The organism is Pseudochrobactrum algeriensis, from assembly GCF_018436245.1.
GTDB lineage: Bacteria > Pseudomonadota > Alphaproteobacteria > Rhizobiales > Rhizobiaceae > Pseudochrobactrum > Pseudochrobactrum saccharolyticum.
Window position 1 is genome coordinate 2,755,001 of record NZ_CP075361.1, and the last position, 57,671, is coordinate 2,812,671.

The window sequence follows — 57,671 nt, forward strand, 5'->3', positions numbered from 1 at the left end:
CGCCGATCATCCGGCAAGCCGCCAATATCCGGCATTTGATGCTATGGCTGTTTTCTCTGACGGCGCTAAACAGCAGGTACAGGCTGCGAGTACCGGACAAATTTACGGCGCGAAGGTTGAAAGTGAAATCAGTCTGCGCACAATCGATTTTCCGGTTAATGCCGGAAACTATGATTCAGCATCAGATCTTACCAGTGACGAAGTTGAAAAAGTCGTCCGCAGCACCGGTCAGCTGCTGACTGACGGCGATGTGCAGATCGCGTCTCTTCATTATGTCGATCCGCTGCGCTTTGGTAATAGTGGTGACTCCCCTTATACGCTGACGCAACCGCTTGGCGTGCGTATCACGCAGGAAAATGTCAGCGTCAGCAACCGCCTTCTCGATGGTGAAACCAATACCGGCTTCTCCGAAGATATTATTCCTTTCCGTTCGGATTCGAAAATCATCGATGCTCTGAATAAGAGCGGCTATGAGGGGGAAGATGCGGATAATATTGCTGAAGCCCTGAGCAAGTTGATGAATTCGCCGCGCCTGAAGGCTGGCAGCGTATTGCGTGTGGGTGTGACCTCTTCTGAAGAAGAAGATCATATTGTCCGTGTGACACTCTATAACGGAACAACCCATATTGTTACGGTCGCTCTTGATGACCAAAACCAATATGTTCCGTCTGATGAACCGGAAATGACCCCGCTTCTGCAAACTGCATTTGATGATAATGCACCACCGCCGACAATCCGCGGTGAGCTGCCATCTGTTTATGATGCCGTTTATAAAGCAGCTCTTGCCTATGGCATGACCAATGATATGGCGCGGCAGCTGATAAAAATGCTGGCGAATGATGTCGATCTGCAATCCAAGATCACCCGCTCCGATGCGATTGAAGCATTCTTCTCCCTGCCGGAAGATTCCGAAAGTGCCAACGAAGAATCTCAGCTGCTCTATGTCAGCGCCAATATGGGCGGCACGACCAAAAAATTCTATCGCTACCAGTCGCCGGAAGGCGGCGTGGAATTTTATGATGAGAACGGCCGCAGTGCCCAGCAATTCCTGATCCGTAAACCGGTTCCGAACGGTGTTTTCGGTTCGCCATTCGGCGGACGACGCCATCCTATCCTCGGTTATGTCCGCATGCATACGGGTGTTGACTGGCGTGCACCGCGCGGCTCCCCGATTCTCGCTGCCGGTAATGGTGTTGTTGAAAAAGCCGGTTGGGCCAATGGTTACGGTAATCAGACCATTATCCGTCACGGCAATGGCTATCAGACCAGTTATAACCACCAGAACGCAATTGCTTCCGGCATTACACCCGGCGCACGTGTTCGTCAGGGACAGCTGATCGGTTATGTCGGTTCAACCGGTCTATCGACCGGCCCGCATTTGCACTATGAAGTGATTGTGAATGGCGCAAAAGTGGACCCGATGCGTATCCGTATGCCGCAAAGTCAGTCTCTGGGCGGAAAACAGCTGGAAGTCTTTACGCGTGAACGTAACCGTATTGATCAGCTGCTGGATGGTAAGGGAGATGCCCCTGCCAAGGTTGCCAATACATCTCAGGCAAAAAGCTGATAAATTTTATAGAACAAAAAAGCGGCCTTTCAGGCCGCTTTTTTATTTCTTATTCCGTAAACTCCACGGTCACTCCGGGTTTTACAAGCTTGACCAGTTCTTCCGCATCCCAGTTGGCAAGGCGGATACAACCGTGACTGGCTGTTTTACCGATACGGGACGGATCAGGGGTGCCGTGAATACCATAAGTCGGCTTTGACAGCGCAATCCACACAGTCCCCACCGGCCCGTTAGGTCCCGGCGGCACAATCAGCACCTTGTCATTATTGCCCTGTTTGAAATTAATCTTCGGATTATAGGTATAGTTCGGATTGGTCGCGATACGTTCAACCGTCACAATGCCGGACGGCGAAGGATTATCTGCCGAGCCGATTGTCGACGGATAGGCCACAACCAGTTTGCCGTTTGCATCATAGCCGCGCACTTGTTTTCGTGCCTTATCCGCAATAATTTTAGCAATAGGCGCACGCTTCTGCTTGCCCAGATTAGGCACACGGATCACTTCGCCGGGCTGGCGGAAACTGATACCCGGATTGATTTCCTGAAGATAGTTTTCATCAATGTGGAATTTTTCAGCCAGCATTTCACGCGGCGAGACATAGGCCATTTCCGGCAGCTTTGCCTTCTCGCTGTAATCATTGGGGACAGAAGCCAGATAAAAACGCCCGATATCCTCATTGGTAATCGTATATTCTGTGAAAGCAGGGCCGCCTGTGGCTTCGAGCTGGGCATTGACCTGCGCTTCATCTGCAGGGTTAATGCTCAGACCCGTTACTTCCAGATAAGATGCCGCCGCCTTGTCAACATTGCTGCCTGCTTTGCCGTCGATCACGCCCGGTGATGTACCGGCACGATCCAGCATGATCTGATAGGCTGCAAATTTAGCTTTCGCACCCTGACCTTTCGGCATCACAACTGACGGTGTCTGCGAACCGGACATGCCGGAGGACGTGTTCGGATATTGCCCGTAAGGATCTTCAATCGCAGGTTTGAAATCATTATCATCCGGTGATGGTGCAGCACCGACATCCGGCAAAGCAGAACGGTCAACCGCAGCATTATTCACACCCGTATTGCCACGCGGTGCTGCCGGAAAATAATCCGTACCGGCATCATCCGGCACATTGGCAAAGCCGTCATAAGGCACGCCGCCGCCGACCGGTCCGTTCAATGTCCAGTTATCATTAGAATCCGGCTGCTGCGGAGGCTGTTGCGGATAGCCGCCCGGCTGTTCCTGAATACGCAAAATCTTGCCGCTATTATCCATGGTCACCTGACGCCCTGAAGCATCAATATAGACCCGTACTTTATTATCCTGATAAATAACTTCACCCGGATCATAAAGCTGTGCCATCAACACGGGACGCTCCTCACCGGAAGCAGACCCACCAATATCAAAAGGGGACGCATAAGCGGTCGCCGTTGTCAGACCCGTCAGCGCTGTCACCGACAGTCCGAGATAAGTCTTCCGTAGAATTCCCCGCATTTTATGCATACCACACCCTTTAAAGCGCAAATCTTGTTTCTTCAGCCAGTCGCCTGACCTGAAATGCCTTAGTCACAGATCAGGCCATTTTTATGGTTAATAACTTAACTGCATATGAAGAAGACAATCCGCAACAGATATTTTTTATAAAGCATGACGCAGCTCAATGGACTCATTGAGCGTACGCGAGCATGCGACAATTCAATAAAGCCAGAGCGCCATGAAAAAGCGGCACCACATTCAGTGATGCCGCTTACCATCTCTTCACTCAATCAGGGTGTATTGTACCCCTGAAACTTAGTGTTTCGGCTTAGGCTGGAAAACCAGCCGGTCTGATCCGGCCGAAATATCCACAACCGAACCATCGAGGATATCGCCGCCAAGAATTTTCTCAGCAAGCGGATCCTGTACCTGTTTCTGGATCACCCGTTTCAGCGGGCGGGCACCATAAGCAGGATCATAGCCCTTATCGGCCAGCCAGTTACGGGCATCATCCTCAACATCCAGCGTGATCTTGCGGTCACTCAGCAGGTTCTGCAACCTTGCCAGCTGAATATCGACAATCGCACCCATTTCAGAGCGGCGCAGGCGATGGAACAGAATAATCTCATCCACGCGGTTGAGGAATTCCGGACGGAAAGATGCACGGACAACACCCATGACTTCTTCACGTACGCTATCCACATCCTGATCTTCATTCAGCGCAACAAGATATTCCGCACCGAGATTGGAGGTCATGATAATCAGCGTATTGCGGAAATCCACCGTACGCCCCTGACCATCAGTCAGGCGACCATCATCCAGCACCTGCAACAACACGTTGAAGACATCCGGATGTGCCTTTTCAATCTCGTCGAACAGGATCACCTGATACGGACGACGACGCACAGCTTCTGTCAGCACACCGCCTTCTTCATAACCGACATAGCCCGGAGGGGCACCGATCAGACGGGCAACCGAGTGCTTCTCCATGAATTCGGACATATCAATCCGCACCATGGCTGTTTCATCGGAAAACAGGAATGTGGCCAAAGCTTTGGTCAGTTCTGTTTTACCAACACCGGTTGGTCCTAAGAAGATGAACGAGCCGATCGGACGGTTCGGATCCTGCAGACCGGCACGGGCACGACGCACCGCACGCGAGACCGCCTGCACCGCTTCACCCTGACCGATCACCCGCTTGCCGAGTTCGTCTTCCATCCGCAGCAGTTTTTCCCGTTCGCCTTCCAACATCCGGTCAACAGGAATACCTGTCCAGCGGGAAATGATCTGCGCGATGTGATCCGGTGACACAGTTTCTTCCAGCATTGTGCCGGTATTTTCCTGTGCTTCCGCATCGCTCAGCTGTTTTTCCAGCTGCGGGATCGTACCATAGGCCAGTTCACCGGCTTTCTGGAATTCACCATTCCGCTGGGCAGTGGCCAGAGCATTACGCGCATCTTCAAGCTGCTTTTTCAGATCTGCCGCATGGCCGAGTTTCTGCTTTTCTGCCTGCCACTTGGCGGTCAGTTCAGCGGATTCCTCTTCCAGATCGGTCAGTTCTTTTTCAAGACGCTGCAACCGGTCTTTCGAAGCCGTATCAGTTTCCAGCTTAAGCGCTTCACGCTCAATCTTCAGCTGCATGACACGGCGATCCATCTCGTCCAGCTCTTCCGGCTTGGAATCCACCTGCATACGCAAGCGCGCAGCCGCTTCATCCACAAGGTCAATCGCCTTATCCGGCAGAAAACGGTCAGTGATGTAGCGGTTCGACAAGCTTGCGGCTGATACCAGAGCAGAATCCGAGATACGCACTTTGTGATGCTGCTCGTATTTTTCCTTCAGCCCGCGCAGGATCGAGATCGTATCTTCAATGGTTGGCTCATTGACAAATACCGGCTGAAAACGACGGGCAAGAGCCGCATCTTTTTCAACATATTTGCGGTATTCTTCCAATGTTGTTGCACCAACACAGTGCAACTCACCACGCGCAAGCGCAGGCTTCAGCAGATTGGATGCATCCATCGCGCCGTCCGATTTACCGGCACCGACCAGAGTGTGCATTTCGTCGATGAACAGGATGATTTCACCTGCCGCCGCTTCAACTTCCGTCAACACAGCTTTCAGACGTTCTTCAAATTCACCGCGATATTTCGCACCGGCAATCAGCGCCCCCATATCCAGCGCCATCAACCGCTTGTCTTTCAGCGATTCAGGCACGTCACCATTAACGATACGCAGTGCCAAACCTTCGGCGATCGCGGTTTTACCCACGCCCGGTTCACCGATCAGCACCGGATTATTCTTGGTACGGCGCGACAGAACCTGAATGGTACGGCGGATTTCTTCATCACGGCCAATCACCGGATCAAGCTTACCGGAACGCGCATCCTCGGTCAGGTCACGGGCATATTTTTTCAGCGCTTCGAAATTGGCTTCAGCAGAAGCACTATCGGCAGTCCGGCCTTTACGCATCTGATTAATTACCTCATTCAAAGCTTTGGCTGTGACACCGGCTTGTGTCAGAATTTCATAGGTTTTTGCGCTTTTTTCCAGTGTGAAAGCGGTGAGCAGACGCTCAACCGTGACATAACTGTCACCGGCTTTGGTGGCCAGTTCTTCCGCAGTGGTCAGGATTTTTGCAAGTGCTGGCGACAGATATAGCTGTCCGCTACCGCCGGTTACTTTCGGCAGTGCAGCCAAGGCACTCTGCAATCCGAGCTTAAGATCAGCAAGGCGACCGCCTGCCCGCTCGATCAGGCCGGAAGCCAGACCTTCTTCATCATCCACCAAGACTTTCAGCAGATGTTCAGGGGCAAATTGCTGGTTATCAGAATTCAATGCAAAGCTTTGCGCTGACTGGAGAAACCCCTGTACGCGCTCGCTGTATTTTTCAATATTCATAGTGTCTCCTTTTCGCCCGCCAGCCCTTCAAGGCACCGGCAGATCATGGGTGACGGCTCCCCCTTAAAGGCAGGAACCATTATTCAGCAGACTTAGATAAACGGGACAAAATATTCCGGCAAAAATCAGAACCAGTTTCACTGGAAATGCATGGAATAAATTGCTCCGGCATCCTGTCATAAGGGATATGGGGCGATAGCCCTCTCCCTGCAAGGGCTGAAAGCATGAAGGTGAAAAATTATTATCACAACAGGGGTTAAGCCCCGCCCGCAGTTATGCAAAGCCGCAGCCATGCCCGCCCGCACATAAAAAAACCGGCAGATTTCCCTGCCGGTTTTTATTCTCTCTTATGCAAACAGATTATTCTGTTTCAGCAAAAGCGGTATCCTGATCCTGATTTTCACCATCAGCCTTCGCTGCACGGCTTGTCGTGCGGCGCGGGCGCAGAACACGGCGGGTGCGCGGTGCCGGTGCTTCATCCGCACCGGTTGCTTCAGCAACAACATCCTGCTTCGCTTCCACTGCCGGTGCATCATCACCGTCCTGCATAACAGGCGCAGCGGCACGCGGACGACGACGGGTAACAGGCGCTTCCGCAACTTCAGTCACAACCGGTTCAGCAAAATTTGACGTGACAACCGGCTGTTCAGCAGACTGGTCAAAAGGCACCTGTGCGGCTGCAACCGGCGCTTCCTGTCCCTGATCTGCACCATATTCCGGACGCTGATGACGGCGCGGGCGCTGCATGCGACCCTGACGGTCATTGTTGCGGTCGTTACGATCATTGCGATCATTACGGTCGCCGCGATCCTGACGATTATTCTGCTGACGGTTATTACGGTTGGAAGAACGGGAATTTTCTTCGCCATACATGACTTCAGCAGGCGTGCCTTCGATCACAGGCTGCGGGCCGCTGCCATCATAAACTTCCTGATGCGATACGGACTGGCCGGAATGACCCTGCTCCATACCTTCTTCATCATCAAAGTCATCATCAAAAGCTTCATCGCGCTGCACCGGCGCAGGATTTTGTGCCTGTGCCGCCAGAATAATGCGATTGTAATGTTCAGCGTGCTGCAAATAATTTTCTGCAATCACCCGGTCGCCGGTCGCCTGCGCATCACGGGCCAAAGTCATATATTTTTCGGCAATATGCTGCGCATTACCCCTGATTTTTACATCAGGTCCGTTACTTTCGTAATTACGGGAAAGAGGATTAGGGCCCTTACGGTTATTATTCCCCCGTCCACGCATGCGCCTGTTCTGCTGTCCTGGCCTCATACTCATCTCTTTTCAGATTAGGGGCGAAGAAATCATTTCAGCTGAAAGGGCTGAGCGACTTCATAACTACAATAACAGAAAGCGCGCCCCGCACTTTCAGCGTATAATTTTAATTTAAGTTTTGTGCTGCCGTGTCAGCAACTCCGCAAAGGAGGTCGGTTGAAAAACCACCGGACAGCTGCTGATCAAAATGTCTGAATCACTCATAATTTCGCGTCGCATGACACGGTTTTATAAAGATACAAATTCAAACATATAATTTCAGGCTGACAACCCTGTCCGACATACCAATGCATAATTCTTTAAATCGCTGCCGGTTTAAAAATGAGATTACGCATTAGTCCGAATTGTTACCGCATCTTTCATCCATCCTACAGGACATGCGATGCAGTAGCGGTGACAGGAAATTAGACGTGTTTGCCGTAAATTCCAAGTCTTTTTTGGGCATATTAAACATTAAAGTCAACGCTGAAATGACAATGCCCGTTTATGACCGGCCAAATCTTCGGCTACGCTTGTCAGACGGAATGAATATTGTGCAAAAATTGCCTCCGTATCATCCGCCTGTCCTGCCCCGATTTCCACAGCAACTATACCATTATCATGTAGGTAGGCGCCACTGTGCTTTGCAAGAGCACGATAAAAATTTAATCCGTCCTCTCCGCCGTCCAGAGCACGGCGCGGATCGTAATCTTTAACTTCCCTGTCCAGTTCAAGCACTGTTTTTGCCGGAATATAGGGCGGATTCGAGACAATCAGGTCATATTTTCCGCGAACCGCACCAAACCAGTCACTTTTCAGAACAGCCAGGCGTGATGAAACACCCGCCAATTTTGCATTGATCCGTGCCGCTTGCAGGGCGCCTTCAGCAATATCAACAGCAACACCGCGCGCGGTCTTTATTTCATGCAACAGGGTAATCGCAATTGCCCCCGTACCGGTGCCCATATCCAGAAGATCAACGAAGCCCTTTTCTGAGCTTCTCTGTTCGAGAAACGGCAATACCAGCCCGATCAGCGCCTCTGTATCAGGGCGCGGCTCAAGCGTATCGGCATTTAATTTAAAGCTCAGACCATAAAATTCGCGCTCACCGATGATTCGGTGTACCGGCTCACCGGCCAGCCTGCGCTGCATTGCACCCAGCACTCGCTCCGTCACATCCGGCGCGACAGCTGTATCCGAACGGGTTACAAAATCTGTCAGCGTCGCACCGGTAAAATGCTGCACCAGCAGGCGCGCATCCAGCTCGGCACCGTCGATTTCTGCCTGCCGCAACTCAAGCCGCACATGGGCTAAGAGCTGACCAAGCGTGTTATTTGTAGTTTCCGGTTTAGTCATAACGGCGATCAATTATCACCCAATTCCGCCAGCAATGCGGTCTGGTGATCCGAAATCAATGCATCCACCAGCTCATCAAGCTCGCCCATCATCACGCGGTCAAGCTTATAGAGTGTGAGATTAATCCGGTGATCCGTCACACGGCCTTGCGGAAAATTATAAGTGCGAATGCGCTCTGAGCGGTCACCGGAGCCAACCTGACTGCGCCGCGCTTCCGAGCGTTCGCTCTCTGCACGCTGGCGCTCCATGTCATAAAGACGTGCGCGCAAAATCTGCATCGCACGCGCACGGTTCTGGTGCTGCGATTTTTCTGCCTGCACCACCATAATCCCGGTCGGAATATGGGTGATACGTACGGCCGAGTCCGTGGTATTGACGTGCTGACCACCGGCACCGGACGCGCGCATCGTATCAATACGAATATCTTCATTGCGGATTTCAATATCAATATCTTCCGCTTCCGGCAGCACAGCCACCGTTGCCGCCGATGTATGAATACGGCCGCTGGCTTCCGTTTCCGGCACGCGCTGTACGCGATGCACACCGGATTCAAATTTCATCTTGGAAAACACACCCTTACCGGAAATTGTCGCAATGATTTCCTTAAAACCACCGGCATCGCCTTCACTGGCAGAGACAACCTCGACACGCCAGCCTTTATCGGCAGCATAACGCTCATACATGCGGAAGAGGTCACCGCCAAACAAGGCCGCCTCTGAACCGCCGGTACCGGCACGAATTTCCAGAATAGCGTTTTTCTCATCCGCCGCATCTTTCGGCAGCAGCAAAATCTGGACTTCGGCTTCCAGCGCCTCGACTTTTTCTTCCGTATCCGGAATTTCCATTTCAGCCAAAGCGCGCATTTCTGCATCGCCGGATGCATCATCGCGCATGGAAACCAGATCGCTCAACTCCTGACGGGCAGCCTGCAATTCACGAATTTTCAGCGCCACATCTTGCAGCTCGGAATATTCCGACGCCAGTTTGACATAGGTTTCCGGCGAAGGATTATTCGCCATCTGCGCTTCAAGCATGACAAAATGCTTTAACAACTGATCCATTCTGTCTTGCGGAAGCGCGACCATGCGATAATCCTGATAATATAATTATATGTCTGAAATTCAGTTTTCAGCTTGATGAGCGCACCCATAAAGCATTTCGCAATCAAACGGAAATGCCTGATTGCGAAATTTTCTGCACAAATGTCAGCGCTTTTTGTGGTCTGTTACAGAGGAATGCCCTGTTCGGTTGCAAAACGAACCAGATGCTCGCGGATTGAACCGTTGGCATCAGGTCTCTGCACGAGGTCGCTCAGAACCGTATTCAGCTGCGCCGCATCAAGCGACAACAGCATATTTTTCACCGGTCCGATTGCCGCTGCAGACATGGAGATCGAGCGAAAGCCCAGCCCCACCAGCATCATCGCCGTTAATGGCTTACCCGCCATTTCACCGCAGAGTGTCACCGGTTTATTGTGGCGCTTGCCAGCTTCGGCAATCTGCTGCAACACCCGCAAAAATGCCGGAGACAACTGGTCAAAACGATCTGCAATCTGCGCATTGCCACGGTCAACAGCCATAATGAACTGGAACAGATCATTCGACCCTACCGAGGCGAAATCCACTTCGCGCATCAGCTCATCCAGCTGCCACAACAGTGACGGCACCTCGATCATCGCCCCGACTTTCAGACTGCTCGGCGGCTGATAATCAAAACGGGTCAGGTAATTGACTTCCCGTTCGATAATCTCGCGGGTCGCTTTCACCTCTGCCACTTCTGTCACCATCGGCAACATAATGCGCAATTCACGACCGCCCGCCGCTTTCAGCAGTGCTCGCAACTGCGTACGCATCAGACCAGGCCGGTCCAGAGCAAGGCGGATCGCCCGCCAGCCCATCGCCGGATTTTCTTCATGGGCGTTGGAGCGGAAATAAGGCAGAACCTTATCACCGCCGATATCCAATGTACGGAAGGTTACCGGCTTGTCGCCGGCTGCTTCCAGCACTGCGCGATAGAGCTTTTCCTGCTGGCCGGAACGCGGGAAAGTAGAAGCCACCATGAATTGCAGCTCTGTGCGGAACAGTCCGACACCATCCGCACCGGATTCTTTAAGCTGCGGCAGATCAACGATCAGCCCGCCATTCATCAGCAAGGAAACCGGCTGACCATCTTTGGTAATCGTCGGCTTATCGCGCAACTCACGATAAAGCGCCTGTCTTTTAGCGCGGAAACGGACTTTCTCCGCATAGGCTGCTTCAACATCCGACTGCGGCCGCAGATGAACACGGCCATCTTCACCGTCAATAATGATCGCATCATTATTTTCAGCCAGTGCAACTACGCCTTTGGCCTGCCCGACCACCGGAATACCCATGGCACGCGCGACAATCACCACATGGCTTGTCGTTGCACCGTCTTCCAGCACCAGACCGCGCACTCGCTCGCGCGGGTAATCCAGCAATTCCGCAGCCCCCATGGAACGGGCAACGATGATCGAATCCTTCGCCATCATTTCCGCAGCGGTTTTCGGATCATAACCCATCAGCTGCCGCATCAGACGATTGGCAAGGTCATCAAAATCACTGAGACGCTCACGCATATAAGGATCGCTCAGATGCATCATCCGTGCGCGCGTATCGCTCTGTACCTTTTCAACCGCTGCTTCCGCGGTCAGGCCATTGCGGATAGCTTCCTCAAGGCGGCGCATCCAGCCACGGTCATGGGCAAACATCCGGTAGGCTTCAAGCACATCCCGATGCTCCCCCTCTACCGCCACATCGCGACGCGACAACATATCGTCGATTGAGAGACGCAGAGATCCCATCGCCTCATCAAGGCGGGTGATTTCATGCTCGATATCTTCATTAAAGAGATTGGTTACGACAATGCGCGGCTCATGCAGCAGCACATGCCCGAGACCTACACCATCATTATAGGCATGACCGTTGAAGCTGACAGAACGCCCGTTGGTCAGCTCCACACCGGGACGCGCAAGGCGGGTGAGATTGCCTGCGGCAACCATTTCCGCCAGCACCATGGCGGTTGTTTCCAAAGCTTCCAGCTCATCTTCGCGATAAGCACGCTTGGTGCGATTCTGCACGACTAGAACGCCCATCGTCCGGCCTGCGCGCAATACCGGCACACCGAGAAAGGAGTTATAAATTTCTTCACCGGTTTCTGGCAGATAAGTGAAAGCCGGATGGCTCTGCGCATCAGTCAGATTGAGCGGGCGAGCGGTTGCGGCAATCGTACCGACAAGCCCCTGCCCCAGACGCAGCTGCGCCAGATGCACGGCCTGCGGATTCAGACCTTCGGTCGCATAGAGCTCTAGAATTTCATCAGATCGGAGCACATAGAATGAACAGACCTCCGCCACCATATTTTGCGCGATTTCGCGCACGATACGGTCAAGACGTTCCTGCGGTTCGAGCGCTTCCGCCATTAAAGCGCGAAGACGCTTGAGCAAAATCCGGGGTCCGGCTGTCAGCTCACGCATAGGGTCTCAATGCTCCTCCATATGCCTCATGCCAATCTCAAACCACAATACACAATGTATATGGTTCGTTGTCGGCTTTTACCGATTTTCCGATCGGCCGGTCAGGCATTGTTTCATCCTGATACTACAAGACCAGTCCGATCACGAATCACACCGCTGTGTGCATAGCTCAGTTTGGTTTGCTTGTGAGCATTTTTCTCACAATCGTCCAGAGTACAATTATCAAATCTTATTATTCATTGTGCTCTTATTCCAGTTTACGTGTCTAAAATGGGGCATAAACCGATTAAAGCATCTCCATCAACAAAAATGATTTTATTTATCCCGCTGCCCGCACATGACCAAAGCCGGATCGTCCTGCTCTTATTTCCGCTCTTTAGCTATGCAGTAGCTGCATAGCTAAACCCTGTATTTCCGTTTACCCCTGAAAAGATAATAGCATGTCGCGGAAAAGTGGGTACCGGTTTTCCGATAGTGACATGCGTAAAAACAAGGAGATAGAACGAACGCCATGAATGTGATTAAACGCGGCACGGCCTGTTATAATGTTGCCGCCCAACAGAAATGAATAGAATACAGGCAGAAAAAAAGGCAGCACCGCGAAGCACTGCCTTTCTGAAACTTTATAATTTACGCAGCTGTTAGAGCATTTCACAGTCAAGTTGGATCAACTTGACGGCAGTGATAATGCGACCAAATAAAGAATCTAGAGCGAGCGCTATGATCCAATCTGGACGTAAACCGCTCTAGTGCTTATCCAGCCCGTAAACAGAATGCAGGGTTCGTACCGCCAGTTCTGTATATGCGCTGTCAATCAGGATCGAGATTTTAATCTCGGAGGTCGTGATTGCGCGAATATTGATGCCTTTTTCAGCCAGCGCCTTAAATGCAGTCGCTGCAACACCTGCATGAGAGCGCATACCGGTGCCGATTACCGAAATTTTTGCCAGACCGGTTTCCGACTGAATGGAGTCACAGCCGATTTCAGCTTTCACCTTATCCAGCGCATGTACAGCCTTATCCATATCACCGGAAGGTACGGTGAAGGTCATGTCGGTTTTCGAACCGTCTTCGGAAACATTCTGAACAATCATATCAACATTGATATGTTCTTCAGCCAGCGGGACAAAAATCGCCGCAGATACACCCGGGCGGTCGGCCACGCGGCGCAATGAGATCTGAGCTTCATCTCGGGCGAAAGCAATACCAGTTACAACCTGTTGTTCCACGATTTCATCCTCATCGCAAATCAGTGTTCCGGGAGGGTTGAGCGGATCACCCATGCCCGGCGCATGCGGATCTTCAAAGCTTGAACGTACAAATGTACGCACTTTATGCACCATGGCCAGTTCTACGGAGCGAACCTGCAGCACTTTAGCGCCAAGGGATGCCATTTCCAGCATCTCCTCAAAGGAAATCTTGGCCATACGGCGGGCTTTTGGCTCCACGCGCGGATCGGTCGTATAGACACCATCCACATCCGTATAAATATCACAGCGATCAGCTTTAACCGCTGCCGCAACGGCAACTGCCGAAGTATCGGAACCACCGCGACCGAGCGTCGAAATACGGTTGTCCGGGCTGATGCCCTGGAAACCGGCAATCACCGCAACCTGACCTTCGCCAAAACGCTTGATCAGGAAAGAACCGTCAATATCGGTAATACGTGCCGCACCATGCGTCATGTCGGTTTTGATCGGGATCTGCCAGCCCTGCCATGAGCGCGCATTCACGCCCATAGACTGCAGCACAATCGCCAGAAGACCGGCCGTTACCTGCTCGCCCGATGCAACAATCGCATCATATTCACGGGCATCATGCATCGGTGATGCTTCACGCGTCCAGGCAACCAGTTCATTGGTTTTACCGGCCATAGCCGAAACCACAACTGCTACTTCATTGCCGGAATCGACTTCACGTTTAACGTGACGCGCCACATTCCGGATCCGTTCAAGATCGGCCACAGAAGTACCGCCGAATTTCATCACAATGCGCGCCATTATGTCGACATATCCTAAATGAAAATGAGAACCAACGGAACCTGCCATCGTACTGAGAGGTACTCCTGACAGGTAAGTGATGCTGACATACCGAAATTATGACCACTTCGCAAGCGCAACAGGCGAAAAGATACTTGACTTTCATCAATGAACAGACAAGTCCATTGGTAGGAAATGGAGAAAGCTATGTCCGACACGTCCAGACAGACAGATACTGGCTCACAACAGCCACAGGAAGCCGTATCCGGCCGCACCACGATTGATCCCGCTGAAGTTGCGCATTTCTCGCGCATTGCCAGTGAATGGTGGAACCCGCAGGGCAAATTCCGCCCGCTCCATAAATTCAATCCGACCCGTCTGGAATATCTGAAAGAACAGATCTGCAAGCATTTCAACCGTGATCCGCTGGCGGCAAGACCGCTGGAAGGCCTGCGCATTCTGGATATTGGTTGCGGCGGCGGTCTGCTTTGCGAACCGATGGCACGCCTTGGCGCTACAGTTATCGGTGCCGATGCCTCAACCACCAATATTGAAGTCGCCAAAATCCATGCTGCGGAAATGGGCATTGAAATCGATTATCGTGCCACCACAGCAGAAGATCTGGCCGATGCCGGTGAGCAATTTGATATCGTGCTGAATATGGAAGTGGTTGAGCATGTTTCCGACGTCGATCTGTTCATGTCGGCGACTGCGAAAATGGTCAAACCGCAGGGGCTGATGTTTGTTGCCACCATCAACCGCACACTCAAAGCATGGGGTCTGGCGATTATCGGCGCAGAATATGTGCTGCGCTGGCTGCCGAAAGGCACCCATCAATATGAAAAACTGGTGCGTCCTGAAGAGCTGGAAAAACCATTGCAGGCTGCCGGTCTGACCGTGCTGGAAAAAACCGGTGTGAGCTATAATCCGCTCAATGATACATGGAGCCGCTCACGCGATCTCGACGTGAATTATATGGTTCTGGCACAACGCCGCTAAATTATGCTTGGAAAAAACTGATCCGTATATACGGATCAGTTATAGAGCATTTCACATTCAAGTTGATTCAACTTGAATGGCATGACAATGCGACCACTAAAGAATCTAGAGCGAGCACTGTGATCCAATCTGGACGTAAACCGCTCTAGTCCTCAGCCATTGAACCGGCACGGTTCAATTATAATCCTCAGGAAGTACCGGCAGCGGCAGAATTTCCACACCGTCTTCTACAAGTGATGTGATTTCTTCCTTCGTTGCCTCACCGTAAATGCCGCGTTCCTCCGTTTCACCATGGTGAATTTTACGCGCCTCTTCTGCAAAACGGTCGCCGACATAATCGGCATTTTCTTTTACCTTACGACTGATCTCACGCATCTCATCCAGCAGTTTGCGCTGGGCTTCACCCATGGTCGCAGCAATTTTCTCTTTGGTGCGACCGGTGGTGACGGACGGTGCCATCAGCGCCTTATTCACATTTGGCGAATGACAAACAGGGCACTGCACCAGACCGCGTGCGGTCTGGCTGTCGAAATCCTCATTATTACGAAACCAGCCCTCAAATTCATGGGACTGGTCACAGTGCAGAGAAAACCGCATCATGCCTTGATCGTTTCACCTTCCGCGACAATGGTTTCCAGTTTGAATTCCCGCGCATTTTTCAAATTCGGGATTTTATTGCGGGCAGCAGCGCTGTCCGCCACATCAATATCCGCATAGATCACTGCCGGATTGTCATGATCGGCTTCCGCCAGAACTTTGCCCCATGGTGAAACAATAATTGTGTGACCATAGGTCTGGCGATTGCCGTTATGCAGGCCGCCCTGCGCAGCAGAAATCAGGAAGGCACCATTTTCAATGGCACGCGCCCGCTGCAAGATATGCCAATGTGCCTCACCGGTCTGACGGGTGAAAGCAGCAGGAGCGGAAATCACATTAGCACCGGCATTGGCCTGCGCCTGAAACAGCTGCGGGAAGCGGATATCGTAGCAGATTGCCAATCCGAGTTTCATAAATGGCAGTTCTGCGATCACTGCGCGGTCCCCGGCCGAAATCGTATCGGATTCACGCCAGCTCTCACCATTATCCAGATCCACATCAAACATATGGATCTTGTCATAAGTGGTGATTTTCGAACCATCAGGCGCAAAAACAAAAGCACGGTTGGCGATCAGCCCGCTCTCAAGTTTAATCGGTGTGGAACCGATATGGAGATGAATGCCGTGACGCTTTGCCAGAACCGAGGCTTCACGCACCATAGGATCATCCTGCTCCGCATGAAGACTGGCATGGTAAAGCGCACGGTCATTCTGAATAATGCCGGTATTTTCAGGCGTCTGCACATATTGCGCACCTTGGGCGGCAGCCTCTCCGACCATACGGCTGAGGGCTTCAATATTGGCGGACATATCGCCATCAGAACGCATCTGCACTGCTGCAACTTTAACCATCGACATTATTCTCCCCTTTATGCCTTATAGATTAGTCTGCTTTACCGGTTTCCAGCAGAGTAACCAGCTTGCCTGCACGATCCAGCGCATGAAGATCGTCACAACCGCCGACATGCACATCACCGATAAAAATCTGCGGAAATGTTGTACCACCGGAGCGGGTCATCATTTCTTCGCGATATTTCGGATCAACACTCGCATTAAATTCCGTATAGCCAGGTGCGCGTTCATTCAGCAATTGTTTTGCACGTGCGCAGTAACCACAGCCGTCACGGGTATAAATTTCAACATTCATTTCAAGAGTCTCCAGAGTTTCAACTCTATATAACCATGCCTGCACAATCATCCAAGCATTTGCTGTCGGTTTGTTGTCGCGGGTATTATTTCTGTATGTCCGGTAAAACCCTGCCGAAAGTCAGCACATCCACTTCTGCTGCACCTGCTTTCAACAAGGCACGGCATGCGGCCTTCACCGTTGCACCGGTGGTATAAACATCATCAATCAACAGCACAGTGCGCCCCTGCACGCTATTTCGCCCTGCCTCCGGTACCTGAAATGCACCTGCCACATTGCGCAACCGCTCGGACTGGCTCAGTTCCGCCTGCTGACGTGTATCTTTAATGCGTTGCAATGCAGAAGGATCATAGGTCTTACCGCTGAGCTTCGCCAGAACCCGTGCCAGTTCTGCTGCCTGATTATAACGGCGTTTCCACAAACGTTTGCGATGCAGCGGCACCGGAATAATCACATCACATCCCTCAAGCAATTCATGCCCTGCCCGCTGCATCCAGCGTGCCATCCATGGAGCGAGATCAAGCCGGTCATAATATTTCAATGAAATACCGGCATGACGTGCCGAACCATCGTGGCAGGCGACAGAACGCAAACACCGGAAAGGCGGCGGATCGGTAATTGCCTCGGCTGAAAGAAAATGCTCACCAAAATCATGGGTAAAGGGCGTGCCCATCACCGGACACAACGGCGCTTCCAGAAAGCGCATCTCACTCCAGCAAGCTCCGCATAAAGTGCCTGCCTGTGAAACAGGACTGTCGCAGCCCTCGCAAAGTGCCGGAAAAATCCTGTCCGGCAGCGTTTTCAAACAGGTCTGCATACTTTGCAGCAAGCGCCGAAAACCTGTCTCTCTCACAACAGTTTCATGAGAAAGCGGCAATTCCCCCATTGCATTCGCCCCCGATTGAACGCATTTACAACACCATGCCAGATGCACCGGTGTAGTCCAGAGAAATATCGGGATACGAGAAATGCCAGCAACAGAAACCACTCCAAACATCATCTTCGACAGCGCATTGCTGCAACAGCGCCTGAAACGGGCGATGCAGCGCAATGTAAGTGGTGCGGATTTTCTGCTGGAGCGCACGGTGCAGGATCTGGAAGACCGGCTTTCAACGGTTGAACGTCAGTTTTCCCGCGCTGTGATCGTCAATCCCTATACGCCGTCTGCTGCTTTATCTTTGCAGCAATCCGGCAAGGCAGCAGTGATTGAAAGCATTGACTATCAGTCAAAAGACAGCACGGAATATCTGCCGCTGGCACCACAAAGTGCTGATCTGATTATCTCACTGCTATCATTACAATTTACCAATGACACGCCGGGACTGATGATGCAGATCAAACAGGCGCTGAAGCCTGACGGATTGTTTCTCGGTTGCATGGCGGGTGCCGGCACACTCGGAGAGCTGCGTGAATCACTGTTGCAGGCAGAGTCTGAACTGACCGGCGGCGTCAGCCCCCGTGTGGCACCTTTTGCCGATGTGCGTGATGGTGGCGCCTTGTTGCAGCGTGCCGGTTTTGCACTACCGGTGACGGATATTGAGAATGTCACTGTGCGCTATGACAATATGTTTGCGTTGATGGCCGATATCCGCGCCATGGGCATGGCCAATATACTCACCGGCCGTTCGCGCAAACCGGTTGGCCGTCGTCTGTTCATGCGGGCCGCGGAGATTTATGCCGCGCGCTTCAGCGATCCTGACGGACGCATCCGCGCAACATTCTCATTCATCTGGATGTCCGGCTGGGCACCGCATGCCTCGCAGCAACAGCCGTTGAAACCGGGATCGGCCAAGGCTTCACTGGCTGAAGCCCTGCTTGCTACGGAAAAAGAACCGAAAAAGTAACAAGAAAGATCAGCAGTCGCCCTGCTGGGAGCCGTCACGGGCAATCACACAAACCGCCTCCGGTGAGGATTGCAGCAGGCTTTTGCGCTCAATATAGGCTTTGTCAGTATTGCCGCGCTGAATAGAACCGGTGGACATCATATCCACACCGGCAGGAAACAGCGATTGCGCGGTCTGCTTATTAGCTTTCTGGCTCAGCACCGGCACGATGACCAGCGTCAATGCGAGAATTGCGGAACCGAACAGCAAAATGCAACGGACAAAGCCGCTTTTGGCAACAGGCATAAAGCCCGATTTTGTCTCTTCATCATCTTTAAAAAAGTCTGTCAGAAATTCTGACTGATACTGACTGCGATTGCTGCTCATCGTCATACTCCGGCGCGATGATCCCACCATGCGGCATGTCAGTGAATCATCCCTTAACAAAATCGTAAAAACCCGTCTTACGACTAAAAATAACCGGCAATTATCAAGGATGTGCAGAGAGATTACAGGAGATCCATCAGGAAAGGGATCAGCGGCTCATCGGCAGGCGGCATCGGATAGGAGCGCAGGTCTTTTGGTTTGACCCATTTCAGCGCCTGTCCTTCCATCGAACGGGCAATGCCCTCATAGCGCCGGCAGATATAAAGCGGCATCAGCAGATGGAATTTATCGTAAGAATAGCTGGCAAAAGTCAGCGGCGCGAGGCAGGCATGTTTGGTGATGATCCCCAGCTCTTCCTGCAATTCGCGGATCAGCGCATCTTCCGGTGTTTCACCGCTTTCAACTTTACCGCCCGGAAACTCCCAAAGACCGGCCAGATTCTTGCCCTCAGGGCGCTGTGCCAGCAAAATACGGCCATCCGTATCAATCAGCGCACAGGCTGCCACCAGCACAATCTTTTTGCCCTCAGTCATCAAATACTACCTATCTGCAATAATAAATATAATCATAGACAGTGGTGAAGCCTAACCCCTGATACAAAGCACGCGCTGCTGCATTCGCGCTTTCCACCTGCAACCAGAAACAATGATCGCCGCGGGATAAGGCCTGCGCCATCTCATTCAGCACCAGTGCTTTTGCAAAACCACGCCGTCTGAACGCCTCACCAATACACAAATCCAGCAGACCGGTATAGCCGTTCTCACTCACACAAAGCAGTGTTGCAGCAGGTTCAGCACCGGAAAATCCGGCAATGACATATTTCTGCGGTTTGATTGAACGAAGAACTTCCGCCAGTCCCTCCACCAGCGGCTCAGGGCGATCATGAAACGCACCGGATATCCGGCTATAACCAATCTCCTGCCCGTCACGAAACTGCACAAGCCGCAGTGGCAGGCGCGGCTGCGGCGTTTTCAACGCTGCGTTATCACGCAAATCACAGGCCATCACTGATGATGCGCCTGTGGCCGTATAGCCGCGCTTTACCAGATAATCGGCCAATGCGGGCGGTGCCAGCGGTGTCAGCCGGAAAACCGGCTGTTTGTCCTGCGCTGTAAACAGCGCTTGACAGGCCTCCACCCGCTGCGCCAGATTCGCGTCATCAGCCGGATTCAGCAGATTGACCGAATTGCCGCGCTTTGACGGATAGTAAGGTGTCAGTTGAACAGCCCAGTCCCCTAAATGCGTGACCTGCAAAGCGGGCCATGCATGAAAACCAAGCTCTTCAAACTGACGGATTTCAGACATCACGACCGGTAATCACCGTTAATCGCCACATATTCCTTGGTCAGATCACAGGTCCAGACCGTGGCTGTGCCCTCGCCCATACCAAGCTCAACCGTGATGAGAATATCCTCGCCCTTCATATAGGCAGAAGCAGCTGCTTCCGAATAATCAGGATCGCGCTCACCATCGACCGCCACACGAATATTACCAAAGCTGATGGCGAGACGATCACGGTCAGCCGGTTCACCCGCTTTACCAACAGCCATCACCACGCGTCCCCAATTGGCATCTTCACCGGCAGCCGCTGTCTTCACCAGTGGTGAATTGGCAATCGACAGACCAATGCGCTTGGCAGACACATCAGACACCGCACCTTTCACGGTGATTTCCAGCATTTTGCGCGCGCCTTCACCGTCGCGCACAACCTGCAAAGCCAGATTTTTCAGAAGCTTACGCAAAGCGCGGTCAAATTCTGCCAGACGATCATCATCAGCTGATGTTACAGCAACAGCGCCGCGCTCGGCGGCTGTGCCAGTTGCAAACAGCATCAGCGTGTCAGATGTGGAAGTATCGCTGTCCACGGTCACGGCATTAAAGCTGGAATCCACCGCTTTGGACAACAGACCCTGCAAGACATCAGAGGCAATCGGCGCATCCGTCACCACAAAAGACAACATGGTCGCCATATCCGGCGCGATCATACCGGCACCTTTGGCGATGCCATTAATCGTCACCGGTACACTGCCAAGCAGCACGGTTTCCGTTGCCACTTTCGGATAGGTATCGGTGGTCATGATCGCTTTGGCCGCTTCCAGCCAGCCATTATTATCGGCACGCGCATTCATATCGCCGAAGAGATGCGCGAACTTACCGGCATCCAGCGGCTCACCGATCACACCGGTTGAAGCGAGAAAGATTTCATGAGCATCACAGCTCAGCGCTTCGCAAGCGGCTTTGGCTGTGGCTGTCGTTGTTTCACGACCTTTTTTACCGGTAAAGGCATTGGCATTACCCGAATTCACAATCACGGCTTTGGCTGTGCCGTGCTTGAGACTCTCGCGGCAAAAATCCACCGGTGCAGACGGGCATTTGGAGCGGGTGAAAACACCGGCAACAGAAGCAGGCTTATCAAAAACCATCATCAGCACGTCTGTTCGGTTTTTATATTTAATTCCCGCCTCAGTAGTCGCCATTCGCACACCGGTAATCACCGGCATGGCAGGATAATGTTTTGGTGCAAGCGGAGAAACAGAAGAAGACATGCGTGCCTCAAGAATAAGAGCATTACCGGCAAAACCGAAAAATGATTTTGCGTCAGGGTCATGCGGCTAAATACCAATGAATTTTAACCGAAATAAAACAGCTCGTATCTTGCGTGCCATTCAAATGCTCGGCACATCAAATCACCCGCCATTTCACCTCAGGTTGAGGCCAATAAATGACGGATAGGCATAAAATGCAATCACCTGCCCGAAATAATCAGGGCAGGTGATCATTTTTATCAAAATTCGCCTTAAACTTACCAGATTGGTAATCACATCAAAGCAAAATGTAAGCTTATTGAGCGGCTTTCGCAGCTGCATCCTGTGCGTCAGCAGCTTCTTTCATCGCTTTGGCAACAGCTTCGTCTTCATAAGTGATTTTCGAACCGTCACGCAGCTTCTTGACCATTTCGATATATTTTTCACGAATGACGATCGAGCGAACCTGATCTTTCACTTCATCAAATGCAGGCGGCTGCTGCTGGCGCTTATCTTCCAGCTTGATGATGTGATAGCCGAACTGCGACTTCACAGGCTCTTTGGTATAGCTACCGACTTCCAGTGCAAAGGCAGCTTTTTCGAATTCAGGCACCATCATGCCTTCGCCGAAATAGCCCAGATCACCGCCCTGTGCGGCAGAGCCGTCAGTGGAGCTTTCTTTTGCCAGGTCTTCAAACTTGGCGCCGCCTTCAAGCTTCTTGATGATTGCTTTGGCTTCGTCTTCAGTTTTTACGAGAATATGACGCGCTCGGACTTCGTTTTTCGCAGGCATTGCTGCGATTTCCTTGTCATAACGGGCACGTACATCTGCATCGGAGATCTTGTCTACGATTGCAGTCTGGAAATATTCATTATGCAGCGCGCGGTCTTTCAGAAACTCGATACGCTGTTTGAAATCTGCACTGTCGTCGAGTTTTTCAGTTTTCGCGGCAGCGGCCAGAACTTTGATATCAACCAGAGCAGCCAGTGCAGCAAGACGGCGCTGATCATCCGGCAAACGGGAGAACTGCGGATCCAGATCGCTCGAAGCCTGATCAACTTCGCCCTGTGTCAGCTTAACGCCGTTTACAGTGGCAAGCACTTTGTTCGGATCGGCTTTTTCAGCCGGTTTTGCTGCAGTTTCAGTCTTTGCAGCGGTGCCTTGCGCATAGGCAGAGCCTGCAGCAGTGGTCAAAAGCAGACCGGCTGCAAGCTGAATCAGGACTTTACGGGTACGGGTCATCAGTGATTTCTCCTTCGGGGACGAAGTACCGTCCCAAGAATAAGGCAGAATTTTGCTGCTTCGCTCTCATTCGGATAAAGCAGAATAGTTTTTAGGCGATATGGCAATTTTCTGCACAATATATATATTTCAGCAGTAATAGTCCCTTTTGTTATGCGCATATAATCGCATTGCTCGGGACTATGACTGTTGTCAAATCATTGACATCGCCGCACTCCCCTCTTATCTGTCCATCGGCTTTGCGTCCAGAGAGCTGCCAGAGAGAAATTGCGCGAAATGTCTTTTCGACAGCGTGTTTTCTTGCCATAAGTCTCGCATAAACAAATAAAGCCGATGACAGAGCGCCGCGCAGGCGGCGACACACTTGGCTGAAGATTTAAGAAAGGACCAGCGATGGTCAGCTTTGGCGGTCTCGCCCGTATGATTTTCGGCTCATCCAATGAGCGTCGCATCAAAGGCCTTCGTCCTCGCGCAGCAGAAATTACCGCGCTTGAGAAACAATATGAAGGCTTAAGCGATGCTGAGCTTCAGGCTAAGACCGATGAATTCCGTGCCCAGCTTAGCAGCGGCAAAACACTGGATGACATTCTGCCTCATGCTTTCGCCACAGTGCGTGAAGCGGCAAAACGCACACTTGGGATGCGCCCGTTTGATGTGCAGCTGATCGGCGGCATGGTGCTGCATGACCGCTCCATCGCGGAAATGCGCACCGGTGAAGGTAAAACCCTGATGGCAACCCTGCCGGTTTACCTCAATGCGCTTGAAGGCAAAGGCGTGCATGTCGTGACAGTCAACGACTATCTCGCCACCCGCGATGCGCAGACCATGGGTGTGCTTTACAACTTCCTCGGTTTGACTGTCGGCGTGATTGCTCATGGCCTTGATGACGATCAGCGCCGCGAGGCCTATGCCTGCGATATTACCTACGCAACCAATAACGAACTCGGCTTCGATTATCTGCGCGATAACATGAAATATGAGCGCGCCCAGATGGTGCAGCGCGAACATAACTACGCCATCGTCGACGAAGTTGATTCGATCCTGATCGACGAAGCCCGTACCCCGCTGATTATTTCCGGCCCGCTGGAAGACCGCTCAGACTTCTATTCACTGATCGACACTTTCATTCCGCAATTGCAAGCGGAAGATTATGAAGTTGACGAGAAGCAGAAGACTGCAATCTTCACCGAAGTCGGCACAGAAAAGATCGAAAGACTGCTGGAAGCTGCAGGTCATCTGAAAGGTGAAAGCCTTTACGATGTTGAGAATGTGGCTGTTGTTCACCACCTCAACAACGCCCTGCGCGCCCATAAGCTGTTCCAGCTCGACAAGGATTATATCGTCCGCAATGACGAACTGGTCATCATCGACGAATTTACCGGTCGTATGATGCCGGGCCGTCGTTATTCCGAAGGCCTGCATCAGGCACTGGAAGCCAAAGAAAAAGTAACGATCCAGCCGGAAAACCAGACACTGGCTTCGATCACCTTCCAGAACTATTTCCGTATGTATAAAAAACTGGCCGGTATGACCGGTACAGCGGCAACGGAAGCGGAAGAATTTGGCAATATTTACGGCCTTGATGTTGCAACCATCCCGACCAATCTGCCGGTTGCCCGTATTGATGCCGATGATGAAGTTTACCGTACGGTTGATGAAAAATATAAAGCCATCATCCGCGATATTCGTGAATCCCACGAAAAAGGCCAGCCGGTTCTGGTTGGTACAACTTCCATCGAAAAATCCGAAATTCTGGCTGAACGTCTGAAAAAAGACGGCGTGAAGAATATTCAGGTTCTGAATGCCCGTTATCACGAGCAGGAAGCCTATATTGTTGCACAGGCCGGTGTTCCGGGCGCGATCACCATTGCGACCAATATGGCCGGTCGCGGTACCGATATTCAGCTCGGTGGCAATCTGGAAATGCGCGTGAAGGTGGAACTGGCGGATGTACCTGCCGGTCCTGAGCGCGATGCCAAAATTCAGGAAATCAAAGCGGATATCGCTCAGAAGAAAGAGCAGGCACTGGCTGCCGGCGGTCTTTACGTTCTGGCGACAGAGCGTCACGAAAGCCGTCGTATCGACAATCAGTTGCGTGGCCGCTCCGGCCGTCAGGGCGATCCGGGCAAGTCGAAATTCTTCCTGTCTCTGCAGGACGATCTGATGCGCATTTTCGGCTCTGACCGTATGGACAGCATGCTGCAGAAGCTGGGTCTCAAAGAAGACGAAGCCATTGTGCATCCGTGGATCAACAAAGCGCTGGAAAAGGCTCAGAAAAAGGTCGAAGCCCGCAACTTTGAAATCCGCAAAAACCTGCTCAAATATGATGATGTGATGAATGATCAGCGTAAGGTGATCTTCGAACAGCGTCTGGAAATGATGGATGCAGAAGATCTGACCGAAACGGTCGATGAAATGCGCCATGAAGTAATTGAGGATATGGTGCGTGCCCATATTCCTGAAAATGCCTATGCCGAACAATGGCGTGTGCCGGAGTTGAAGGAAGAGGTACTCAAAGTTCTCAATCTCGACCTGCCGGTGGATGCATGGGCGGCAGAAGAAGGTATTGCTGAAGAGCAGATCGAAGAGCGTATCAAGGAAGCTGCTGATAAGGCTGCTGCAGAGCGTGCAGAGCGCTTCGGCCCGCAGATCATGGCCTATGTGCAGAAATCCGTTATCCTGCAGTCTCTGGACAATCTGTGGCGCGAGCATCTGGTCAATCTTGACCATCTGCGTTCCGTTGTCGGTTTCCGCGGCTATGCCCAGCGCGATCCTTTGAACGAATATAAGACCGAAGGTTTTGAACTGTTTCAGGCTATGCTGTCTAACCTGCGTGAAGTTGTGACATCGCAGCTGATGCGCGTGGAAATCATGCGTGAAGAGCCGCAGCCGGAACTGCCTGAAATGCATGGTCACCATATTGACGGCACCACAGGCGAAGATGATTTCGGCGAAGGTTCTGAAGGCCCGCGTCTGGCAGACAGCGACCGCTTTGTTGATCCGGCAGACCGTGATCCGGCTGATCCGTCAACATGGGGTCGTGTTGCCCGTAACGAAGCCTGTCCTTGCGGCTCCGGCAAGAAGTTCAAACATTGCCACGGCGCATTCGTTTAAACGATAATATAAACTGATAAAGAACACCGCCTGTCTTTGCAGGCGGTGTTTTCTTTTGTGGTAAGCACATAGACTGACTTTTAAACTATTCTGTGCAACAACAGCTGCATATCAAAGTTTTTCCGAGAGACGCATTGCCTGCAAAATTTCAGATCACGTCACTGGCTGAAAGATTCCTGCCTGCAAAACGGGCAGAACAGTTGCGTCCTTTTTTGCTGCGGGCAGAGGGCTTATTCTCCGGTGAGGATGAGCAGGCTCAGGCCAAGCGCTCTTCGCTGATTGCTTTTGCAATTCGTATTGCCGGTGCGGCTCTGGCACTGCTCAGTCAGGTTGTGCTTGCCCGTCTGATGGGCAGTTTTGAATTCGGTATTTATGTCCTTGTCTGGACAGTTACGCTTATTCTCGGCGACCTTGCCTGTTTCGGGTTCCACACCACGATTATCCGCTATGTTCCGCAATATTTGCAGAAGAATCAAACAGATGATGCACGCGGCATTCTACGTACCGGTCCCGTTTTCGCACTCATCAGCGCAAGCATCATTACCCTGATTGCGATTATTCTTCTCAATAGTCTGAGTGCGCAATTTGCGCCCTATTACTGGCCTGCTTTCCTCATCGGCATTCTTTGTATTCCGGCGATTGCGCTCGGCAATATTTATGACGGCACAGCACGCTCACAGGGCTGGATTCTGGCAGCACTCAGCCCCGGTTATATTCTCCGCCCGCTGATGATGCTGCTTATCTTCATCTTGTTGCTACTGACAGGATGGCAGCCGCAGGCCACCACAGCACTCATTGCAGCCTTTTCCGGAACAGCGCTGACCGTCATCAGCCAGCAACTATTCCTGCGTAAACGCATTGCAACAGTTCTGCCAAAAGGTGCGGGAACCTATCATTTACGGGAATGGATACGAGTATCCCTGCCGATATTCCTCATTGAAGGTTTCTTCTTCCTGCTCATCAATATTGATGTGCTGATGGTCGGCCGCATGATGGAGCCGGATAGTGTGGCGCTGTATTTTGCGGTCACCAAAGTACTGGCACTGGCGCATTTCGTTTATTTTGCCGTCAAATCCAGTGTGGCGCAGCGCTATTCTCAGCTGCTTCATGGCGGCGACAGACAGGCCTTCAACGATTTCGCCCGCAACTCCGCCCGCTGGACATTCTGGCCGTCTTTATTGCTCGGCATTCTGCTGCTGGCCGCCGGTTGGCCTTTGCTGGCATTGTTCGGTCATGAATTCACCAAAGGCTATCCGCTGCTGTTCATCCTGATTTTCGGGGTGATTGCGCGTGCCAGTGTCGGCCCTTGTGAAAGCCTGCTCTCCATGTCCGGCAATCAGAATATCTGCGCCTTGCTCTATGCGCTGGCACTGATCGTCAATATCGCGCTGAATATCACCCTGATCCCGCTTCTGGGCTTAAGCGGCGCGGCAATTGCCACGGTCTGCGCTATGGCGACAGAAGCAGCCACCCTCTCCTTTGTGGTTTATAAACGTCTGGGTATCACAATGTTTGTGTTTGCACCTTCAGCCCGCCGTGCCGGAGATTAAATCATGATGCAAATCTTGCAGAAAGCTGAAGCTCTTGAGCATCTGAAAAATTTGCAGATTCCGTCTGTTGCAGAAACAAATATTTTTAATCATCCGGATTTTTTGCGCCCTGCATTTGCACATTTCGCATCCGATGATTGCGCGGTGCTCCTTAATGATGATCCTGAAACCGCATTTCTGATGCCTTTTCAGCTTGCCCGCACCGGACTTGGTTTTAAAAAATCTCTTTGCGGCTGGAGCAATATCTATGCCACGCAAGGCACGCCATTAATCGCTGCACGCACCCTGACACACACTTTGGAAACAGCACTGACTGTATTACAGCAACCGGAGCGCGGATTGCCGGATACGCTCATTCTGCCGGATATCAATCTCGAAGCCCCTGTTGCAATTGCGATCAAAGAACTGGCACAGTGCCAAAATCTGCCGCTTCATATTGTGCGATATGAAGAACGTCCGGTTTTGTGTAATGGAAGTGATGCAGAAACCTATCTGACCAATGCAATCGGCAAAAATCATCGCCGTGAATATCGCCGTCTGTGGCGCAGACTGTCCGAAACAGGCAGTCTGGAGTACCGCATTATTACAGACAAAACAGCGCTCAAAAATGCATTCAATGACTTTCTGTCACTGGAAGCTGCGGGCTGGAAAGGCACACGCGGCACGGCTTTTCTGAGCAAACAGGCTGATACGGATTTCGCCCGTGAAACTGTCAGTGCCTTGGCCGAGCGAGATCTGGTACGCATTCACACCCTGACACTGGATAACAGGCTCATTGCCAGCCTTGTGGTCTTTGTGCAAGGCGATCAGGCATGGACGTGGAAAACCGCCTATGACGAAGCTCTGCGCGCCTACTCCCCCGGTGTGTTGCTGATGATTGAAGTATTGAAAAACCATCTGGAAAATCCGGCATTGCGCATCACCGATTCCTGCGCCATTCCCGATCATCCGGTTATGTCGCGCCTGTTTCATGAGCGCGAGAGTTTCGGCACGATCATTCTTGGCCTGAGCGCCCAAAGCCAGCAGAGCGTGCATAAAATAGCCCGCCAGCTCGACCGCTATGACCGCCTGCGCTCAGCATTACGCCACATCAAATCCCGCTTGCAAAAACGGCTGCAACGCTAAGCGTCAGACTTTACGTGCCTGTACACGCTGCCCGAGCCAGACGCTGAACAGCACAATCGCCATACCGGTGATTTGCAACAAGTTCAGTTGCTGCCCCAGCAGCCCCCAGCCAAGGATCACAGCGGTCAGCGGGCTTAAAAAACCGAGCGAAGCAGCGACAGATGATTCCAGCCGTGCCAATCCGCGAAACCACAGAAGATATGTGACAGCCCCGCCGATCAGACCGAGATAAATCAGCCCCAGCCAGTTTGTCAGTGTCAGTACCGGCAAAGCCGGTTCCAGCGACAAAGCTATCGGCACCAACAACAACCCACCGGCCGTCAACTGCCATGCGGTAAAAGTAAGCGGAGAAACCGGCGGCTGCCAGTAGCGGCTCAGAACAGTACCCGCCGCCATCGAAAATGCACCGGCCAGCGCCGCTATGATCCCTGTCTGATCCAGAGCGCTGTCAGGCTTCAGCACCAGCAATGCCACGCCGACAATGCCTGCCAGAGCTGCGGCAACCGCAACAATGCGCAATCTCGTTCCTAGCACCATTCGCGCCAGAAACACGACGATCAGCGGCTGTACAGCCCCCACTGTGGCTGCAACGCCACCGGGCAAGCGATAGGCCGCGACAAATAACATTGCCCAGAAAAATGAAAAATTCAGCGCACCGAGAATAAACACCCGCAGCCACCAGATACCCTGCGGCAATTGGCGGACGAGCAACAAAAGCAGGAGCCCTGCAGGCAGAGCACGCAGCAACGCGACTGTCATCGGATAACCGGCAGGCAGCATTTGCGTGGTGACAATATAGGTACTACCCCAGATCGCCGGTGCCAACGCTGTCAGCAGCAAATCCGTGCGTGTCGATGTCATATATTGTCTCCGTAAGTTCTCATATGCCGGTACAGCGCACCATAATTACAATTATTGGAGATGATAATTTCTTGTTTTACGATTATATTACCAACCAAAAGTTTTGAATATTTTGATTACAGGCAAGATATGGATCAGCTCAGCGCATTACGTCTCTTCCGCAAAACCGTTGAACTTGGCAGTTTTGCCGAAACTGCACGCGCAAGCGGTCTGACTGCGGCAGCGGTCGGAAAAAGCATCGGTGAGCTTGAAGCCCATCTGAAAGTCCGGCTGTTCAACCGCACCACGCGACGCATGAGCCTGACAGAAGCCGGTACGCTCTATTATGAGCAGATTGCCCCGATCATCGAACAGCTTGAAGAAGCTGACCGCTCGCTGACGCCGCATAATAATCAGCCATCCGGGCTGTTGCGCGTGACAGCACCGCTGACCATGACGATTGTCAGCCTGTCCCGATTCATACCGGAATTTTTAGAGCGCTATCCTGAGATCACACTGGAACTCAACCTCGATGACCGCCAGATTGATATTGTCAGGGAAGGTTATGATATCGCCGTCAAAGGCAGCGACAGTCTGAAAAATTCAAGTCTCATAAGCCGGCGGCTATCCACACTCCATCATGTGGTTTGCGCAGCCCCTTCTTATTTCGAAAAGCACAGTAAGCCCAAGGAACCAGCGGATCTGCGTCACCACAACTGTATCCGCTACAGCCTGTCCGGACATGTCCATGAATGGGAGTTCCGCAAAGGGGAGCGGACAGAGCACATACCGGTGACCGGACGCTATATTGTTTCATCCAGCTTTGCAGTGCGTGATGCATTATGCGCCGGTTTCGGCCTCAGCCTGATCCCGCTCAGCTATGTGCAAAATGATCTTGCGGAAGGTAGGCTGGTTACAGCACTGGACGACTGGCAGCAGATGAAAACCGGTATTTACGCCTTTTATCCGTCCCGCCGGTATCTGGCACCCAAGGTGCGGGTCTTTCTGGATTTCTTAAGCGAAAAGCTCGAAAGTTGAGAAAATCAGTCACGGGCGCCCGGAACCTGTCCCCAGCGCTTCTTGGTGAAACAATTGATGTAAAGTCCCCATAAACCGGTTTTACCACGGACAAACACTCGCTTCACTTCACGCTTCAGCCTTTGCAACTTGGCCGGCGGGCAATATTGCGAAGACCGCTCGGGGCTCAATGTGCTCTCCAGCCCTGCCTGCATACAAATTGCAGGGCTGACCTGATAAACATTCATTTGCGGGAAGAAACCACAAGATGGCGTAAAGAGGAGATGATCGATCGGCGAGGCCGCATCATTCATACGGCACAGTAATTTTCTCGCGCAATCACGGGAAACAATATAGCCGGCAGCAAGAATATGCTGGCTGCGCAATTGTGCCACTGTATAGTGACCGGCAATTGTCACAACCGGCTTGTCAGTCAGAACTTTTTTGCCCTGAGTTTCAATTTTAATCAGCTCGGCATTGTCCGGAATCCAGTCTGTGGATTCAAAAAACTGCCGCGTATCTTTCGACAGGGTTACATCATCTTCAAAAATTGCTGCGAAACGATCTTCACCCTGCGCTATAAGCTCCAGACACTTCCGGTGGCTCAGAAAACACCCGATTTCTGTTCTTGTCAGAGGCTCTTTCCAGGACGGTATACGAATGATGGACGCCAATTCCTGATCGCTGAGATTTTTGCCATCCACAGCCGCGACACGTTCAAAAGGAACTGACGCTTTGGCAAATTGCTCCTGCATGCGCACCAAGCGTTCAGGACAACGATCCAGATTAATCAAATAGGCTTTCACTGCAATTTCCGCCCTAGAGAATATTCTCTTTCGGTAAAATATGTCCGCATATCTTTCAAGAGATATTAGGTATATTTTACTCAAGTTTACGGTAAAAAAGTGAAAGAAAGTTGCGGCGAAATTTTGTCAGGTAAAAAGTGGTGCGGGTGGTCGGAATCGAACCGACACTCCTTTCGGAACCGGATTTTGAGTCCGGCGCGTCTACCAGTTCCACCACACCCGCACATTCGCAGACACTTCATACTCAAAGCGCTGCACTGGTGCGCCGAAATATAGTGAGAACCACCTTCCCGTCAACTGCAAAACCTGTTTGTTTCAAATTATTTCAACAAAATTCACCCGCGCAGAAAATTCAGCCTTTGCTCACGGATTGTAAAACCATTCATAACGAATTCCGGCACACATTGCCCTGCGAAGTTTTTCGTTTTACACACAGCATCAAAATTCCGCATGGCTTTGGCCTGTACCATCATAATTGCTGAGAACCGACAGAGGCCATCATGCTGCGCAAACTCTACGACTGGACCATTTCCCTTGCAGCGCGCAAATCCGCGGCTGCATGGCTGGCCGTCATCGCTTTTCTCGAAAGCTCGGTTTTTCTGATTCCCGCAGATGTCCTGTTCGTACCGATGGGTATCGCCCGCCCGAAAAAAGTCTGGCATTACGCACTGATTGCCACGGTCATGTCCGTGCTCGGCGGTATTCTTGGCTGGTATATCGGTCATTATGCCTATGAAACCGTCGCCAAGCCGGTTCTGCATTTTTACGGCAAGCTCGATACATTCGAAGCCATGCGCGGCAGCACCAGCGCCGATATGATTCTGCTGTTGCTCATCACTTCCGGCCTGTCTCATCTGCCGCCGATGAAAGTTGTAACCATTCTCTCCGGCGCCGCAGGCGTCAATATCTGGCTGTTTATTCTGTCAGCTATTATTACCCGTGGTGCACGTTTCATATTGCTGGCATGGCTGTTGCAGCGCTTTGGCGAACCGATCCGCAACTTCATTGAAAAGCGTCTCGGATTGATCGCAGCCACGGTTGCCGTCATCCTGATTCTGTTATTTATGGTCGTCAAATATCTTCACGCCTAAAAAGCATCAGGCAGCCATGTTTATGCCATAAGGTCATGGCTGAGCTGGGTTTAAACTGATTTTTGCAACAAGGATTTTCCTGTGTCTTCAACCGGTACTGCTCAGACACCCCGTTCGCAACATACGCTTATTTCAGCATTTCTTGCGGTAAGCATGGCCGGTGTCGTGGGCTCCGCACTGGCGTTTCAATATATTGGCGGTTATCTGCCGTGCAAATTATGCCTTGAAGAGCGCATTCCCTATTATATCGGCGTACCGCTGATGCTTCTCAGTGCATTGCTGGCAGCACTTGGAAAATCGGAAAAACTGACCCGTCTTTTCCTGCTGATCGCCGGATTGCTGATGACCTATGGCCTGATTCTTTCGATTTATCATTCGGGTGTGGAATGGAAATTCTGGGCAGGTCCTGCTGATTGCGCAACCGGTGCAGTATCCATCACCACCAGCGCAGGCAATCTGCTTGGTGATCTCAATGCAGTTAAACCGGCCGCCTGCGATGTTGCCGCCGGACGCTTCCTCGGTATTTCCTTTGCCGGATGGAATGGTGTTGCTTCGCTGTTCCTCGCCATCATTGCCTTTTACGGCGCATCGCTCAAAATCCGTAAAGCGTGATCTAAAAAACCGGAGCTGTATCTTTACGGCTCCAGTTCCACATCCCAGTATAAATAATCCATCCAGCTTTCATGCAAATGGTTCGGCGGAAACCGCCTGCCGTTTTTATGCAAGTCAAAAACACTCGGCATATAGGGTTTTTGTCGCGGCCACATTTGCGCTTTGGCAGGCATCATGCCCCCTTTGCGCAAATTACAAGGGGAGCAGGCAGCAACCACATTTTCCCAGGTTGTTTCGCCGCCGCTGCAACGCGGTATGACATGGTCAAATGTCAGCTCATGATGGGCACCGCAATACTGGCACTCAAAACGATCCCGCAGAAACAGATTGAATCGTGTAAACGCCGGATAGGTCGGCGGGGCAACATAGGTTTTAAGACTGATAACACTTGGCAGCCGCATGGAAAAAGTCGGAGAGTTAACTTCCGCATCATATTCCGCAACAATATTTACGCGTTCAAGAAAAACAGCTTTGATCGCGTCCTGCCACGACCAGAGTGATAAAGGATAATAGCTGAGCGGACGAAAATCCGCGTTCAGAACCAGTGCCGGCAATTTGCCGGCAAATGCGGCAATGTTCAAGAAACACCTCCTTTGTGCATCTTGCAACACTGCGGTTCATGCGATTGCAAAACGCGGCTTCAAAGAGGCAGAGCAAACACGCGGTTTACCCTGCTTGCATTCCATTCCGTCTCTGCCAGCTATATTTTTGAGGCGCTTCACTCTTCAATGTACCTGACAGAATGATACGTGAAAAACGAATGCTTTTACCGGTCATAATATGTAAGCAGGACATGTCAGTATTGTGAAGCCAGACTGTTTATCAGTCAATTTCTATTCATGCTGCCGATGGATAATCCTGCAACAAAATCAGCCCTCAGCTTTCAAAATTCCGTGCTTAGATAAGGAATTCAGACCTGACAGCGTAAACAGTGTTTGATTATACGCATTATCGGCTTTGAATATTGTAGACAATTATGTAAACATACATTGACAGCTTTGACAAAACAAAGCCGTAACCATGCTTGTCCATTGCCGCCCGTTCAGACTAAGCTGCAAAGGACAAGCTGGTTAGCACAGAGATCAGACAGGGAGCGAGTGATGAGTGGTCGTATTGAACATGCAGGTCTGCAGGTTGATCAGGAACTGAGCAATTTCCTGACAAGGGAAGTCTTGCCGGAAACCGGCATTACAGCAGATGCCTTCTGGAGCGGTCTTGCCGGCATGGTCAAAGAACTGGCGCCCCGCAATAAAGCCCTGCTTGCCAAGCGTGATGATATTCAGGCCAAACTCGACACATGGTACAAAGCCAACCGCAATTACGCGATGTCGGATTATCAGACCTATTTGCGCGAAATCGGCTATCTCCTGCCGGAAGGGGAAGATTTTCAGGTCACCACCGCCAATGTAGATAGCGAAATTACCAGCCTTGCCGGCCCGCAGCTTGTTGTACCTGTCATGAATGCCCGCTATGCGCTCAATGCTGCCAATGCGCGCTGGGGTTCGCTCTATGATGCGCTTTACGGCACGGATGCTATCAGCGAAGACAATGGCGCGGAAAAAGGTAAAGCCTATAATCCTGTACGCGGTGCAAAAGTTATTGCATGGGCAAAAGCATTTCTTGATGAAGCCACCCCGCTGAGCGATGGCCGCTGGGATGAAGTTGCCGGTTTCTCTGTCACCAATGGCCAGCTTGTTCTCGCACTTGGCAACAACAAAACAACATCCCTGAAAAATACCCAAGGCTTTGCAGGCTATCAGGGCGATGCATCTGCCCCTTCCCTCGTGCTTCTGAAGAACAACGGACTGCATATCGAAATCCGTTGTGATGCTGCTCATGTCATCGGCAAGACCGATCCGGCACATATCGCTGATATCACGCTGGAATCTGCACTCAGCACTATTCAGGACTGTGAAGATTCCGTTGCAGCAGTTGATGCTGCCGATAAGGTTCTGGCTTACCGCAATATTCTCGGCCTGTTTAAAGGCACTTTGTCGGAGAACTTTGACAAGGGTGGCAAAACCATCACCCGCAAACTCAATGCCGACCGTAGCTATACCGCACCGGATGGCTCCACCCTCACTTTGCCTGGCCGCTCAATCCTGCTGATCCGCAATGTTGGTCATCTGATGACCAATCCGGCCATCCTCGACAGCGAGGGCAATGAAATTCCGGAAGGTATTCTTGATGCAGCTTTCACCGCTGTTATCGCCCTGCATGATATCGGTACGCAGGACGGCAAACTCAAAGGCACGCATCTCAATTCCCGCACCGGTTCGGTCTATATTGTGAAGCCGAAAATGCACGGGCCGGAAGAAGTGGCCTTTGCCGCAGAAATTTTTGCGCGTGCCGAACAACTGGCAGGTCTCAAACCCAATACCCTGAAAATGGGTATCATGGATGAAGAGCGCCGTATGACAGTGAATCTCAAAGAAGCCATCCGTGCTGCCAAAGAACGGGTATTCTTCATCAATACCGGCTTCCTCGACCGTACCGGCGATGAAATCCATACTTCTATGGAAGCAGGACCTGTTATCCGCAAAGGCGAGATGAAACAGGCGGCATGGATTGCAGCTTACGAAAACTGGAATGTGGATACCGGCCTTGCCTGTGGTCTGACCGGCCATGCACAGATCGGCAAGGGCATGTGGGCGATGCCGGATCTGATGGCTGCCATGCTGGAGCAGAAGATCGCCCATCCGAAAGCCGGAGCCAATACCGCATGGGTGCCGTCCCCGACAGCAGCAACATTACATGCCACGCACTACCACAAGATTGACGTGGCAGCGGTGCAGAACCAGCTCAAGTCCCGCACAAAAGCAAAACTTGAAGACATTCTGACCATTCCTGTTGCCCGTGACACCAATTGGGCACCTTCAGACGTGCAGGCTGAAGTCGACAATAATGCACAGGGCATTCTTGGTTATGTGGTGCGCTGGATCGATCAGGGCGTTGGCTGTTCCAAAGTGCCGGACATCAACAATGTCGGCCTGATGGAAGACCGTGCAACCTTGCGTATCTCGGCACAGCATATCGCCAACTGGCTGCATCATGGCATTGTCAGCGAAGCACAGGTGATGGAAACTATGAAGCGCATGGCCGCAGTGGTAGACGCGCAGAATGCCGGTGATGAAGCCTATCAGCCGATGGCTGCGGATTTTGATGGCTCTATCGCTTTTCAGGCAGCCTGTGAGCTGGTCTTTAAAGGCCGCGAGCAGCCAAACGGCTATACCGAGCCGGTTCTCCATGCCCGCCGTTTGCAGTTCAAAGCTGCCCAAAAATAAATTCTTGACGCTTTTCACAAGCGGCATAAAAGTGGCGGACAAGATCTTCTTGTCCGCCACTTTTATTTTTGTTTTTGCGCATTAACCTACGCAAAACCGCTTCACACTTTTGCTGGAAATGCTTTGAGGCCGATCATGCTGACCATACAGCACGCTGACACCACCCACCTGCCCGCAATCCTTGATATTTATAATGATGCGATTGCCAATACGACGGCCGTTTTCATCAGCCAGAAGGTCAATTTGCAAAACCGTGCAGAATGGCTGACATCACGCCAAAATGCGGGTTTTCCGGTACTGGTGCTGACTGAAGGGGACGAGCTGCTCGGCTATGCCAGCTACGGCGCTTTTCGTGCTTTTGAATGTTATAAACACACGGCAGAACTCTCGATTTATATTGCCGGTCATTCGCGCGGCAAAGGTGCCGGTGACAGGCTGATGCGCGCCTTGTTGGAACATGCAGCGGGCAACAATATCCATGTTCTGCTTGGTGCGATTGAAGCACAGAATACCGCCTCTCTCCGCCTGCATGAGAAACATGGCTTTACACAAACCGGTCTTCTGCCGCAGGTCGGCCGAAAATTCGACCGCTGGCTTGATCTGGTACTGATGCAACGCATTCTCTGAACACGCACTAATCTGGTCAAGCTCTGCAAAAGGAGCTTGATTTTAGAATTATTCCAAACTATTAAATTTAGAACAATTCTAAAAAGGAACTTCCATGTTCTCCTCCCTTTTCTCGCCGTCGCGCCGGTCTTTTGAAAGTCTCTCCGAACAGGAAATGCTGGCACTTGCCATTTCCTCCGAAGAGGATGATGCCCGCATCTATCTCAGCTATGCGGATGGTCTGCGTGAGGCTTACCCACAATCGGCGAAAATTTTTGAGGCGATGGCCGAGGAAGAGCACAATCACCGTGCACGTCTGATTGAACTGCATCGCCAGCGCTTCGGCGAAACGATTCCGCTGATCCGGCGCGAACATGTGCGTGGCTATTATGAACGCAAGCCCGACTGGCTGGTGCGCCCGCTCGGCATCGATAAAGTACGCAATATGGCGGCACAGATGGAGGAGCAGGCTGCACGTTTTTACGAACAGGCAGCCATGCGTGTTTCCGATGCTGCCACGCGTAAATTGCTCGGTGATCTGGCGCTGGAAGAAAAACATCATGAACAGCGCGCCCATCATCTGGAAGAAAAACTGACACCGGATAATGTGCAGGATGAAGAACGTGCCGGTGAGCGCAAACAACTGATCCTGACCTATATCCAGCCAGGCCTTGCAGGTCTGATGGATGGTTCGGTTTCCACGCTGGCACCGATTTTTGCCGCGGCCTTTGCCACGCAGGATACATGGCAGACTTTTCTTGTTGGTTTGTCTGCTTCCGTCGGTGCCGGTATTTCCATGGGCTTCACGGAAGCTGCCCATGATGACGGCAAGCTCTCAGGCCGTGGCTCGCCGGTCAAACGTGGCCTTGCCAGCGGTATCATGACCACTGTCGGCGGCCTCGGTCATGCCTTGCCCTATCTGATTACCGACTTCTGGACTGCAACCGGCATTGCGGTGTTCGTCGTCTTTGTCGAGCTCTGGGCGATTGCCTATATCCAGAACCGCTTCATGGAAACACCGTTCATGCGTGCAGCCTTTCAGGTCGTACTCGGTGGTGCACTGGTGCTCGCAGCCGGTATTCTTATCGGTAATGCCTGATAAAAGTTAGCCTGCCACAACAGCAAGCGTTGCGGCAGGCTTCACTACAGACTGCTCGTCCATAAACGGCTCAATGCAGATATGATTGGGCTTGTTAATGGTCACAAAACTATTGCGCGGCACCGCCATCCAGTTTTCAGCAACACCGTCCAGCGGCTCAGACACAACACATATTCCCGTAGAAGACGCCATTTTGGCGGTGTAAAGCGTTGGTGCATAAGTATCGCTGGCATAGCGTACTGCAAACAGTGAATGACCATCTGAGAATGCTGCTGTCAGACGGATAAAAGGCGGCACTTTTGCACTTTCCGCAGCCTCATAAATTGTCTCGACAGTGCGCGTCAGAGCACGGAGCGGATCATCATCCAGCCCGAAATGCAGCATCAGCAGGAAGAAGAGTTCTGAATCGGTCGAACCCGATTTATGGCTGTAAAGCGCATCCGGCAGCAAACTCTCCAGCGGACGGCGCAAACGGTCAAAACTGCCGATCTGACCATTATGCATAAAGCTCCAGCGCTGAAACACGAACGGATGGCAATTTGCACGACTGGTTTCACCACCGGTGGAGGCACGCACATGCGCCAGAAACAGGCGCGAATTAATCTGGCGCGCAAGACTGCGCAAATTCTGGTCAGACCATGCAGGCAGAAGATCGCGGTATAATCCCGGCTCCTCGCGTGTACCGTACCACGCCACGCCAAAGCCATCGCCATTGGTCGCGGTTTTCGCCTCAGTCGCATGATGGCTTTGCGCGATCAGCGAATGACAAGGCGAAGTGATAATATCTTCAAGATACAGATCAGATCCGAAATACGCAGCCCAGCGGCACATGAAACACACTCTGACAAGTGAGCGAAAGATAGGAACCTGCCGTTATTTATAGCCGGTTACAACAGTGATCTTCCGCCACTATAGTTAACAATTCACTATTCAGCCGCGCGCTTATGCGTTTTGGCGTAAAGCTTAGCGACAATAGTGCTGGCTGTTTTGTCGAATAAAAATGGCAAAATTGCATGGATCAGAGCTGCAAAAGCAGCTGCAAAAAGCTTGAATGAAAATTTGCCCGCAAAAGCCATATGCTCAAAATAGGTTTCGTTGACGGATGCCGGATGTTCCGTAAACAGACGTGAAATTTTGGTTTGCATGAGTTTCCCCGTTATCAATTTTCAAATCAGCAAGATAGGTTTCTGATTTAAAATACTAACACCGCCAAACACATATTTTGTCTCAAAAAATCCTTGATAATATAAGTTTTTGGGACAATTATCCCTATATGGCACATAATATAGACGAAACAGACCGCCGCATCCTTCAGGAATTACAGAAAGATGCCACTCTATCGGTAGACGCGCTTTCCGCCCGTATCCATCTGTCGCGCAATGCATGCTGGCGGCGGCTGAAACGGCTGGAAGATGACGGTATTCTCAAAGGCCGTGTTGCAATCGTGGATGCCGACAAGCTCGGCCTTGGCCTCACCGTTTTCATGCTGATCAGAACCAGCAATCATGATCCGAAATGGCTGGAGCAATTTCGCGCGGCAGTCACATCGCTGACAGAGGTTGTCGGCGTTTATCGCATGAGCGGGGATCTTGATTATATTATCCGTGCCCGCATTGAAGATATGAAAGCCTATGACCGGCTCTATCAGAAACTCATCACCCGTGTGCCGCTGTCAGATGTCTCTGCGTCCTTCGTAATGGAAGAAATTAAGGACAGCACGGAAATCCCGCTTTTCGGTTACACACCATAAGAAAAGAGCCGCTAATTATTTTTGAAATCAGCATACGGCTCTTTCAAAAAGACCCTCAATATGTTTAGTGCTCATTTTAAATCATATATTGCTGAAAAGGGTTTATCATGTCTGCCAATTCCCCTTCATCATCCAGCCGCCCGAAGCTCGGAATTGTCCGTCTTGAACATGCTGCAGGCCTTGATCTGCCGGCCTATGAAACATCAGGTTCCGCTGGTGTTGATCTGCGTGCTGCCGTACCGGAAGACCGCCAGATCGTGCTGCTGCCGGGTCGCCGTACACTTGTACCGACCGGCCTGATTTTTGAACTGGAAGAAGGTTATGAAGCGCAAATCCGTCCGCGCTCCGGTCTGGCTTTCAAACATGGCATCACCTGCCTGAACACTCCGGGCACCATCGACAGCGATTACCGCGGCGAAGTCAAAGTCCTGCTGATCAATCTCGGTGATGATGATTTCCGCATCGAGCGCGGCATGCGTATTGCACAGGCTGTGATTTCACCTGTTGTGCAGGTTGAAATAGAAGAACGCTCAGAAGTCGGCGAAACCGAACGCGGTGCCGGTGGTTTTGGCTCAACCGGCCATAAATAAGAGTGCTGTAAAGCTGAAAATTAAAAAGCCCCGCATGAAACTCATGCGGGGCTTTTTAATGCTGTTATATCAGTTGAATTTGAAAGGCACCTGAAACGGAATCCGTGCAGCTGCCATTGCCGGTGGCGGTGCCGGAACCGGTGAAGCCGCTTTCACAGCTGTCAAAGCAGCCTGATCCACCTGCGGATTGCCCGATGTCCCCGAAATACGGGCAGACAATACATTACCCCCTGCATCAATCACAAAAGCAATCTGCACAATACCTTTATCGCCGCGTCCAAGCTTGCGCTGTGCTGTGCGCTTCTTACGTTCAAGATGTGCCTGCACTTTCGACTGCCATTTTGCCGAACTGACACCGGCAGATGCCGAGCTCTGGCGATTGGCATTGGCCGCAACACGGGAAGAATTTTTCGCATTGATCTGCGGAGCGGAAGCGGCCTGTGTCTGCTCAGCTTTCTGAGTTTTCTTGGCTTTTTCTTTAGGTTTCGGCTTTTCTTTCGGCTTTTCCTGCTTTGGTTCTTTCTTTTCGACCTTAGGTTTTTCAACAACCTTCGGCAGAACCACTTCAGGCTTAGGCGCTTCAATGATTTCCGGAACTTCTTCTTCTACCGGCTCCGCTTCAGCCACTTCCTGAGGCTCTTCAACAGGTTCTTCAGGCGTTACTTCTTCAACCTGTTCCACCGGTTTTTCCGGTTCGATTTCAGCTTCATCGGGATTTTGAGAAGCCTCGGCAGAAGGGGCAATGGAATCTTCTTCTACTTCCGGTGCCTGAGGAACCGGATCAAGCTCCATCATAATCGCTGCAGGCGGCTCACCATCCGGCACCATTTCCGGTACCGATGCATGTAGAGCATAAGCACCGGCTGCATGCGCCATCAGCACGGCGGCACCGGCACCCAGCCAGCGCACCATATCTTTCCAGAGACCGGATGACGGTTCAACTGCGGAACCGTTTTTCATACCCCGAACCGGCGGATGATCGATCGGTAATTCCTTCACGTCTCACTCTCCTGCATTCTGGCCCGAAGTTTGACCCGAGCTTTGAGCTTCAGGCTGACCTGCCGGTGATCCCGCTGCAGGCGCACCGGTTGCATCACCCGCACCAAGCGTTTCCAGACCGACCAGCGCGATTTTGAGATAACCGGCCTCACGCAGCAGGTTCATAACATTCATCAGCTCGCCATAGCCGACAGTCTTGTCTGCGCGGAGGAAAATACGCGTGTCTTTATTGCCTGCCGCCAGACGATCCAGTGTCGGAGCCAGCAAATCACGATTAACCGCATCATTGCCAAGGCTGAGGCTCAGATCTTCCTTCAGCGTCAGATAAACCGGCTTGTCAGGGCGTGGCTGCGGCGTAGCACTGGCCGCAGGCAGATCAACATTAATATCAACGGTTGCCAGAGGCGCTGCCACCATGAAGATAATCAGAAGCACCAACATCACGTCGATAAACGGCGTTACGTTGATTTCATGGCTTTCCTGCAGTTCATCACTGGCATCTTCACGCAAACGGCTGCCCATATTCTTTACTCCGCTGCTTTCGTGACCGGAACAGTCTGAGCCGCATTCTGACGGGCTGCCTGTTTCTGCACAATGTCACGGGCTGCACGCATATCCAGATCACGGCTGACAAGACGCTCAACACCGGCACTCACATCGGCCAGCAGATGGCGGTACGCGGTCACCGAACGGGCAAACATATTATAAATAATCACTGCCGGAATAGCGGCGACAAGACCGATCGCCGTTGCCAGAAGCGCCTCGGCAATACCCGGCGCCACAACAGCCAGATTGGTGGTCTGCGCTTCGGAAATACCGATAAAGGAATTCATAATCCCCCATACAGTACCGAACAGACCGACAAATGGTGCAACAGAACCAATCGTTGCGAGAATACCGGTGCCTTTGGCAAGACGTCGTCCTGCACCGGCTTCAATACGGCTGAGGCGGGAAGCAACGCGTTCTTTCAGGCCTTCCCCGCCGACATAGGCAGCAGCAGATGCAGATTGCGTTACTTCTTCCTGTGCCGCACGGACAAGATGCGCACCGGGACCACGGGTTTTATCCAGCGCCTGCACTGCAGAAGCCAGATTGTCCGCATGAGATACTTCTTTCAAGGCGCGGCGGGCACGGCTGCGGGCACCGGTAATTTCCAGCGTTTTGGCAAGCCAAACTGTCCATGTGGCCAATGATGCAATCGCCAGACCGATCATAACGGCTTTAACAACCCAGTCAGCAGCCATGAACATGCCCCAAGGGGAAAGGTCATGCGGAATCTGCAAGCCGTTATCAGCAGTGCGAACCGGTGCGGCAGCCTGAGACTGACCGGCTTCCGGTGCAATAGTGACCGGCTGACCGGCAGGTTCTGTTTGCGCAGGCGTTACTGCAGACGGTGCGGACTGGGAGGATTGAGCTGCCGGATTGACCGGAGCAGGATTTGTTGCTGCCGGAGCAGTTGTGCCTGTGGCTGACTGCGAGGCAGCAGGCTCACTGGCAGGAGAAGATGTGGCCGGAGCGGACGTCGGTGCCTGTGCCGCTGGCGCTGCAGCAGGAGCAGATGGCGCTGCCTGAGGCGCAGATTGTGTTTCCGGAGAGGTTTGCGGGGCAGTCTGCTGTGGCTGCGCTTCCTGCGCCATAACCGGCGCTGAAAGTGTCAGCACATTACCGCCCGCAAGAAATGCGGAAAGAATGAAAGCTGACAATCCTGTCTTGAATGATATTGCTGCCTTGGACACTGTCTTAACCACCGCGACGACCTCACTGCATTTCATTATCAGGGACAGCCGGCCTGTATTATTTCCAGCCTGTACAGGATCAACCTGCTCCGCATTTATGCGAATGTACTGCATCAACCAGCAACTGCCTTTTTCGGGTTATGCAATACAACCATCAAACATGACTTCGCAAGTCATGTTTTAAAAAAACCCGTCATTCTGCTGTTATTTGACCGGAAAGCGGAAGTTATTCACCAAAACAAACGGATGTTTTACGAATTTCATCACTGCTGCAAGGATTTCTCACATCCGCAATGCAGCTCCGGTGAGTCGCAGCTCCAAGTTATGCGAGCACTATAACGGCAAAACCATAATATGACAATTTGAAACAAGTTTGAGCGTAAATCCGACAATCAGGGAAATATTAAGATCCTGACAAGGAACAATCATAAACCTGACGCATTAAAGCCGCATAATGCAGTGCATACCGTTATTGACTGACACCAATATCATCATGCTCCGGAGACAGTAGATGTTGCACAAAGACATGCAAACCATTGAAACTGCCGCCCGTACCGCAATGGCGGGATCTTATGAACCGGAACAACAGGAAAACGCGGTCTTACGTACCGGTTTTTATGTGACAGCCGGCTGTATTCTGATTGCAGCTCTCATTCTTATGATTGCCTGACACTCCTGCACCTTCTCACAGGTTTCCAATACAGGCTATGCCCGGCATATGCCTGTCTGTTCCCGCATGAGCTGAATTTGGAAATTGTGGCAATTAACCTTGGCAGCCGAATGTCCTCCGCACCGGCAACTGCTCTCTGGCGATGAATGCACGGAACCATTACGTTAAAGCCACGTTATATTTCTGAACCCAGACAATATTACTGAGCAGTTTCAAAGAAAATGAAATTGCTCAGCAATTTGAAATTTCAGCTTCCGGAGGCATCCATGGCTCGTGATACCAAAATCGTAAATGACATTCAGGACGACAGCACAGCAGAATTGCAGGCACAGATTGCCCAGCTTAAAGAAGATATTGCATCGATTGCCGCAACACTGACAGAAATGGGCTCACGAAAAATCAATCAGGCCAGACAAGATGCATCCGATGCCTATCAGGATATTTATGAACAGGGCGAAGATGCTCTGAGTTCCCTGAAGGACAGTGCCTGCTCCCTTGAGCAACAGGTCACCGATTATGTTCAGGAACGTCCGGTCACATCGATCGCTCTGGCAGCCGCGTTCGGTTATCTTTTCGCAGCTCTGACACGGCGCTGATATGCTGAAATTGTTCACACCGGTCATTTCAGCCATTATCGGCAGCGAAGTGCAGGCCGCAACGCAGCGTGCCAAGCGCAGTGCCATTCTCTATGCGATTATGGCCGTGGCGCTGCTCACAGGTGCGTTCTTTCTGCTCCTCGCAGTCTTTTTCATTCTCATGATGAAATACGGTCTGATTATCGCAGCTCTGATGATCACAACCGGCTGTGTGGTGCTGGCGATCCTTGCCTATATCGTCAACCGCGTGATGGATAAGGCCGAGAAACGCCGTCTAGAAGAAAGACGCGCTGCGATTGACACCAATGCAGCGCTCACAGCAGCAGCGGTTGCCGCCGTGCCGACCTTGCTCAAGAAACCGCTTTTAACTTTAGCAGTACCGCTTGCAGGACTGATTGCAGTGACATTGCTGTCGCGGGACAAAAAATCCGGCAATAAAAAGCAGGATCAGGGCGGATAAGTTCCGCCCCCTCTCCCTTCGCAGTGTTAGAGCCGCAATGTTCGGGTCAAGGAGTTCAGTCCGCAAAGCCAAACCCTAAGGAGACCATTGATGACCAGTTCGACAAAAGCACAGCTTAATGAGATCCTCGCAGATATGTCCCTCACCAATCTGGATAAATCTGCTGCTATTCTGAAACTTCAGGAAGATGCACGCGATCTTCAGCGCGCCGCAACAGAAGGCGGCATGGACCCTGATGACGGGCTGAACAAGGACCTGCGGGAAATTGAACTTGCACTGGAAACACTCGGCGTCAGTTCGGATGAGACCGGCGCAGCAACGCTTTAGAGCTTTTCTGCCAGAGCATGTCGCGGAAAAATGGGCACCGGTTTTCCGATAACAACATGCGCGACACAAGGAGACAGAGCGAGCGCAGTGGATACAATTAAACGCGTCACGCTCTGATTGCTCCGGCTATAAACAACACCGCACAAAGCGATTTGTGCGGTGTTTTCATGCGCTCGCCAATTCTGACCAGTCAAGTTCTCACTCTGCGGCACCAGCACGCGCAATGCCGCCGGATGAATACGGATATCCAGTTCGGCCGGTAATGGCAGTAGTTCACCGTCAACAGACATATACTGATGCGCTTTATGATTGAGGATTGTCAGCTGAACTGAACGGGCATGGTCTTCCTCAATTGCCAGATTACTGCGCCACTGTCCGCGCGCAATATCCCAAAACAGCTTAAGCATACCGCTGACGGGAAGAGGCTTTGCCAGATAAAAACCGAGATGGCCTGTCTGCACATCCGGTGCGACAGGCAGCACGCTGTCTCCGTAAGGATTGTTCGACACGGCAAGAGCAGAATACACCCCTTTGACTGCACGCCCGTCAATATCTGCAACAGCTTTCACGCGCGGTACATGGGTAATCAGCTGCCCCATAGCGCGGAAATTCGCCAGAATTTTCCCCACCCGTGAAGCATAGCTGTATTTTTCACGATATCTGACCAGCATCGGATGCAGGCCTATTGCCACCTGATGCACAAAGGACTGGCCGTTACAGGTGCCGATATCAACATTTTCAGCACCGGCCTTTGCCAGTGCGTGAATGGCCTCGGTAACATTTTGCGGAATATTCAGTGAGCGGGCGAAGAGGTTCATCGTACCGGCTGGCAACACGCCCAGAATTTTATCATTCTGCCAGGCCAGTGCAGCTGCCGCAGAAATCGTGCCGTCACCGCCTCCGGCCAGAAGCACATCATAATCATGATTTTGTGCGGCTTTTTCCAAAGCAGCAAGAATATCATCACCATCCGTCAATACACAGGAAAGTTCATGCCCTTCAGCAGCAAAAGCAGTGCATGCGTCATCAATAAACGCATCAATATCCATCGTCCGCAAAGTGCCGCTTTGACTGTTGAGAACAGCAATAATCTTCAAATAAATCTCCGCTCCGGATGACAGCTAATCATTCGGTCACACTCTGATGATCGCAAAAACCGTTTAGAAAGAGCGCATCGTCACTTGGGACGACGTATCATCGGGGCCGTAATCGGAATTACCTTTAACATCGAGCAATTCCTGCAGCCGGACACGCGCACGGCTGACACGGCTCTTGATTGTACCGACAGCACATTCACAGATTTCCGCAGCTTCTTCATAGGAAAAGCCGGAAGCACCGATCAGAATAATGGCTTCACGCTGATCATCCGGCAATTCGTTGAGAGCCTTGCGAAAATCCTGCAAATCCAGCGATCCGTATTGAGACGGATGAACGGCCAACCGCTCCGTATACAGCCCGTCCGTATCCTGTATCTCACGGCCGCGCTTACGCATCTGGCTGTAAAATTCATTACGCAAAATCGTAAACAACCAGGCTTTGATATTGGTGCCCATTTCGAAACTGTCGCGCTTGCCCCACGCTTTCATAATCGTATCCTGCACCAGATCATCAGCCTTATCCTGCTGACCTGATAAAGATACCGCGAAAGCCCGCAAACCCGGCAAGGCCGCAAGCATCAGCCGCTTGAATTCGTCTCTCTCCTCCGCCATTCCTGTCAATTCCTTGAATGAGAAGCAGATTTACGTTCAGCCTGATCCAGTTTCTCCAAAAGATCAAGAAAACGGTCAGGAATCGTTTCATCCTGAATACTGGAATAAAGAGCACGCAATTTGGAACCGATCTCGGAATTGGGTCCCAGTTCATCGCCTTTATTCAAACTGCCTGCCTGCGAACTGCCTTGCGCGGAAAAATCGCGCGAAAATGAGGTCATAGCGTTGTCTTGATCCTGAAGCGGTTTCTTAGTGTTGGTCATCTCAGTCGTATTCCGGTTAATGCCACCAGAGCTCAGTTGCGGCTCTGATGTGATCTTGATGCGGCCTTGGTGCGGCCCTGTTTCAAGCACTAAAACCCTGCCCGATTGAGACGCTGTATCCAAGTCATAATGCGGGCGTGAATAATTAGTTCCCAAACACAGGAACAATTTTTATAGTCAGCCGTTAGAACCATAAACAGGCTGTAATCCTATCAGCCCATATAAATGGAGCATTCAATGTCATTGTCCACGCGTATTGCACCACATTTGCCATATCTGCGCCGTTTCTCGCGCGCCGTGACCGGCTCTCAGTCAGCCGGAGATGCATATGTTGCAGCAATTCTCGAAACTCTGATCGATGATATTTCTGTATTTCCTGAGGCCTCATCCGATAAGATAGCGCTCTATCGTCTTTATTCCAGTATTTTCGACCGTACTTCTGTCGAAATTCCGGAAACCGACTCTCAGCATGCATGGGAAAAACGGGCAGCGAATAATTTGGCAATGCTGACCCCGCGTTCGCGTCAGGCTTTTCTTCTGGTTTCAGTTGAAGGCTTTAATGAAAAAGAAGCCGCAGAGATTATGCAGGAGGACGAAGCCGGTTTTTCCGCCTTGTTGACGGAAGCCTCGGAACAAATTTCCCGCCACGTTGCTACCCGCATTCTGATTATTGAAGATGAGCCGCTGATTGCCATGGATATTGAGCAGATGGTGGAGACGCTCGGACATGAAGTTGTGGGCATCGCCCGCACCCATCAGGAAGCGCTGACACTTTATAAGGCAGAAAAACCATCAATGGTTCTGGCGGATATTCAGCTTGCAGACGGCAGTTCAGGCATCGATGCAGTCAATGATATTCTCAAAAGTGATACAATTCCGGTTATCTTCATTACCGCTTTTCCGGAACGTCTTCTGACAGGGGAACGCTCGGAACCGACCTTCCTCGTCACCAAGCCGTTCAATCCGGATATGGTGAAGGCGCTTATCAGTCAGGCGCTGTTTTTTGAAGAAGGTTCGCTGGCAAGAGCATCATAATTGGCAAATTGAACAGGGATTTGAGCTGAAAATGCTTTAGCCGGAACCAAAACCCGCAACGGGCGTTATTTTAACATGCAATGACCTTCAAAAATCCGGTCATTCCATAAAGCGGGCAATTCTTTACCTGCCTGCAAGAGGAGGTTGACATGTTATATTATGCTGTTGTTTTTCTGATTATCGCCATTATCGCCGGTGCTTTGGGTTTTGGTGGTATTGCCGGTGCATCAACAGGCATAGCGCAAATTCTGTTCTTTATTTTCCTCGGCTTACTGTTGCTGTCACTAATTGCCAGCATCATAAGGAAAGCATAAATGCTGCAAAGCAATCCGATCCGAAAACATCTGAACGGGACGCCCGCGACGCGTCCCGAACCTGTCTTGTGCGGAGCAATCCTGTACCGCAGCTTATGCCGGTTTTAAGCACAGAAAGCGCAGACTATGGCTCCTACTTCGCCCGTTTCAGGATATAGCAGTGCCGCTCAGATACGGTTGCGCTCTATGTTGCGAGCCATAAGAAACAGTAATGTTTCGGTTTTTTATCAAACCACGGACATGAATTACACCTGGGTGGAAAATCTGCCGGAGTTCTGGCTTTTGCCATGGCGCACGGGCATCAGCGAAAGCGACCTGATGCCCAAAGATATTGCGGCCAGACTGACAACTGCCAAAAACCAATTGCTTACGACCGGCGATGCCCAGCGTCTGGAAATTTCGTTCCCCGACAAGAAAAATCCCCGCTGGTACGAATTCTTCATCGATTCCGACAAGGATGAAAGCGGCGAAACTATCGGCATCGTCACGACTGCCGTTGAAATAAGCGAGCTGAAACACCGCGAACAGGTTCTCAAAATTTTGTTGCGCGAAGTCAGCCACCGCTCAAAAAACCTGCTGGCCATTATTCAGAGCATCGCCATGCAGACAGCACGGTTCTCCGGCTCGGTGGATCAGTTCTTGCAAAAATTCCGCGGCCGTCTCTATTCCCTGTCCAATTCGCAGGATCTGGTAACGGATTCCAACTGGCATGGCGCAGCCTTTCGGGAATTACTGCATTCACAGCTGGAAAAATATATCCACCCCAAAGATCCGCGCCTGACGATTACAGGCAAAGATGTTTATCTGTTCCCCGGAGCAGCGCTGCATGTCGGCCTTGCTTTCCACGAATTGATTGTCAATTCCGCCTCCTATGGCGCACTGGCCTGTGAAAATGGCAGTCTGACGATTTCAGCGGAGCTGGAGCCGGACGGTGAAGGCGAGATGGATTTGATTATTCATTGGAAGGAAACAAGTCCTGCGGCGGAAAACGATCTGTCAGGTCGCCCGCCGGATATATTAGCTACAGAAAACCACATGCATGATGAAGTGTCAGACCTTAAAGTAAAATCCTATGAAACATCCCGTTTCGGCAGTGCAGTTTTGCTGCGGATCGTTCCTCAGGCCGTCAGCGGTACGGCCTGCTACAGGATTGAGGATAAGAGCGTAGAATATTATCTGCGCATTCCCCACCGGAATTTTGATTTTTAAGCTCGCCCGAAATGCCCGCTGCTGAGCCATTGCGCAATATTAAATCTGCTGCATCAGAGCGGTTTACGTCCAGATTGGATCATAGCGCTCGCTCTAGATTCTTTATTTGGTCGCATTATCACGGGCGTCAAGTTGATCCAACTTGACTGTGAAATGCTCTAGAGCCCCATTGGGCGCACAAAGGTCGCTCTAACCTTTAATTCTCTTAGATGGCATAAAAAAATAGCGCGCTCCGGAACAACAGCTCCGTGAGCGCGCGGACCGGGGATTAGGGGGCGTGCCCGCGGTCGGTGAAAGGCCGAACTTGTGAGGGGGCGGAAAGTCAGCCTTTCACAAGGTTCATAACGCCCATCCAGGCAATAAGTTTCACACGAAACTGCATTATTTAAAAATAAATTCTGAAACGCGTCGGAATTTATTTCTTCAACTTGCGTCCATAGAGTTCAAAACGGTGATGGATAATTTCATAACCCAGCGAGCGGGCTATCTCTTCCTGCAATTTCTCAATCATTTCCGAGTGAAATTCGATCACATCACCGGTTTCCATATCAATGAGATGGTCGTGATGCTGATTGCCTGCCTGCTCGAAACGCGACGGCCCGCCGTCAAAAGCATGACGGTGAATAGCCCCCTGCTCTTCCAGCAATTTCATGGTCCGGTAGACAGTCGATAATGAAATACTGTTATCCACTTCAACAGCACGCTTGAAAATTTCCAGTGCATCCGGATGTCCGTCCGTCTGCGACAGAATATCCAAAATAACCCGTCTGGGGCGCGTGATCCGTACACCCGCATCACGAAGCTGTTTTTCATAATCATTTTTCATTATTAAAATCCCCATAGAACCCGACACTGTGCCTTAAACACAGCGCCAAGCGCAATTGCGGGTGAAACACGCATACTATGTCTGCACCATCAGCGGAACTGAACCGTGACGATTTCAGATGTCACTTTTACAAAACTTGGAACTCTCGTCAAACCGGCAGGAATGAAGAATCTCTGATGTGCAACTTATAAATGAATACCGGTCAGGCAAAGCCCTGATCCGGCCAGACTGTTGTTGTGCAATAGTTTATCCCGCACTTATATATGCCCAATATATGCCTGGCGGAAATTTACAGACAACAAAAAGCTCCGCACCGGTATTGTCCGGTGCGGAGCTGATCTGCCAAAACAGAAATCTATTCGAGATTGCCGAGGCGCATACGTCCGACAAAGCGCGACTGGCGATAGTCATAAATCATGATCTCGGTACCGCCATCCGGCAGCAGGGTCTCAAGCGATACAAGATTACCCGAGAGGCTCTGTGACAGGAGACGTGTCCCCGGAGCCAGTTCCAGCTGGGATTCAACCATTGGCAGCGGCTCGGCAGCTTTGCCTTCTGCATTCTGCGCCTGCGCGTCTGTTTTCGGAGCCTGTCCCGGAATATCCGATTGAGCTGTTTCAGTTTCTGCTGTATCGGGTGCCTTGTTGATTTTATAGACAACCGCAGCCAGCACCGCCATAAGACCTATCACCATAATGGCGATTGATATAATCAGCAGGCGAACCATTTTACGACGCACACGTTCCATAGCCGGATCGAGTTGAGGCTCCTGATACGTCTGAGCAGCATATTGCTGCTGTTCCGGGTGCTCTTGATAATAGTGGTCCTGCATTAAGGTCTCCGATTACTGATATCGCGAGGCGTGATAACGAAGGGAAGAGACGATTGAAAGAGCTAATTGCCGACGCAGATGCCGCAGGGAAGCGGCTGGATCAGTGGCTTGCTTCTCAACTCACGCCTGATCTTTCACGAAATCGCATCCAATCACTCATAAGTGCCGGCCATGTACAGGTAGACAACCGGACTGTGAGTGAGCCTAAGCACAAATTGCGCGAAGGTTCAACGATTGTACTGCACATTCCGGAAGCCGAACCCGCTGAACCACAGCCGGAAGACATTCCGCTTGATCTCCTTTATGAAGATAATGACATAATTGTGGTCAACAAGCCTGCCGGACTGGTTGTACACCCGGGAAATGGCAACTGGACCGGAACTTTGGTTAACGCTTTGATACATCATTGCGGTGACAGCCTCTCCGGTATCGGCGGCGTCAAACGTCCGGGCATTGTTCATCGGCTGGATAAAGACACATCCGGCGTGCTGGTTGTCGCCAAACATGACAAGGCGCACCAGAATTTAAGCGCACAATTTGCCGATCACGGCCGCAACGGCATGCTGGAACGTGCCTATATGGCATTGGTCTGGGGTATGCCTGAGCGCCCTGCCGGTACGATTGACGCCCATCTCGGCCGCTCACATCGTGACCGCACCAAACAGGCAGTGGTACGTGAAGACCGTGAAGATGCCCGCTACGCCATTACCCATTATACAATTGAAGAGCGTTTCGGTGAGAACAGCGATGCCACGGCACTCGCTTCCCTCGTAGAGTGCCGCCTTGAAACCGGACGCACCCATCAGATCCGTGTACATATGGCGCATATCGGCCATCCGCTGATCGGCGACAATGAATATGGCGGTGCGTATAAAACCAAAGCCAACCGTCTGACCGAGGAACTGAAAACAACCGTACAGAATTTTCATCGTCAGGCACTGCATGCACGGTTGCTGGCTTTTGAACATCCGATGACCGGTGAATTTATGGAATTCACGGCTGACATGCCGGAAGATATGCAGATTCTGCTCGAAGCCTTCCGCCATGGCGGTCTTAAAGCGGATTAAAACCTGTCCGCCATATTAAATAATTGTAACAATCGGGAGCGGCGGCATGTTTGCTCCCGGTTGTTTTTTCCTTACAGACATTCCGTCACAATAATATTATTTATTTTCAATATGTTAATTAAAACACGCTTCTAAAATTTAATTCTGTAGTCGTTTTGATAAAATTCTCGTGTTTTGTCGCTTTGACCGTGTTTTCGCCTAAATTCTTCCTATATACTCACTTTATGCGACGAACTGTCTGAAATGGTTATCATACAGACGCGGGTTCGCCTCAATGGGAACCTGTCACAAAAAGGAGGGTGCTATATGGCCCGTGCAACTTTACCGGCTATCACCGCAGGTGATGGTGGTCTGACACGATATCTCGATGAAATCCGCCGCTTCCCGATGCTTCAGCCTCAGGAAGAATATATGCTTGCAAAACGCTATAGCGAGCATGCTGATCCGGAAGCCGCCCATAAACTTGTTACCAGTCACCTGCGTCTTGTGGCCAAGATTGCCATGGGGTATCGCGGCTACGGCCTGCCGATCGGTGAAGTGATCTCTGAAGGTAATGTCGGCCTGATGCAGGCTGTCAAACGTTTTGAACCGGAACGCGGCTTCCGCCTCGCCACCTATGCCATGTGGTGGATCAAGGCCTCGATTCAGGAATATGTGCTGCGGTCGTGGAGCCTTGTCAAAATGGGTACCACCGCAAACCAGAAGCGCCTGTTCTTCAATCTGCGTAAAGCTAAGAATAAGATTCAGGCGCTGGATGACGGCGATCTGAACCCTGAACAGGTGAAAGAAATCGCTCACCGCCTGAGCGTTTCTGAGGAAGAAGTCGTATCCATGAACCGCCGTATGAGCGGCGACGCATCTCTGAATGCGCCAATCCGCGCTTCGGAAGGTGAAAGCGGTGAATGGCAGGACTGGCTGGTGGATGACAGCGCCTCTCAGGAACAGGTTCTGATTGACGAAGACGAGCTCAACAGCCGCCGAACCATGCTTGAATCAGCAATGTCCAAGCTCAATGACCGCGAACGCCGGATTTTTGAAGCCCGTCGTCTGGCAGAGGAACCGGTTACACTTGAAGATTTGTCGACCGAATTCGGCATCAGCCGTGAGCGTGTCCGTCAGATTGAAGTCCGCGCTTTTGAAAAAGTACAGGAGGCTGTTATGGCCTCTGCGGAAGCTGCATAAAGCGGATATCCCGTTTAGCATCCGGCAAAAACAAAACCGCCCTGTACAAAGTACAAGGCGGTTTTTTATTACCACAGAGCTTAGCGTGTTGAATCTGCGTCACACGCTCTTGCCCTGTTTATTCCTATCAGTTGGCTGCCGGTGCTGTGTTGCCCCAGCTTTTCAGCACTTCATCAAAGACCTTATCACCCGGCACACCTTTTTCGATGCTGATCAGCGCACGGCGACCATTACGATAGGTGATCGGAATATCAATCCATTGCTGACGACGCATCAGCGACAGATTCATATCAACAGCTGTACGCGCATCATTCAATGCTACAAGGAAGAAGTTATCCGCGATCTTCATCGGAATAGCTGCCAGCGGATTACCTGCTGCCTGTTCGGAATCCTTGAAGGTCACGCGCTGCACATTCTCAATCACACCGCCGTCGAAATCATCCGGCACTGTATAGATCATCTCGATCAGATGACTTGCAGGAATTGACTGATCCGCATTGCGGCGCAGGGTCATGCGCAGATTGATTTTTCTGTCCGGATAGCTGACATCGGCACGGATTGCCGGTTCATCCGGCACACCTTCGCCCGGTGAATCCTGCACCACTGACCAGACAACATTACCCTTGATTGCAGCCGATGTTTCACCGCCGCGCTGTTCTTCATAGAAGAAAGCCGGTTGTCCGACCGGAATAGTCTGCGCCTGTGTATTCGTGTTAGCCGCAGGCTGACCATTGGTCGCCGGAGCAGTTCCTGTCACCGGTGCATTGGAGGTTCCCTCACCGACTGTCGGCTTGTCACCGGAAGTCCCTGCATCCACTTCACTGCCATCCGGCAGCAAACGCTGGGTCAGCTTCTGTTCGCCTTCAGGCTTGGTCTGTGCCGGTGTTGTGTTGCTATCAGCATTACTGCCACTGTCATTATTCGTTGCAGGCGGTGTTGTTTCCGGCGGCGTTGTTGTTCCGGTGTCCGGTTCATCACCGCTATCTTCGCCTGCATCTGTCCCCTCACCGCTATCCGTTGAACCGGCTGTGAGTGAAGAAACATAATCCTTGATCTGATCCTGATAGGTCCAGCCTGCATAACCGGCACCGCCAAGCAGCAGAACTGCAATCAGTCCGGCAATCAGCCCTTTGGAGCTGCGGCTGCGCGGTTCTTCATCATAGTCATTATAAGAGGAGCGCTCGGCAAAACCGGATGTGTCATCACGGTCATTCTGCCAGTCATCCTGTGTATTGCCATGCAATGTGCTGTCATGCGGATCATCCGGCAAGACAGAAGGTTCTGCATTTTGCTCATCAGCAACACCGGCTTCCTGAACTGCTTTCAGAAAATCTTCCAGCGGATCAGTCGCCTGCTCCGGCTGTGCAGCTTCTTCAGCAGCGCGCTCGGCAGCACGGTAATCGGTTTCAACTTCCTCAATCGCCGCTTCGAGCATCTGGCGCTGACGCTGGGCAACCGCATCCGGCGCATTTGCAGCCGTAAGCTTCTGCTCGATCGTGGAGCGGGCCTTCGCATAGACACGCTGACGAAGCGCCTGATCAGGATTTTCCTGAGCATCAATTGTCTTTTTCAGTACCGCTGCAAAATCTGCCATACTCTTCCAAATCCGTTACTGGCGACTGAATCTGCCTCTCCAAGCGCTTTTGTACAGCGCCATATCAGCCTATTCATGAGAAAATCAGATGAAATCTGAATGTTTTATTAAACATAAGTCTTAACGAATGCAAAGTTTACTGTGTAATTCAACACCTTACAGACGAACATAAACGATAAAATACCGTTAAAAAGTCCCCTATCACCCTGAAATCGTCCCCTGATCAACATGGAGCACTCCGCTTGCGCAATCAAGGGGCATAAAAAGCAAAAAAGGCGGGATCGAAATCCCGCCTTTTTCAAATCACTGATTTCAGAAATTTTAGTCCTGAAACGGATCTGTTACCAGAATTGTATCGTCACGCTCAGGGCTGGTGGAGAGCATAGAAACCGGCGTGCCGATCAGCTCTTCAATATAGCGAACATATTTCACAGCCTGTGCTGGCAGCTCATTCCATGAACGGGCACCGGCAGTTGTATCTTTCCAGCCTTCCAGTGTTTCATAGATCGGCTTGACGCGTGCCTGTGCATCCATCGAGGCTGGCAGATAATCAATGCGCTTGCCATCCAGCTCGTAAGCCACGCAAACTTTGATCTCGTCCAGACCGTCAAGAACGTCCAGCTTGGTCAGCGCAATACCGGTAATACCGGAAGTGCGTACAGTCTGCTTGACCAGCACCGCATCGAACCAGCCGCAACGGCGGGAACGACCGGTATTTACACCGACTTCACGGCCAACGGTCGAGAGATGTTCACCGATTGCATCATCCAGTTCGCACGGGAACGGACCTTCACCAACGCGGGTGGTGTAAGCCTTGGTAATACCGAGCACATAACCGATTGCTGTCGGGCCAAGACCCGAACCGGCCGCTGCCTGACCGGCAACAGTGTTGGACGAAGTTACAAACGGATAGGTACCGTGGTCGTTATCGAGCAGCGCACCCTGCGCACCTTCAAACAGAATACGGGCACCGGCTTTGCGCTTGTCGTCGAGAATCTTCCAGACCTGATCCACATAAGGCAGGATCTTGTCAGCAACTTCTGTCAGTTCATGATGAATGCTGTCGACGGAAATCTCAGCCAGTCCCATGCCGCGGCGCAGCGCATTGTGATGGGTCAGCAGACGTTCAATTTTCGGACGCAGGCTTTCAGGCTCAGCCAGATCAATCACGCGGATTGCACGGCGGCCAACCTTGTCTTCATAAGCAGGGCCGATACCGCGTTTGGTGGTGCCGATTTTCAGACCGGCAGAACCGTCTTCACGGATCGCATCCAGTTCGCGGTGCAGAGACAGGATCAGAGGAGCATTTTCAGCAATACGCAGAACTTCAGGGGTCACTTCAACACCCTGTGCGCGCAGCTTTTCAACTTCTGTCACGAAATGATGCGGGTCGACGACAACGCCGTTACCGATAACGGAAAGTTTGCCGCGTACGAGGCCGGAAGGAAGCAGTGCCAGCTTGTAGCTTACACCGTCAATCACCAGAGTATGACCGGCATTGTGGCCGCCCTGATAACGCACGATTACATCAGCGCGTTCCGACAACCAGTCAACGATCTTACCTTTACCTTCGTCGCCCCATTGCGAGCCGACGACGATCACATTAGCCATGAAGAAAACTCCTCAGTACAGAATGTACAGCTTGTTTGGAATTTGAATCGAGCCTGTGACACATGCCGCTTTAGGCCCGCTCTTTCTAAAACGCGTACTTATGCAAGCCCGGATTTTTTACAGAACGTGAGCTTCTATACAGCGTCACAACAAAAAGTGCGACTCCCGATTGCCGGAAATCGTACCTCTTCCTGCAAAAACTGGCTTATTTTGCCAGATTGCGCATCATGAAACGGGCATCTTCGGAGTAACTGAGCAGTTTTTCCTGCAAATGCGGCACATCCTGCACGAAGAATCCCTGTTTTTCCCAATAGGGCTGCGATCCGTTCACGGCCACCAGCGACAGTGAGTCGAAACCATGCGCTTCAGCCGTTTCCACGAGCAGTGTCACCAGCTTGCGTGCGGCACCGAATGCACGTGCCTGCGGCAGCAATGCCACATCATGCATATAGAAACTGTCTGCGCCTTCCGGCACCTGATGTAAAAGCGTGTTCAGCGCCGGTGCGGAAAAACGCATCCACGGATGGCTGAAACTATAACCGAGCAATTGTTTGTCGCCCTGCAACACAAAAGCACCGGCAGCAAAGACACTCAGCCGGTCAGCAAAAATAGCAGGATCCTCAGGAAAATCCGGATGCACTATGCAGCTCATATCATGCACTTCCGCCAGGTCGGATGACTGCATCTGCCGCCAGTCAGCAGTCAGCGGCGCTTTATTCTCAGACATAATCATTGCCTTTATTCATATGACGGAATGTATCGTCACTTTCCCGTCAGTTGATAAAGCACATCCCGAAAAGCACAAAACGCTTTCCGGGATGCCTATTCATTTTAGATAATCGGGCTTAACGCCTTAATCAATCCGCAGCGATATCAAAGACCAGCGGACGTGCCTGCACAATGGCTTCATTGGCACGCAACACATCAAGAACCGCATCCGGAATACGCTCATCCAGATAGAGAAGCGCAATCGCATCGCCGCCCATGCGCTCACGACCAAGCGAGAA

Annotated in this window: 56 protein-coding genes and 1 tRNA gene (2 of these 57 running past the window's edge); 23 read left to right on the top strand and 34 right to left on the bottom strand. The window is 51.6% G+C overall.

Translation table 11 applies throughout. From position 1 onward, the window contains the following. Positions 1-1,567, top strand: partial view of a M23 family metallopeptidase gene (locus tag KHQ09_RS14775; RefSeq protein WP_213599044.1) — the 3' portion only. The gene continues 401 nt to the left of window position 1, outside the view; 1,567 of the gene's 1,968 nt are visible here — the last part of the coding sequence; its start codon lies off the left edge, out of view; it ends in the stop codon at positions 1,565-1,567. Between the two features lie 49 nt (positions 1,568-1,616). Here KHQ09_RS14775 and KHQ09_RS14780 read toward each other — a convergent pair whose 3' ends face one another. The 7 genes from KHQ09_RS14780 to KHQ09_RS14810 form a co-directional block, all read right to left on the bottom strand. Further along, complete coding sequence (locus KHQ09_RS14780) at positions 1,617-3,053, bottom strand: L,D-transpeptidase (RefSeq protein WP_213600032.1); 1,437 nt, start codon at positions 3,051-3,053, stop codon at positions 1,617-1,619. Positions 3,054-3,350: 297 nt separating this feature from the next. Beyond that, a complete protein-coding gene (gene clpB, locus KHQ09_RS14785) occupies positions 3,351-5,936 on the bottom strand; it encodes an ATP-dependent chaperone ClpB (RefSeq protein WP_213599046.1) in 2,586 nt (861 codons plus the stop codon). Between the two features lie 360 nt (positions 5,937-6,296). Beyond that, positions 6,297-7,217, bottom strand: coding sequence for a DUF4167 domain-containing protein (locus tag KHQ09_RS14790; RefSeq protein WP_213599048.1), 921 nt, complete (start codon positions 7,215-7,217; stop codon positions 6,297-6,299). 462 nt (positions 7,218-7,679) lie between these two features. After that, entirely contained in the window at positions 7,680-8,555 is an 876-nt protein-coding gene (gene prmC, locus KHQ09_RS14795; protein WP_213599050.1) for a peptide chain release factor N(5)-glutamine methyltransferase, read from the bottom strand. An 8-nt stretch (positions 8,556-8,563) separates the two neighbouring features. Next, positions 8,564-9,640 carry a peptide chain release factor 1 gene (gene prfA / locus KHQ09_RS14800; RefSeq protein WP_213599052.1) on the bottom strand — a complete coding sequence of 359 codons (1,077 nt, stop codon included), beginning with the start codon at positions 9,638-9,640 and terminating at the stop codon, positions 8,564-8,566. A 140-nt stretch (positions 9,641-9,780) separates the two neighbouring features. Beyond that, a complete protein-coding gene (gene ptsP / locus KHQ09_RS14805; protein WP_075657341.1) occupies positions 9,781-12,051 on the bottom strand; it encodes a phosphoenolpyruvate--protein phosphotransferase in 2,271 nt (756 codons plus the stop codon). A gap of 746 nt (positions 12,052-12,797) precedes the next feature. Next, entirely contained in the window at positions 12,798-14,051 is a 1,254-nt protein-coding gene (locus KHQ09_RS14810) for an aspartate kinase (protein ID WP_022711258.1), read from the bottom strand. Between the two features lie 186 nt (positions 14,052-14,237). Between KHQ09_RS14810 and ubiG the strand changes: the two genes are divergently transcribed. Next, positions 14,238-15,029: a bifunctional 2-polyprenyl-6-hydroxyphenol methylase/3-demethylubiquinol 3-O-methyltransferase UbiG gene (gene ubiG / locus KHQ09_RS14815; protein WP_083647263.1), complete on the top strand. Its 792-nt coding sequence runs from the start codon at positions 14,238-14,240 to the stop codon at positions 15,027-15,029. Between the two features lie 174 nt (positions 15,030-15,203). On the opposite strand, the gene KHQ09_RS14820 is transcribed toward ubiG, so the two are convergent. The 4 genes from KHQ09_RS14820 to KHQ09_RS14835 form a co-directional block, all read right to left on the bottom strand. Next, positions 15,204-15,629 carry a DUF1178 family protein gene (locus KHQ09_RS14820; protein WP_116089004.1) on the bottom strand — a complete coding sequence of 142 codons (426 nt, stop codon included), beginning with the start codon at positions 15,627-15,629 and terminating at the stop codon, positions 15,204-15,206. Continuing rightward, positions 15,626-16,483 (bottom strand): carbon-nitrogen hydrolase family protein, encoded by an 858-nt coding sequence (locus tag KHQ09_RS14825; RefSeq protein ID WP_213599054.1) that lies wholly within the window; start codon positions 16,481-16,483, stop codon positions 15,626-15,628. Before KHQ09_RS14825 ends, KHQ09_RS14820 begins: the two co-directional genes overlap by 4 nt. Positions 16,484-16,508: 25 nt before the next feature. Then, positions 16,509-16,772: a glutaredoxin 3 gene (gene grxC / locus KHQ09_RS14830; RefSeq protein WP_033316077.1), complete on the bottom strand. Its 264-nt coding sequence runs from the start codon at positions 16,770-16,772 to the stop codon at positions 16,509-16,511. 85 nt (positions 16,773-16,857) lie between these two features. Next, a complete protein-coding gene (locus KHQ09_RS14835; RefSeq protein ID WP_213599057.1) occupies positions 16,858-17,658 on the bottom strand; it encodes a ComF family protein in 801 nt (266 codons plus the stop codon). Between the two features lie 82 nt (positions 17,659-17,740). Here KHQ09_RS14835 and KHQ09_RS14840 point away from each other — a divergent pair, with 82 nt between their 5' ends. Beyond that, positions 17,741-18,616: a methyltransferase domain-containing protein gene (locus KHQ09_RS14840; protein WP_213599059.1), complete on the top strand. Its 876-nt coding sequence runs from the start codon at positions 17,741-17,743 to the stop codon at positions 18,614-18,616. 9 nt (positions 18,617-18,625) lie between these two features. On the opposite strand, the gene KHQ09_RS14845 is transcribed toward KHQ09_RS14840, so the two are convergent. The 5 genes from KHQ09_RS14845 to KHQ09_RS14865 all read right to left on the bottom strand — a co-directional run bounded on the left by KHQ09_RS14845 (position 18,626) and on the right by KHQ09_RS14865 (position 22,750). Then, on the bottom strand, positions 18,626-18,982 hold the full coding sequence (locus tag KHQ09_RS14845) for a hypothetical protein (RefSeq protein ID WP_022711265.1): 357 nt from the start codon (positions 18,980-18,982) through the stop codon (positions 18,626-18,628). Between the two features lie 122 nt (positions 18,983-19,104). Beyond that, positions 19,105-19,515, bottom strand: a complete 411-nt coding sequence (gene mutT, locus KHQ09_RS14850) for an 8-oxo-dGTP diphosphatase MutT (RefSeq protein WP_075657337.1) — start codon at positions 19,513-19,515, stop codon at positions 19,105-19,107. A gap of 10 nt (positions 19,516-19,525) precedes the next feature. Next, the gene (locus KHQ09_RS14855; RefSeq protein ID WP_213599061.1) at positions 19,526-20,287 is read right to left on the bottom strand and encodes a GNAT family N-acetyltransferase; all 762 of its coding nucleotides are present in this window, start codon (positions 20,285-20,287) and stop codon (positions 19,526-19,528) included. Then, complete coding sequence (argJ, locus tag KHQ09_RS14860) at positions 20,287-21,528, bottom strand: bifunctional glutamate N-acetyltransferase/amino-acid acetyltransferase ArgJ (protein ID WP_213599063.1); 1,242 nt, start codon at positions 21,526-21,528, stop codon at positions 20,287-20,289. Before argJ ends, KHQ09_RS14855 begins: the two co-directional genes overlap by 1 nt. A 295-nt stretch (positions 21,529-21,823) precedes the next feature. Next, positions 21,824-22,750, bottom strand: coding sequence for a peptidylprolyl isomerase (locus tag KHQ09_RS14865; RefSeq protein WP_075657333.1), 927 nt, complete (start codon positions 22,748-22,750; stop codon positions 21,824-21,826). 393 nt (positions 22,751-23,143) lie between these two features. Here KHQ09_RS14865 and secA point away from each other — a divergent pair, with 393 nt between their 5' ends. From secA to KHQ09_RS14880, 3 genes are all read left to right on the top strand, one after another. Then, positions 23,144-25,864 (top strand): preprotein translocase subunit SecA, encoded by a 2,721-nt coding sequence (gene secA, locus KHQ09_RS14870; RefSeq protein ID WP_213599065.1) that lies wholly within the window; start codon positions 23,144-23,146, stop codon positions 25,862-25,864. A 134-nt stretch (positions 25,865-25,998) separates the two neighbouring features. Next, complete coding sequence (locus KHQ09_RS14875; protein WP_238481652.1) at positions 25,999-27,414, top strand: lipopolysaccharide biosynthesis protein; 1,416 nt, start codon at positions 25,999-26,001, stop codon at positions 27,412-27,414. 3 nt (positions 27,415-27,417) lie between these two features. After that, positions 27,418-28,539 (top strand): GNAT family N-acetyltransferase, encoded by a 1,122-nt coding sequence (locus KHQ09_RS14880; RefSeq protein WP_213599067.1) that lies wholly within the window; start codon positions 27,418-27,420, stop codon positions 28,537-28,539. 3 nt (positions 28,540-28,542) lie between these two features. Here the strand turns inward: KHQ09_RS14880 and KHQ09_RS14885 are convergent, their stop codons facing one another. After that, the gene (locus tag KHQ09_RS14885) at positions 28,543-29,400 is read right to left on the bottom strand and encodes an EamA family transporter (protein ID WP_213599069.1); all 858 of its coding nucleotides are present in this window, start codon (positions 29,398-29,400) and stop codon (positions 28,543-28,545) included. Between the two features lie 129 nt (positions 29,401-29,529). Between KHQ09_RS14885 and KHQ09_RS14890 the strand changes: the two genes are divergently transcribed. After that, positions 29,530-30,417 carry a LysR family transcriptional regulator gene (locus KHQ09_RS14890; protein ID WP_213599077.1) on the top strand — a complete coding sequence of 296 codons (888 nt, stop codon included), beginning with the start codon at positions 29,530-29,532 and terminating at the stop codon, positions 30,415-30,417. Between the two features lie 5 nt (positions 30,418-30,422). On the opposite strand, the gene KHQ09_RS14895 is transcribed toward KHQ09_RS14890, so the two are convergent. Continuing rightward, on the bottom strand, positions 30,423-31,202 hold the full coding sequence (locus KHQ09_RS14895; protein WP_213599079.1) for a glycosyltransferase family 25 protein: 780 nt from the start codon (positions 31,200-31,202) through the stop codon (positions 30,423-30,425). A gap of 138 nt (positions 31,203-31,340) precedes the next feature. Next, a tRNA-Leu gene (locus KHQ09_RS14900) sits at positions 31,341-31,425 on the bottom strand. Positions 31,426-31,702: 277 nt separating this feature from the next. Here KHQ09_RS14900 and KHQ09_RS14905 point away from each other — a divergent pair. Next, positions 31,703-32,293: a YqaA family protein gene (locus tag KHQ09_RS14905; protein ID WP_022711277.1), complete on the top strand. Its 591-nt coding sequence runs from the start codon at positions 31,703-31,705 to the stop codon at positions 32,291-32,293. An 81-nt stretch (positions 32,294-32,374) separates the two neighbouring features. After that, complete coding sequence (locus KHQ09_RS14910) at positions 32,375-32,905, top strand: disulfide bond formation protein B (RefSeq protein ID WP_213599081.1); 531 nt, start codon at positions 32,375-32,377, stop codon at positions 32,903-32,905. Between the two features lie 23 nt (positions 32,906-32,928). Here KHQ09_RS14910 and KHQ09_RS14915 read toward each other — a convergent pair whose 3' ends face one another. Then, entirely contained in the window at positions 32,929-33,486 is a 558-nt protein-coding gene (locus KHQ09_RS14915; protein ID WP_213599083.1) for an HNH endonuclease, read from the bottom strand. A 519-nt stretch (positions 33,487-34,005) separates the two neighbouring features. Between KHQ09_RS14915 and KHQ09_RS14920 the strand changes: the two genes are divergently transcribed. The 3 genes from KHQ09_RS14920 to mbfA all read left to right on the top strand — a co-directional run bounded on the left by KHQ09_RS14920 (position 34,006) and on the right by mbfA (position 37,894). Beyond that, positions 34,006-36,189 carry a malate synthase G gene (locus KHQ09_RS14920; RefSeq protein ID WP_213599085.1) on the top strand — a complete coding sequence of 728 codons (2,184 nt, stop codon included), beginning with the start codon at positions 34,006-34,008 and terminating at the stop codon, positions 36,187-36,189. A gap of 135 nt (positions 36,190-36,324) precedes the next feature. After that, positions 36,325-36,816, top strand: coding sequence for a GNAT family N-acetyltransferase (locus tag KHQ09_RS14925; protein ID WP_420801450.1), 492 nt, complete (start codon positions 36,325-36,327; stop codon positions 36,814-36,816). A gap of 94 nt (positions 36,817-36,910) precedes the next feature. After that, positions 36,911-37,894 carry an iron exporter MbfA gene (gene mbfA, locus KHQ09_RS14930; RefSeq protein WP_022711282.1) on the top strand — a complete coding sequence of 328 codons (984 nt, stop codon included), beginning with the start codon at positions 36,911-36,913 and terminating at the stop codon, positions 37,892-37,894. Between the two features lie 6 nt (positions 37,895-37,900). Here mbfA and KHQ09_RS14935 read toward each other — a convergent pair whose 3' ends face one another. After that, positions 37,901-38,725 (bottom strand): class II glutamine amidotransferase, encoded by an 825-nt coding sequence (locus KHQ09_RS14935; protein ID WP_116089021.1) that lies wholly within the window; start codon positions 38,723-38,725, stop codon positions 37,901-37,903. A 95-nt stretch (positions 38,726-38,820) separates the two neighbouring features. After that, a complete protein-coding gene (locus KHQ09_RS14940) occupies positions 38,821-39,039 on the bottom strand; it encodes a DUF6356 family protein (RefSeq protein WP_022711284.1) in 219 nt (72 codons plus the stop codon). Positions 39,040-39,167: 128 nt separating this feature from the next. On the opposite strand from KHQ09_RS14940, the gene KHQ09_RS14945 reads away from it, so the two are divergent. Next, a complete protein-coding gene (locus tag KHQ09_RS14945) occupies positions 39,168-39,644 on the top strand; it encodes an Lrp/AsnC family transcriptional regulator (protein ID WP_075657370.1) in 477 nt (158 codons plus the stop codon). Between the two features lie 107 nt (positions 39,645-39,751). After that, complete coding sequence (gene dut / locus KHQ09_RS14950) at positions 39,752-40,234, top strand: dUTP diphosphatase (RefSeq protein ID WP_022711286.1); 483 nt, start codon at positions 39,752-39,754, stop codon at positions 40,232-40,234. Positions 40,235-40,303: 69 nt separating this feature from the next. Here dut and KHQ09_RS14955 read toward each other — a convergent pair whose 3' ends face one another. The 3 genes from KHQ09_RS14955 to exbB are packed head-to-tail and all read right to left on the bottom strand — an operon-like array spanning position 40,304 to position 42,981. Then, positions 40,304-41,194, bottom strand: a complete 891-nt coding sequence (locus KHQ09_RS14955) for an energy transducer TonB family protein (protein ID WP_075657369.1) — start codon at positions 41,192-41,194, stop codon at positions 40,304-40,306. Between the two features lie 42 nt (positions 41,195-41,236). Then, positions 41,237-41,755 carry a TonB system transport protein ExbD gene (gene exbD, locus KHQ09_RS14960; RefSeq protein ID WP_213599087.1) on the bottom strand — a complete coding sequence of 173 codons (519 nt, stop codon included), beginning with the start codon at positions 41,753-41,755 and terminating at the stop codon, positions 41,237-41,239. A 5-nt stretch (positions 41,756-41,760) separates the two neighbouring features. Beyond that, entirely contained in the window at positions 41,761-42,981 is a 1,221-nt protein-coding gene (gene exbB, locus KHQ09_RS14965) for a tonB-system energizer ExbB (protein ID WP_420801451.1), read from the bottom strand. A 499-nt stretch (positions 42,982-43,480) separates the two neighbouring features. On the opposite strand from exbB, the gene KHQ09_RS14970 reads away from it, so the two are divergent. From KHQ09_RS14970 to KHQ09_RS14985, 4 genes are all read left to right on the top strand, one after another. Then, positions 43,481-43,639, top strand: a complete 159-nt coding sequence (locus KHQ09_RS14970) for a hypothetical protein (protein ID WP_022711290.1) — start codon at positions 43,481-43,483, stop codon at positions 43,637-43,639. Between the two features lie 266 nt (positions 43,640-43,905). Then, entirely contained in the window at positions 43,906-44,235 is a 330-nt protein-coding gene (locus KHQ09_RS14975) for an ElaB/YgaM/YqjD family protein (protein WP_028233720.1), read from the top strand. 1 nt (position 44,236) lies between these two features. Further along, positions 44,237-44,695 carry a hypothetical protein gene (locus KHQ09_RS14980; RefSeq protein ID WP_116089025.1) on the top strand — a complete coding sequence of 153 codons (459 nt, stop codon included), beginning with the start codon at positions 44,237-44,239 and terminating at the stop codon, positions 44,693-44,695. 90 nt (positions 44,696-44,785) lie between these two features. Next, positions 44,786-45,022: a hypothetical protein gene (locus tag KHQ09_RS14985; protein ID WP_022711293.1), complete on the top strand. Its 237-nt coding sequence runs from the start codon at positions 44,786-44,788 to the stop codon at positions 45,020-45,022. Here the strand turns inward: KHQ09_RS14985 and KHQ09_RS14990 are convergent. The 3 genes from KHQ09_RS14990 to KHQ09_RS15000 form a co-directional block, all read right to left on the bottom strand. Continuing rightward, a complete protein-coding gene (locus tag KHQ09_RS14990; protein WP_213599088.1) occupies positions 45,019-46,119 on the bottom strand; it encodes a diacylglycerol/lipid kinase family protein in 1,101 nt (366 codons plus the stop codon). The two genes, KHQ09_RS14985 and KHQ09_RS14990, sit on opposite strands and share 4 nt — an antisense overlap. Before the next feature lie 63 nt (positions 46,120-46,182). Further along, entirely contained in the window at positions 46,183-46,731 is a 549-nt protein-coding gene (locus tag KHQ09_RS14995) for an RNA polymerase sigma factor (protein WP_022711295.1), read from the bottom strand. A 5-nt stretch (positions 46,732-46,736) separates the two neighbouring features. Next, positions 46,737-46,952 (bottom strand): NepR family anti-sigma factor, encoded by a 216-nt coding sequence (locus KHQ09_RS15000; protein WP_033316082.1) that lies wholly within the window; start codon positions 46,950-46,952, stop codon positions 46,737-46,739. A gap of 279 nt (positions 46,953-47,231) precedes the next feature. Between KHQ09_RS15000 and KHQ09_RS15005 the strand changes: the two genes are divergently transcribed. From KHQ09_RS15005 to KHQ09_RS15015, 3 genes are all read left to right on the top strand, one after another. Beyond that, positions 47,232-48,029 (top strand): response regulator, encoded by a 798-nt coding sequence (locus KHQ09_RS15005; RefSeq protein ID WP_075657367.1) that lies wholly within the window; start codon positions 47,232-47,234, stop codon positions 48,027-48,029. A gap of 149 nt (positions 48,030-48,178) precedes the next feature. Continuing rightward, on the top strand, positions 48,179-48,343 hold the full coding sequence (locus tag KHQ09_RS15010; protein WP_022711298.1) for a DUF1328 domain-containing protein: 165 nt from the start codon (positions 48,179-48,181) through the stop codon (positions 48,341-48,343). A gap of 126 nt (positions 48,344-48,469) precedes the next feature. Continuing rightward, positions 48,470-49,552, top strand: coding sequence for a sensor histidine kinase (locus tag KHQ09_RS15015; protein WP_213599091.1), 1,083 nt, complete (start codon positions 48,470-48,472; stop codon positions 49,550-49,552). A 415-nt stretch (positions 49,553-49,967) separates the two neighbouring features. Here the strand turns inward: KHQ09_RS15015 and KHQ09_RS15020 are convergent, their stop codons facing one another. Further along, positions 49,968-50,393 (bottom strand): Fur family transcriptional regulator, encoded by a 426-nt coding sequence (locus KHQ09_RS15020; RefSeq protein ID WP_028233722.1) that lies wholly within the window; start codon positions 50,391-50,393, stop codon positions 49,968-49,970. 340 nt (positions 50,394-50,733) lie between these two features. Further along, a complete protein-coding gene (locus KHQ09_RS15025) occupies positions 50,734-51,210 on the bottom strand; it encodes a hypothetical protein (RefSeq protein ID WP_075657321.1) in 477 nt (158 codons plus the stop codon). A gap of 53 nt (positions 51,211-51,263) precedes the next feature. On the opposite strand from KHQ09_RS15025, the gene KHQ09_RS15030 reads away from it, so the two are divergent. Further along, entirely contained in the window at positions 51,264-52,277 is a 1,014-nt protein-coding gene (locus tag KHQ09_RS15030; RefSeq protein WP_213599093.1) for an RluA family pseudouridine synthase, read from the top strand. A gap of 306 nt (positions 52,278-52,583) precedes the next feature. Further along, positions 52,584-53,459, top strand: coding sequence for an RNA polymerase sigma factor RpoH (gene rpoH, locus KHQ09_RS15035; protein ID WP_022710551.1), 876 nt, complete (start codon positions 52,584-52,586; stop codon positions 53,457-53,459). Positions 53,460-53,586: 127 nt separating this feature from the next. On the opposite strand, the gene KHQ09_RS15040 is transcribed toward rpoH, so the two are convergent. The 4 genes from KHQ09_RS15040 to serA all read right to left on the bottom strand — a co-directional run. Further along, positions 53,587-55,053 carry a transcriptional regulator gene (locus tag KHQ09_RS15040; RefSeq protein ID WP_213599095.1) on the bottom strand — a complete coding sequence of 489 codons (1,467 nt, stop codon included), beginning with the start codon at positions 55,051-55,053 and terminating at the stop codon, positions 53,587-53,589. 321 nt (positions 55,054-55,374) lie between these two features. Continuing rightward, positions 55,375-56,664, bottom strand: a complete 1,290-nt coding sequence (locus KHQ09_RS15045; RefSeq protein ID WP_213599097.1) for an adenylosuccinate synthase — start codon at positions 56,662-56,664, stop codon at positions 55,375-55,377. Positions 56,665-56,869: 205 nt separating this feature from the next. Beyond that, the gene (locus KHQ09_RS15050; RefSeq protein ID WP_213599099.1) at positions 56,870-57,391 is read right to left on the bottom strand and encodes a GNAT family N-acetyltransferase; all 522 of its coding nucleotides are present in this window, start codon (positions 57,389-57,391) and stop codon (positions 56,870-56,872) included. Between the two features lie 130 nt (positions 57,392-57,521). Beyond that, positions 57,522-57,671: the final stretch of a phosphoglycerate dehydrogenase gene (gene serA / locus KHQ09_RS15055; RefSeq protein ID WP_213599101.1), read on the bottom strand. Its footprint extends 1,452 nt past the window's final position; 150 of the gene's 1,602 nt are visible here — the last part of the coding sequence; the start codon falls outside the window, past its right edge — the gene reads right to left on this strand; the stop codon is at positions 57,522-57,524.

Bases quoted from the DNA above. Each gene is read 5' to 3' on its own strand.
- KHQ09_RS14780 (WP_213600032.1), bottom strand. From the start codon at position 3,053: ATGCGGGGAATTCTACGGAAGACTTATCTCGGACTGTCGGTGACAGCG.
- clpB (WP_213599046.1), bottom strand. From the start codon at position 5,936: ATGAATATTGAAAAATACAGCGAGCGCGTACAGGGGTTTCTCCAGTCA.
- KHQ09_RS14790 (WP_213599048.1), bottom strand. From the start codon at position 7,217: ATGAGGCCAGGACAGCAGAACAGGCGCATGCGTGGACGGGGGAATAAT.
- prmC (WP_213599050.1), bottom strand. From the start codon at position 8,555: ATGACTAAACCGGAAACTACAAATAACACGCTTGGTCAGCTCTTAGCC.
- prfA (WP_213599052.1), bottom strand. From the start codon at position 9,640: ATGGTCGCGCTTCCGCAAGACAGAATGGATCAGTTGTTAAAGCATTTT.
- ptsP (WP_075657341.1), bottom strand. From the start codon at position 12,051: ATGCGTGAGCTGACAGCCGGACCCCGGATTTTGCTCAAGCGTCTTCGC.
- KHQ09_RS14810 (WP_022711258.1), bottom strand. From the start codon at position 14,051: ATGGCGCGCATTGTGATGAAATTCGGCGGTACTTCTGTGGCCGATCTT.
- ubiG (WP_083647263.1), top strand. From the start codon at position 14,238: ATGTCCGACACGTCCAGACAGACAGATACTGGCTCACAACAGCCACAG.
- KHQ09_RS14820 (WP_116089004.1), bottom strand. From the start codon at position 15,629: ATGATGCGGTTTTCTCTGCACTGTGACCAGTCCCATGAATTTGAGGGC.
- KHQ09_RS14825 (WP_213599054.1), bottom strand. From the start codon at position 16,483: ATGTCGATGGTTAAAGTTGCAGCAGTGCAGATGCGTTCTGATGGCGAT.
- grxC (WP_033316077.1), bottom strand. From the start codon at position 16,772: ATGAATGTTGAAATTTATACCCGTGACGGCTGTGGTTACTGCGCACGT.
- KHQ09_RS14835 (WP_213599057.1), bottom strand. From the start codon at position 17,658: ATGGGGGAATTGCCGCTTTCTCATGAAACTGTTGTGAGAGAGACAGGT.
- KHQ09_RS14840 (WP_213599059.1), top strand. From the start codon at position 17,741: ATGCCAGCAACAGAAACCACTCCAAACATCATCTTCGACAGCGCATTG.
- KHQ09_RS14845 (WP_022711265.1), bottom strand. From the start codon at position 18,982: ATGAGCAGCAATCGCAGTCAGTATCAGTCAGAATTTCTGACAGACTTT.
- mutT (WP_075657337.1), bottom strand. From the start codon at position 19,515: ATGACTGAGGGCAAAAAGATTGTGCTGGTGGCAGCCTGTGCGCTGATT.
- KHQ09_RS14855 (WP_213599061.1), bottom strand. From the start codon at position 20,287: ATGTCTGAAATCCGTCAGTTTGAAGAGCTTGGTTTTCATGCATGGCCC.
- argJ (WP_213599063.1), bottom strand. From the start codon at position 21,528: ATGTCTTCTTCTGTTTCTCCGCTTGCACCAAAACATTATCCTGCCATG.
- KHQ09_RS14865 (WP_075657333.1), bottom strand. From the start codon at position 22,750: ATGACCCGTACCCGTAAAGTCCTGATTCAGCTTGCAGCCGGTCTGCTT.
- secA (WP_213599065.1), top strand. From the start codon at position 23,144: ATGGTCAGCTTTGGCGGTCTCGCCCGTATGATTTTCGGCTCATCCAAT.
- KHQ09_RS14880 (WP_213599067.1), top strand. From the start codon at position 27,418: ATGATGCAAATCTTGCAGAAAGCTGAAGCTCTTGAGCATCTGAAAAAT.
- KHQ09_RS14885 (WP_213599069.1), bottom strand. From the start codon at position 29,400: ATGACATCGACACGCACGGATTTGCTGCTGACAGCGTTGGCACCGGCG.
- KHQ09_RS14890 (WP_213599077.1), top strand. From the start codon at position 29,530: ATGGATCAGCTCAGCGCATTACGTCTCTTCCGCAAAACCGTTGAACTT.
- KHQ09_RS14905 (WP_022711277.1), top strand. From the start codon at position 31,703: ATGCTGCGCAAACTCTACGACTGGACCATTTCCCTTGCAGCGCGCAAA.
- KHQ09_RS14920 (WP_213599085.1), top strand. From the start codon at position 34,006: ATGAGTGGTCGTATTGAACATGCAGGTCTGCAGGTTGATCAGGAACTG.
- KHQ09_RS14925 (WP_420801450.1), top strand. From the start codon at position 36,325: ATGCTGACCATACAGCACGCTGACACCACCCACCTGCCCGCAATCCTT.
- mbfA (WP_022711282.1), top strand. From the start codon at position 36,911: ATGTTCTCCTCCCTTTTCTCGCCGTCGCGCCGGTCTTTTGAAAGTCTC.
- KHQ09_RS14935 (WP_116089021.1), bottom strand. From the start codon at position 38,725: ATGTGCCGCTGGGCTGCGTATTTCGGATCTGATCTGTATCTTGAAGAT.
- KHQ09_RS14940 (WP_022711284.1), bottom strand. From the start codon at position 39,039: ATGCAAACCAAAATTTCACGTCTGTTTACGGAACATCCGGCATCCGTC.
- KHQ09_RS14945 (WP_075657370.1), top strand. From the start codon at position 39,168: ATGGCACATAATATAGACGAAACAGACCGCCGCATCCTTCAGGAATTA.
- dut (WP_022711286.1), top strand. From the start codon at position 39,752: ATGTCTGCCAATTCCCCTTCATCATCCAGCCGCCCGAAGCTCGGAATT.
- KHQ09_RS14955 (WP_075657369.1), bottom strand. From the start codon at position 41,194: ATGAAAAACGGTTCCGCAGTTGAACCGTCATCCGGTCTCTGGAAAGAT.
- exbD (WP_213599087.1), bottom strand. From the start codon at position 41,755: ATGGGCAGCCGTTTGCGTGAAGATGCCAGTGATGAACTGCAGGAAAGC.
- KHQ09_RS14970 (WP_022711290.1), top strand. From the start codon at position 43,481: ATGTTGCACAAAGACATGCAAACCATTGAAACTGCCGCCCGTACCGCA.
- KHQ09_RS14975 (WP_028233720.1), top strand. From the start codon at position 43,906: ATGGCTCGTGATACCAAAATCGTAAATGACATTCAGGACGACAGCACA.
- KHQ09_RS14980 (WP_116089025.1), top strand. From the start codon at position 44,237: ATGCTGAAATTGTTCACACCGGTCATTTCAGCCATTATCGGCAGCGAA.
- KHQ09_RS14985 (WP_022711293.1), top strand. From the start codon at position 44,786: ATGACCAGTTCGACAAAAGCACAGCTTAATGAGATCCTCGCAGATATG.
- KHQ09_RS14995 (WP_022711295.1), bottom strand. From the start codon at position 46,731: ATGGCGGAGGAGAGAGACGAATTCAAGCGGCTGATGCTTGCGGCCTTG.
- KHQ09_RS15000 (WP_033316082.1), bottom strand. From the start codon at position 46,952: ATGACCTCATTTTCGCGCGATTTTTCCGCGCAAGGCAGTTCGCAGGCA.
- KHQ09_RS15005 (WP_075657367.1), top strand. From the start codon at position 47,232: ATGTCATTGTCCACGCGTATTGCACCACATTTGCCATATCTGCGCCGT.
- KHQ09_RS15010 (WP_022711298.1), top strand. From the start codon at position 48,179: ATGTTATATTATGCTGTTGTTTTTCTGATTATCGCCATTATCGCCGGT.
- KHQ09_RS15015 (WP_213599091.1), top strand. From the start codon at position 48,470: ATGGCTCCTACTTCGCCCGTTTCAGGATATAGCAGTGCCGCTCAGATA.
- KHQ09_RS15020 (WP_028233722.1), bottom strand. From the start codon at position 50,393: ATGGGGATTTTAATAATGAAAAATGATTATGAAAAACAGCTTCGTGAT.
- KHQ09_RS15025 (WP_075657321.1), bottom strand. From the start codon at position 51,210: ATGCAGGACCACTATTATCAAGAGCACCCGGAACAGCAGCAATATGCT.
- rpoH (WP_022710551.1), top strand. From the start codon at position 52,584: ATGGCCCGTGCAACTTTACCGGCTATCACCGCAGGTGATGGTGGTCTG.
- KHQ09_RS15040 (WP_213599095.1), bottom strand. From the start codon at position 55,053: ATGGCAGATTTTGCAGCGGTACTGAAAAAGACAATTGATGCTCAGGAA.
- KHQ09_RS15045 (WP_213599097.1), bottom strand. From the start codon at position 56,664: ATGGCTAATGTGATCGTCGTCGGCTCGCAATGGGGCGACGAAGGTAAA.
- KHQ09_RS15050 (WP_213599099.1), bottom strand. From the start codon at position 57,391: ATGTCTGAGAATAAAGCGCCGCTGACTGCTGACTGGCGGCAGATGCAG.